This is a genomic window from Nonomuraea roseoviolacea subsp. carminata, assembly GCF_024172185.1.
Lineage (GTDB): Bacteria > Actinomycetota > Actinomycetes > Streptosporangiales > Streptosporangiaceae > Nonomuraea > Nonomuraea roseoviolacea.
The window spans coordinates 3,788,964-3,844,640 of record NZ_JAMZEC010000001.1; the positions used below are offsets into that span (position 1 = coordinate 3,788,964).

Annotated in this window: 52 protein-coding genes, 1 tRNA gene and 1 other RNA gene (2 of these 54 running past the window's edge); 27 read left to right on the forward strand and 27 right to left on the reverse strand. The window is 73.0% G+C overall.

Annotated features, from left to right (window positions below):
* On the forward strand, positions 1–158 hold the 3' portion of the coding sequence (locus tag HD595_RS17730; RefSeq protein WP_253770405.1) for an alpha/beta hydrolase family protein. Its footprint begins 907 nt before the window's first position; the window shows 158 of its 1,065 coding nt (coding positions 908–1,065); the start codon falls outside the window, past its left edge; its stop codon occupies positions 156–158.
* 146 nt (positions 159–304) lie between these two features.
* Here HD595_RS17730 and HD595_RS17735 read toward each other — a convergent pair.
* Positions 305–392: transfer RNA gene (locus HD595_RS17735), tRNA-Ser, on the reverse strand.
* Positions 393–488: 96 nt separating this feature from the next.
* Here HD595_RS17735 and ffs point away from each other — a divergent pair.
* An RNA gene (gene ffs / locus HD595_RS17740) (signal recognition particle sRNA small type) lies at positions 489–584 on the forward strand.
* Positions 585–614: 30 nt separating this feature from the next.
* Positions 615–3,413 (forward strand): DNA polymerase III subunit gamma and tau, encoded by a 2,799-nt coding sequence (locus tag HD595_RS17745; RefSeq protein WP_420540710.1) that lies wholly within the window; start codon positions 615–617, stop codon positions 3,411–3,413.
* Positions 3,414–3,791: 378 nt separating this feature from the next.
* Here the strand turns inward: HD595_RS17745 and HD595_RS17750 are convergent, their stop codons facing one another.
* Entirely contained in the window at positions 3,792–5,411 is a 1,620-nt protein-coding gene (locus HD595_RS17750; RefSeq protein WP_253770407.1) for a helix-turn-helix domain-containing protein, read from the reverse strand.
* Positions 5,412–5,736: 325 nt separating this feature from the next.
* Here HD595_RS17750 and HD595_RS17755 point away from each other — a divergent pair, with 325 nt between their 5' ends.
* The 5 genes from HD595_RS17755 (at position 5,737) to HD595_RS17775 (ending at position 9,654) form a co-directional block, all read left to right on the forward strand.
* The gene (locus tag HD595_RS17755) at positions 5,737–6,087 is read left to right on the forward strand and encodes a YbaB/EbfC family nucleoid-associated protein (protein ID WP_175590162.1); all 351 of its coding nucleotides are present in this window, start codon (positions 5,737–5,739) and stop codon (positions 6,085–6,087) included.
* Positions 6,088–6,090: 3 nt separating this feature from the next.
* Positions 6,091–6,690: a recombination mediator RecR gene (gene recR / locus HD595_RS17760; RefSeq protein WP_175590161.1), complete on the forward strand. Its 600-nt coding sequence runs from the start codon at positions 6,091–6,093 to the stop codon at positions 6,688–6,690.
* Entirely contained in the window at positions 6,683–7,213 is a 531-nt protein-coding gene (locus HD595_RS17765; RefSeq protein ID WP_175590160.1) for a DUF5063 domain-containing protein, read from the forward strand. The genes recR and HD595_RS17765 overlap by 8 nt, the downstream gene beginning before the upstream one ends.
* Positions 7,214–7,324: 111 nt before the next feature.
* Positions 7,325–8,599, forward strand: coding sequence for an aspartate kinase (locus tag HD595_RS17770; protein WP_175604105.1), 1,275 nt, complete (start codon positions 7,325–7,327; stop codon positions 8,597–8,599).
* A complete protein-coding gene (locus HD595_RS17775) occupies positions 8,596–9,654 on the forward strand; it encodes an aspartate-semialdehyde dehydrogenase (RefSeq protein ID WP_253770409.1) in 1,059 nt (352 codons plus the stop codon). The genes HD595_RS17770 and HD595_RS17775 overlap by 4 nt, the downstream gene beginning before the upstream one ends.
* A 303-nt stretch (positions 9,655–9,957) precedes the next feature.
* Here the strand turns inward: HD595_RS17775 and HD595_RS17780 are convergent, their stop codons facing one another.
* Entirely contained in the window at positions 9,958–10,458 is a 501-nt protein-coding gene (locus HD595_RS17780; protein ID WP_253770411.1) for a hypothetical protein, read from the reverse strand.
* Positions 10,459–10,746: 288 nt separating this feature from the next.
* On the opposite strand from HD595_RS17780, the gene HD595_RS17785 reads away from it, so the two are divergent.
* From HD595_RS17785 to HD595_RS17795, 3 genes are all read left to right on the forward strand, one after another.
* Positions 10,747–11,415, forward strand: coding sequence for a TetR/AcrR family transcriptional regulator (locus tag HD595_RS17785; protein ID WP_175604108.1), 669 nt, complete (start codon positions 10,747–10,749; stop codon positions 11,413–11,415).
* Positions 11,416–11,513: 98 nt separating this feature from the next.
* Entirely contained in the window at positions 11,514–12,506 is a 993-nt protein-coding gene (locus tag HD595_RS17790; RefSeq protein WP_253781221.1) for an LLM class F420-dependent oxidoreductase, read from the forward strand.
* Between the two features lie 68 nt (positions 12,507–12,574).
* Positions 12,575–12,931 (forward strand): YkvA family protein, encoded by a 357-nt coding sequence (locus HD595_RS17795; protein ID WP_253770413.1) that lies wholly within the window; start codon positions 12,575–12,577, stop codon positions 12,929–12,931.
* Positions 12,932–12,935: 4 nt separating this feature from the next.
* On the opposite strand, the gene HD595_RS17800 is transcribed toward HD595_RS17795, so the two are convergent.
* Both HD595_RS17800 and HD595_RS17805 read right to left on the reverse strand, forming a co-directional pair.
* The gene (locus HD595_RS17800) at positions 12,936–14,132 is read right to left on the reverse strand and encodes an amidohydrolase family protein (RefSeq protein WP_175604109.1); all 1,197 of its coding nucleotides are present in this window, start codon (positions 14,130–14,132) and stop codon (positions 12,936–12,938) included.
* Positions 14,133–14,384: 252 nt separating this feature from the next.
* The gene (locus tag HD595_RS17805) at positions 14,385–15,281 is read right to left on the reverse strand and encodes an SURF1 family cytochrome oxidase biogenesis protein (protein ID WP_253770414.1); all 897 of its coding nucleotides are present in this window, start codon (positions 15,279–15,281) and stop codon (positions 14,385–14,387) included.
* Positions 15,282–15,518: 237 nt separating this feature from the next.
* Here HD595_RS17805 and HD595_RS17810 point away from each other — a divergent pair, with 237 nt between their 5' ends.
* Positions 15,519–16,166 (forward strand): VC0807 family protein, encoded by a 648-nt coding sequence (locus tag HD595_RS17810; RefSeq protein WP_253770416.1) that lies wholly within the window; start codon positions 15,519–15,521, stop codon positions 16,164–16,166.
* 90 nt (positions 16,167–16,256) lie between these two features.
* On the opposite strand, the gene HD595_RS17815 is transcribed toward HD595_RS17810, so the two are convergent.
* Positions 16,257–16,724: a winged helix-turn-helix transcriptional regulator gene (locus HD595_RS17815; protein WP_253770418.1), complete on the reverse strand. Its 468-nt coding sequence runs from the start codon at positions 16,722–16,724 to the stop codon at positions 16,257–16,259.
* 59 nt (positions 16,725–16,783) lie between these two features.
* Here HD595_RS17815 and HD595_RS17820 point away from each other — a divergent pair, with 59 nt between their 5' ends.
* Complete coding sequence (locus tag HD595_RS17820; protein WP_253770420.1) at positions 16,784–17,296, forward strand: GNAT family N-acetyltransferase; 513 nt, start codon at positions 16,784–16,786, stop codon at positions 17,294–17,296.
* Entirely contained in the window at positions 17,293–17,892 is a 600-nt protein-coding gene (locus tag HD595_RS17825; protein WP_253770422.1) for a TetR/AcrR family transcriptional regulator, read from the forward strand. Before HD595_RS17820 ends, HD595_RS17825 begins: the two co-directional genes overlap by 4 nt.
* Positions 17,893–17,950: 58 nt before the next feature.
* Here the strand turns inward: HD595_RS17825 and HD595_RS17830 are convergent, their stop codons facing one another.
* Entirely contained in the window at positions 17,951–18,253 is a 303-nt protein-coding gene (locus HD595_RS17830) for a hypothetical protein (protein WP_253770424.1), read from the reverse strand.
* A gap of 147 nt (positions 18,254–18,400) precedes the next feature.
* Here HD595_RS17830 and HD595_RS17835 point away from each other — a divergent pair, with 147 nt between their 5' ends.
* A complete protein-coding gene (locus tag HD595_RS17835) occupies positions 18,401–19,822 on the forward strand; it encodes a DUF7059 domain-containing protein (protein ID WP_253770426.1) in 1,422 nt (473 codons plus the stop codon).
* 387 nt (positions 19,823–20,209) lie between these two features.
* Here HD595_RS17835 and HD595_RS17840 read toward each other — a convergent pair whose 3' ends face one another.
* From HD595_RS17840 to HD595_RS17850, 3 genes are all read right to left on the reverse strand, one after another.
* Positions 20,210–22,978 (reverse strand): AfsR/SARP family transcriptional regulator, encoded by a 2,769-nt coding sequence (locus HD595_RS17840; protein ID WP_253770428.1) that lies wholly within the window; start codon positions 22,976–22,978, stop codon positions 20,210–20,212.
* 648 nt (positions 22,979–23,626) lie between these two features.
* On the reverse strand, positions 23,627–24,271 hold the full coding sequence (locus tag HD595_RS17845; RefSeq protein WP_253770429.1) for a GNAT family N-acetyltransferase: 645 nt from the start codon (positions 24,269–24,271) through the stop codon (positions 23,627–23,629).
* Positions 24,272–24,423: 152 nt separating this feature from the next.
* A complete protein-coding gene (locus tag HD595_RS17850) occupies positions 24,424–25,710 on the reverse strand; it encodes a pyridoxal phosphate-dependent aminotransferase (RefSeq protein WP_253770430.1) in 1,287 nt (428 codons plus the stop codon).
* Positions 25,711–25,789: 79 nt separating this feature from the next.
* Here HD595_RS17850 and HD595_RS17855 point away from each other — a divergent pair, with 79 nt between their 5' ends.
* From HD595_RS17855 to HD595_RS17865, 3 genes are all read left to right on the forward strand, one after another.
* A complete protein-coding gene (locus HD595_RS17855) occupies positions 25,790–26,725 on the forward strand; it encodes a LysR family transcriptional regulator (protein WP_253770431.1) in 936 nt (311 codons plus the stop codon).
* 214 nt (positions 26,726–26,939) lie between these two features.
* Positions 26,940–27,611, forward strand: coding sequence for a ribonuclease HII (locus HD595_RS17860; RefSeq protein WP_253770432.1), 672 nt, complete (start codon positions 26,940–26,942; stop codon positions 27,609–27,611).
* A 385-nt stretch (positions 27,612–27,996) separates the two neighbouring features.
* A complete protein-coding gene (locus HD595_RS17865; protein WP_253770433.1) occupies positions 27,997–28,671 on the forward strand; it encodes an LLM class flavin-dependent oxidoreductase in 675 nt (224 codons plus the stop codon).
* Between the two features lie 51 nt (positions 28,672–28,722).
* On the opposite strand, the gene HD595_RS17870 is transcribed toward HD595_RS17865, so the two are convergent.
* From HD595_RS17870 to HD595_RS17880, 3 genes are all read right to left on the reverse strand, one after another.
* Positions 28,723–29,109: an SCO5389 family protein gene (locus HD595_RS17870; protein WP_175604123.1), complete on the reverse strand. Its 387-nt coding sequence runs from the start codon at positions 29,107–29,109 to the stop codon at positions 28,723–28,725.
* A gap of 32 nt (positions 29,110–29,141) precedes the next feature.
* Positions 29,142–30,128, reverse strand: a complete 987-nt coding sequence (locus HD595_RS17875) for an ATP-binding protein (protein ID WP_253770434.1) — start codon at positions 30,126–30,128, stop codon at positions 29,142–29,144.
* Positions 30,129–30,264: 136 nt separating this feature from the next.
* Positions 30,265–31,638: an LCP family protein gene (locus HD595_RS17880; protein WP_253770435.1), complete on the reverse strand. Its 1,374-nt coding sequence runs from the start codon at positions 31,636–31,638 to the stop codon at positions 30,265–30,267.
* A gap of 145 nt (positions 31,639–31,783) precedes the next feature.
* Between HD595_RS17880 and HD595_RS17885 the strand changes: the two genes are divergently transcribed.
* Complete coding sequence (locus HD595_RS17885) at positions 31,784–32,506, forward strand: class I SAM-dependent methyltransferase (protein WP_253770437.1); 723 nt, start codon at positions 31,784–31,786, stop codon at positions 32,504–32,506.
* Between the two features lie 42 nt (positions 32,507–32,548).
* Entirely contained in the window at positions 32,549–33,988 is a 1,440-nt protein-coding gene (locus HD595_RS17890) for an MFS transporter (protein ID WP_253770439.1), read from the forward strand.
* Here the strand turns inward: HD595_RS17890 and HD595_RS17895 are convergent.
* Complete coding sequence (locus HD595_RS17895) at positions 33,957–34,523, reverse strand: thymidylate synthase family protein (protein WP_253770441.1); 567 nt, start codon at positions 34,521–34,523, stop codon at positions 33,957–33,959. The two genes, HD595_RS17890 and HD595_RS17895, sit on opposite strands and share 32 nt — an antisense overlap.
* Positions 34,524–34,574: 51 nt before the next feature.
* Entirely contained in the window at positions 34,575–35,246 is a 672-nt protein-coding gene (locus tag HD595_RS17900; RefSeq protein ID WP_253770443.1) for a hypothetical protein, read from the reverse strand.
* 169 nt (positions 35,247–35,415) lie between these two features.
* Between HD595_RS17900 and HD595_RS17905 the strand changes: the two genes are divergently transcribed.
* Positions 35,416–36,351 (forward strand): serine hydrolase domain-containing protein, encoded by a 936-nt coding sequence (locus HD595_RS17905; protein WP_253770445.1) that lies wholly within the window; start codon positions 35,416–35,418, stop codon positions 36,349–36,351.
* A gap of 46 nt (positions 36,352–36,397) precedes the next feature.
* Here HD595_RS17905 and HD595_RS17910 read toward each other — a convergent pair whose 3' ends face one another.
* Entirely contained in the window at positions 36,398–37,267 is an 870-nt protein-coding gene (locus tag HD595_RS17910; protein WP_253770447.1) for a LysR family transcriptional regulator, read from the reverse strand.
* A gap of 71 nt (positions 37,268–37,338) precedes the next feature.
* On the opposite strand from HD595_RS17910, the gene HD595_RS17915 reads away from it, so the two are divergent.
* From HD595_RS17915 to HD595_RS17925, 3 genes are all read left to right on the forward strand, one after another.
* A complete protein-coding gene (locus tag HD595_RS17915) occupies positions 37,339–38,229 on the forward strand; it encodes a 4-hydroxy-tetrahydrodipicolinate synthase family protein (RefSeq protein WP_253770449.1) in 891 nt (296 codons plus the stop codon).
* A gap of 171 nt (positions 38,230–38,400) precedes the next feature.
* Positions 38,401–40,023: a TlrC/CarA/OleB/SrmB family ABC-F type ribosomal protection protein gene (locus HD595_RS17920; protein WP_420540757.1), complete on the forward strand. Its 1,623-nt coding sequence runs from the start codon at positions 38,401–38,403 to the stop codon at positions 40,021–40,023.
* Between the two features lie 45 nt (positions 40,024–40,068).
* Positions 40,069–40,995, forward strand: coding sequence for an NADP-dependent oxidoreductase (locus tag HD595_RS17925; RefSeq protein WP_308211173.1), 927 nt, complete (start codon positions 40,069–40,071; stop codon positions 40,993–40,995).
* Positions 40,996–41,137: 142 nt separating this feature from the next.
* Here HD595_RS17925 and HD595_RS17930 read toward each other — a convergent pair whose 3' ends face one another.
* On the reverse strand, positions 41,138–41,662 hold the full coding sequence (locus HD595_RS17930) for a CGNR zinc finger domain-containing protein (protein WP_253770452.1): 525 nt from the start codon (positions 41,660–41,662) through the stop codon (positions 41,138–41,140).
* A 159-nt stretch (positions 41,663–41,821) separates the two neighbouring features.
* Here HD595_RS17930 and HD595_RS17935 point away from each other — a divergent pair, with 159 nt between their 5' ends.
* Complete coding sequence (locus HD595_RS17935) at positions 41,822–42,502, forward strand: HPP family protein (RefSeq protein WP_253770454.1); 681 nt, start codon at positions 41,822–41,824, stop codon at positions 42,500–42,502.
* A 100-nt stretch (positions 42,503–42,602) separates the two neighbouring features.
* Here the strand turns inward: HD595_RS17935 and HD595_RS17940 are convergent, their stop codons facing one another.
* Genes HD595_RS17940 through HD595_RS17950 form a run of 3 tightly spaced genes read right to left on the reverse strand, consistent with a single transcriptional unit; the run spans position 42,603 to position 44,802 of the window.
* Positions 42,603–43,535, reverse strand: coding sequence for an aminoglycoside phosphotransferase family protein (locus HD595_RS17940; RefSeq protein WP_420540711.1), 933 nt, complete (start codon positions 43,533–43,535; stop codon positions 42,603–42,605).
* A gap of 8 nt (positions 43,536–43,543) precedes the next feature.
* Positions 43,544–44,422 carry a 1,4-dihydroxy-2-naphthoyl-CoA synthase gene (locus HD595_RS17945; RefSeq protein WP_253770459.1) on the reverse strand — a complete coding sequence of 293 codons (879 nt, stop codon included), beginning with the start codon at positions 44,420–44,422 and terminating at the stop codon, positions 43,544–43,546.
* 47 nt (positions 44,423–44,469) lie between these two features.
* On the reverse strand, positions 44,470–44,802 hold the full coding sequence (locus tag HD595_RS17950) for an ArsR/SmtB family transcription factor (protein WP_175590129.1): 333 nt from the start codon (positions 44,800–44,802) through the stop codon (positions 44,470–44,472).
* A gap of 86 nt (positions 44,803–44,888) precedes the next feature.
* Between HD595_RS17950 and HD595_RS45895 the strand changes: the two genes are divergently transcribed.
* Positions 44,889–45,059, forward strand: a complete 171-nt coding sequence (locus HD595_RS45895) for a DUF3073 domain-containing protein (protein ID WP_301309530.1) — start codon at positions 44,889–44,891, stop codon at positions 45,057–45,059.
* A 142-nt stretch (positions 45,060–45,201) separates the two neighbouring features.
* Here the strand turns inward: HD595_RS45895 and HD595_RS17960 are convergent, their stop codons facing one another.
* Positions 45,202–46,485, reverse strand: coding sequence for a cytochrome P450 (locus HD595_RS17960; RefSeq protein WP_253770461.1), 1,284 nt, complete (start codon positions 46,483–46,485; stop codon positions 45,202–45,204).
* Between the two features lie 67 nt (positions 46,486–46,552).
* Here HD595_RS17960 and HD595_RS17965 point away from each other — a divergent pair, with 67 nt between their 5' ends.
* Entirely contained in the window at positions 46,553–47,149 is a 597-nt protein-coding gene (locus tag HD595_RS17965) for a TetR/AcrR family transcriptional regulator (RefSeq protein WP_253770463.1), read from the forward strand.
* 82 nt (positions 47,150–47,231) lie between these two features.
* Here HD595_RS17965 and HD595_RS17970 read toward each other — a convergent pair whose 3' ends face one another.
* The 6 genes from HD595_RS17970 to HD595_RS17995 all read right to left on the reverse strand — a co-directional run.
* Positions 47,232–48,140 carry an alpha/beta fold hydrolase gene (locus tag HD595_RS17970; protein WP_253770465.1) on the reverse strand — a complete coding sequence of 303 codons (909 nt, stop codon included), beginning with the start codon at positions 48,138–48,140 and terminating at the stop codon, positions 47,232–47,234.
* 116 nt (positions 48,141–48,256) lie between these two features.
* A complete protein-coding gene (locus HD595_RS17975) occupies positions 48,257–51,670 on the reverse strand; it encodes a helix-turn-helix transcriptional regulator (RefSeq protein WP_253770467.1) in 3,414 nt (1,137 codons plus the stop codon).
* Positions 51,671–51,702: 32 nt separating this feature from the next.
* Entirely contained in the window at positions 51,703–53,010 is a 1,308-nt protein-coding gene (locus HD595_RS17980) for an FAD-dependent monooxygenase (RefSeq protein ID WP_253770469.1), read from the reverse strand.
* A gap of 71 nt (positions 53,011–53,081) precedes the next feature.
* A complete protein-coding gene (locus HD595_RS17985; RefSeq protein WP_253770471.1) occupies positions 53,082–54,500 on the reverse strand; it encodes an LCP family protein in 1,419 nt (472 codons plus the stop codon).
* 137 nt (positions 54,501–54,637) lie between these two features.
* The gene (locus HD595_RS17990) at positions 54,638–54,919 is read right to left on the reverse strand and encodes a DUF6510 family protein (RefSeq protein WP_253770473.1); all 282 of its coding nucleotides are present in this window, start codon (positions 54,917–54,919) and stop codon (positions 54,638–54,640) included.
* Between the two features lie 55 nt (positions 54,920–54,974).
* Positions 54,975–55,677, reverse strand: the 3' portion of a protein-coding gene (locus HD595_RS17995) for a ferredoxin reductase (protein ID WP_253770475.1). The gene runs 68 nt beyond the window's last position; 703 of the gene's 771 nt are visible here — the last part of the coding sequence; its start codon lies off the right edge, out of view; its stop codon occupies positions 54,975–54,977.

The following is a 55,677-nucleotide window of genomic DNA, read 5'->3' on the forward strand; positions in this document are numbered from 1 at the left end:
TGACCGACGGCGAGCCGCTGGCCCGCCTGGCGCGACACGGACAGTACGTGCGCATCCCGCACGGCGACCACCTGCTCGGCAACGCCCGCCCGGACTGGCTGGCGGCCGCCGCCGACTGGATGTCCGCCGCGCTCACAGAACCGGCCCCACCGCGCTGATCACCGCCCGGGAGGCGGCGAGGAGCGGGAAGGACCCGGCGAAGAGGGCGAGCTGCGGCCCAAAGCGAGAGGTGCGGCCCAAAGCGAGAGGGGCGGCCCAAAGCGAGAGGGGCCATGCCGCTGATCACGGCATGGCCCCTCTGAGCTGGCGGAGGATGGGGGATTTGAACCCCCGATAGGTTGCCCTATACACGCTTTCCAAGCGTGCGCCCTCGGCCACTAGGCGAATCCTCCGCCGACGAGCTTACCGGACTTCCGGCGGTGCGGAGACCACGATTTTCGAGGTGGATTTCGCTGCAGCGAGCACTGCCGTATCCCGCTAGACTGTCCAAGGACCCCTCGCGCGGCGTCATCCTGTGAACCTCCCCAGGGCCGGAAGGCAGCAAGGATAAGCGGGCTCTGGCGGGTGTGCGAGGGGTTCTCTTCGTTTGGGCCCCTCGCAGGCGGGATGGTCGCATGAGCCTTGCGCTTTATCGCAAGTACCGACCCGGGACCTTCGCCGAGGTCAAGGGACAGGAGCACGTCACCGATCCGCTGCGCCAGGCGCTGCGTACGGGGCGCATCAACCACGCCTACCTGTTCAGCGGCCCGCGCGGGTGCGGCAAGACGTCCAGCGCGCGCATCCTGGCCCGCTCCCTCAACTGTGAGAAGGGCCCCACGCCCGACCCCTGCGGCGTCTGCGAGTCCTGCGTCGCCCTGGCCCCCACCGGCCCCGGCCACCTCGACGTCATCGAGATCGACGCGGCGTCCCACGGCGGCGTCGACGACGCGCGCGACCTGCGCGAGCGGGCCTTCTTCGCCCCGGTCTCCGCCCGCTACAAGATCTACATCATCGACGAGGCGCACATGGTGACCCGCGAGGGTTTCAACGCGCTGCTCAAACTCGTCGAGGAGCCCCCGCCGCACCTGAAGTTCATCTTCGCGACGACGGAGCCCGAGAAGGTCATCGGGACCATCAAGTCGCGCACCCATCACTACCCGTTCCGCCTGATGCCCCCGGCGACGCTGCGCGCGCTGCTGGAGGAGATCCTCTCCTCCGAGAGCGTCCCCTTCGAGCCGAACGCCCTTCCGCTGGTCGTGCGGGCCGGCGCCGGGTCCGCGCGCGACTCGCTGTCGATCCTCGACCAGCTCCTCGCGGGCGCCGAGGACGACGGCATCACGTACGCCAAGGCCGTCTCCCTGCTCGGCTACACCGACGGCGACCTGCTCGACGAGATCGTCAACGCCTTCGCCGCCCGTGACGGCGCGCGGGTGTTCCACGCGGTCAACCGCGTCATCGAGGGCGGCCACGACCCGCGCCGCTTCGCCTCCGACCTGCTGGAACGTTTCCGCGACCTGGTCATCCTGGCCAACGTCCCCGAGGCGGCGTCCAGCGGCCTGCTCGACCGCCCGGCCGACGAGCTGGAGCGCCTGGTGCAGCAGGCCGGCTCGATGGGGCCCGCCGAGCTGACGCGGGCCGCCGAGGTGTTCAACGCCGGGCTGACGGAGATGCGCGGCGCGACCTCGCCCCGGCTGCTGCTGGAGCTGATGTGCGCGCGCGTCCTGCTCCCCGGCGCCGCGCAGGGTGAGGAGGCGCTGCTCGCGCGCCTCGAACGCCTGGAGCGCGGCGGCACGCTCGCCGCCATGGCGGCCCGCTCGGGCGCGCCGGTCCCAGGCGCAGCCCTGGGTACGGCCGGCCACGGTGGAGTCCCGGGTGCCGTCGGCCAGGGTGGAGCCCCAGGTGCGGCCGGGCACGGCGCGGTTCCGGGCATGGCGGCACAGGGCGCTTCGTTCGGCCCGGGGGCCTCGGCTGTCCCGGGCACCGCCGCTTCCGTGGTGCCCGCCGCCCACGCGGGCTCGGCCGGTGACGTGCCGGGCGCGGGAGGGGCCGCCTCCGAGGGGGCGGGCGTCGCGGGCCAGTCCACGGGCGGCGGCCACGCGGCTGCCGGAGTCGGTCACGCGGGCGCCGGGAGCGGTCAGGGCGGTGCGGTGGCGGGTGGCGCTGTGACGGGCGGTGCGGGTGCCGGTGTGTCCGGTGCCGCGCAGGAGGACGACGGCTGGCCCGAGACCGTGCGCCCCGGCGCGCCCCAGCAGCAGACCCCCGGACACGGACAACCCGGCGCCTCCGGCCAGGGTCACGGCGCGCCCGCGGGAGCCGATGCGGCCGGTCAGGCGGGCGGACACGCCCCGGCAGGCGGTCATGCCCCGGCAGGGCAGCCGGGCGCGGGCGGTGGTTCGGGGCTCGCCCTGCTCCAGCAGCAGTGGCCCGCCGTGCTCGCGGCGCTCAAGCAGCGCAGCATCGTCGTCTGGGCCAACGTCAGCACCAACGCCCAGGTCGTCGGCATCGAAGGCAACATCGTCACGCTCGGCTTCAGCCAGGTCGGCGCCATGAAGAACTTCACCGGCGGAGGCAAGGACGCCGTCGTGGCCGCCGCGCTGGGTGACGTCCTCGGCAACACCTGGCGGGTGGAGTCGGTCGTCGGCGGCTCCCCGGTCGCGGGCGGGTCGCGTGGCCCGGCCGGCGGTCCGCCGCCCGGCCCGGCGCGGCCTCAGTCGCAGCCGGTTCCGCAGCAGCAGGCCGCTCCGGCGTCCCACGCGCCCGGCGGTCCGGCCTCGCACACGCAGTCCGGCCGTACGGGCTCGCACGGCTCGTCCCACGACGGCGCCGGCGCCCAGGAGTCCGGCGACTCCGGCGCGCCGGGGGCTCCTCCGGCCGCCCAGGGCGGCCCCGCTCAGCAGGGTGGCCCAGGTCAGCAGGGCGGCCAGGGTCAGGTGTCCGGTGGGCATGGCAGGCAGACGACCGACGAGTCGTGGCCCGCGGCTCCGGACGACCCCGGCATGGGCTCGCCCCCCACTCCCGATCCCACCGACACGAGTCTCGTCAGGGGCGGCGGCGCGTGGGGCGCCGATGCGGGCCCGCAGGGCGGCGCACTGGCGGCGGCCGGCCTGGCGAGCGGCGGCACGACCGGCCCCGGGGCGCCTTCCAACGGCGCGGCGGGCTCGGGCGTCGCCGGCGCCGGCGCGGTCGGTCCCGGTTTGGCCGCCGCGCGGTCCGCGGCCAGGGCGGCGGCGCAGGCCGGTCCCCGGGCTCCGGGGGCGCGCCCCGCGTCCACGTCCGCGTGGCCGGAGACGGTGCCGAGCCGCAACAGGGTGCCCGAGTCCGACGACGTGGACCCGCTGAACGACGTGAACGCCGACGTGCACGAACTGTCCGGCATGGCCCTGCTCCAGCGGGAGCTCGGCGCCACGGTCATCGGCGAGATCAACCACGCCTGACCGCCTCCACTTGAGGCGTAGGGGAGGGGCGCTGTGCCTCTTGGCGCCAAGGCCGCAGGTTCAAGGGAGGTGCGGTCTTCCGGGGGCCTCAGCGCGCAGGGCGGCGTGGCGGCGCAAAGGTGAGGCGCGGTGTGCTGGGGGAGAGGGCGCAGGTTTCGAGGAGCGCAATCTTCCGGGGGTGGCGGTATGCATGTAGGCACGGCGGCGTTTGGTGGGGCGCGGTGTGCTGTGCGGAGGGGGCCGCAGCTCCTGAGGGAGGCCGGAGGTCTGTGAGAGCTCGGGGCTGATGTGCGGCGAGTCGCAGAGGTAGAGGGGGGCGCGGCGCGTCGGGTGGAGACGTGGCTGCTGTATGCGTGGCGTGGGCCGGGGCGGGGTGGGTCAGCAGGCGTAGAGGCGGGCGCGGGCGGCGGCGGCGCGGTGGTCGGCGAAGGGTAAGGACTCCGCGAGTCGTTCGAGGATCTGCAGGTCGTCGCGGCCGTTGGCGGTCTGCGCGTACGTCCACAGGTCGTCGGGGGAGCCGTGCAGCAGGAGGCAGGCGCGTACCTGCACCTCCAGTTCGTCGCGTTCGCGGCGGATCTCCGGTGACTCCGAGCGCGGCAGCAGCGGGCCCTTGTACGTGCGGGCCAGCGCCGCGGGCGCGTTGGCCGCCAGCAGGTGTCTCAGCTCCAGGAAGTCGGCCTCCACCGGGGAGGTCAGCCGGTACGGCTTGGCGCCGATGGTGCCCCGGAGCTGGGCGCGCAGCCGGTGGATCTCGGCCCTGATGGTGACCGGGTTGCCCGCGTCGCCGTACAGGTGGAAGGAGAGCTGTTCGGCGCTGAGACCGCGGGGGTGGAGGGCGAGCAGGGCGAGGATCTCGGCGTGGCGCAGGGAGAGGGGCAGGCGGCGCTCGCCGACGGCGGCCGTGGGGATGCCCTCGCCCAGGAAGCAGAGACGGAGCGCGGGGGGCGGGGAAGGCGCGGTCGTCACGGGCGTCGTCGTGCCGCTCACCAGATAGCCGTCGCAGAACGGCTCCAGCGTCACCGTCCTCCCGTCGCGCAGCAGCAGGCGGTCACCGTCGGCGGGGAGCCGCACGCGCGGGCCGAGGGCGCCGCCCGGGTCGCCGGCGATGACGCGGCCGGTGGCCGACAGCAGGATCCCGGGCCTGCCGCGCAGTTCCTCGTAGCGGCGGAGGAGGCGCTCGTCGCGTTCGTACATGCGCAGGGCGAGCTGCGACTCGGCGAGCCGGGCGACGGTGCCGACCAGGGCGGCGGTGGCCGGGTGCAGGCTGGGCGCGGTGCCGCTGACGTCGACGCAGCCCAGCACCTCGCCCGAGTCGGGGTCGACGATGGGGGCGGCGCTGCACGACCAGACGTGCAGCAGGCGCAGCAGATGCTCGGCGGAGTAGACGTTCACCGGGCGCAGCGCCGCCAGGGCGGTGCCGATGCCGTTGGTGCCCATGCGCTCCTCGGACCAGCCGTGGCCCTCGCTCAGGCCGATGCGGTCGGCGCTGCGCATGACGCCGAGGTTGCCGTCGCGCCACAGCACCCGGCCGTCCCTGTCGGTGACGACCACGATGTGCCGGGACTCGTCGGCCATCCGCGCGAGCGTCTCGGTGAGCAGCGGCAGCAGGGGGCGCAGCGGGTGGGCGTCGCGCAGGTCGCCGAGGTGGGACAGGTCGAGGCTGAGGGGGGCGGGGCCGTGCTCCGGGTCGACGCCGGCCTCGACGGAGCGGCGCCAGGAGGTGGAGATGAGCCGGCGCGTCCCCTCGCCGAGGCCCGGCACCCTGCCGCGCGCCGCCGCCACGGTTTCGCCGGAGTCCGACGTCCTGCCGCGCGTCGCCGCCACGGGCTCGCCGGAGTCCGATGTCCCGCCGCGCGCCGCCGCCACGGGTTCGCCGGCGCGGGGTGTCCTGCCGGGTGCCGCCGGGGCGGGGCCGCCGGGGTCGCCCGCTCCGCTCAGCGCCTCGTCGTGGGCGGCGCGCAGGCGGCGGGAGTACGCATCGAGATCGGCGTAACTCATCGGCCACTCCAAGTAGTCGACCCGTATGGCGAGCATCCGCGTTCGGGGGCGGTCGGCGCAAGTACTTCGACGTATCGCGCACGGTGATGACCCGGTCGCAACGTGTGTGCAACGTGAAGGAGTCTACGGTCGGGCACCGAACGCCGGCCCGGCGCGGCCGCTCCGGCCGGCGTGCCGGCCGGGTCTCGGACACTGGAGGGGGGCCGGGACCCGGCCGAACAGAACGACCTGAGGTGAAACACTGGTAAGCCCCCAGTACATGACGGGCTCCAAACGCCGTAGGCTCGTGGCAGTCAAGAACGCGGAGCCACGAGGAGCGCAGACGGTGAACCCAGGGGATGTCAACCTGCAGCAGCTGCTGGAGCAGGCCCAGCTCATGCAGCAGCAGCTCGTGAGCGCCCAGCAGGAGCTCAACGACTCGCAGATCGAGGGCTCGGCCGGCGGGGGCCTGGTCACGGCCGTCGTCAACGGCTCGGGAGAGCTGCTCGAACTCAAGATCAACCCGAGTGTCGTCGACGCCGGCGACCCGCAGGACACCGCCGACACCATCGCCGACCTGGTGATCGCGGCCGTCCGTGACGCGGTCCGGGCGGCGGCCGACCTGCAGCAGGAGAAGCTCGGGCCGCTCGCGCAGGGCCTCGGCGGCGGCGGTCTCGGTCAGCTGCCAGGGTTCTAGACCATGTACGAAGGTGTCGTCCAGAACCTGATCGACGAGCTCGGGCTGCTGCCGGGGGTCGGGCCGAAGAGCGCGCAGCGCATCGCGTTCCACCTGCTGGCGGCCGACCCGGCCGACGTCAAACGGCTGGCGCACGCCCTGCTGGAGGTCAAGGAGAAGGCCCGGTTCTGCCGGGTGTGCGGCAACGTGGCCTCCGAGGAGGAGTGCCGGATCTGCCGCGACCCGCGTCGCGACACCCATGTGATCTGCGTGGTGGAGGAGTCGAAGGACGTCGTCGCGATCGAGAAGACGCGCGAGTTCCGCGGCACCTACCACGTGCTCGGCGGCGCGATCAGCCCGATCGACGGCATCGGGCCCGACGACCTGCGCATCCGCGAGCTCATGACGCGCCTGGCCGACGGCCGGGTCACGGAGCTGATCCTCGCCACCGACCCCAACCTCGAGGGCGAGGCGACGGCGACCTATCTGGCCCGGCTGGTCAAGCCGATGGGCATGAAGGTGACACGATTGGCCAGCGGCCTGCCCGTGGGCGGTGACCTGGAGTACGCCGACGAGGTGACGCTGGGCCGGGCGTTCGAAGGACGGAGGCTGTTGGATGTCTGACCAGTGGAGCGCGCTGGCCGAGGAGATCGCGGCGCACGCGCAGAACTACCTGGACGGCCTGACCAGGGTCGCGGGCGGCGAGGGCGGCGACGCCATCTGGTCCCTGCTGCTGGTCGAGGTCGCGCAGATGAGTCTCGCGGGAGCCAAGCTCGGGGCGAACGAGGACGTGATCCTCTCCGGCAACAACGAGCCTCCGCTGAGTGAGGACCCCGACATCGACGGCGTGCGCACCGCGCTGGCCGAGCGGCTCGGGGCGGTCGACGACTACGCCGAGGTGTTCGACCCGTACAAGGACACGAACGTCACGCCGTACCGGCTGTCCGACGACCTGACCGCGGTGGCCGCCGACCTCATCCACGGGCTGCGGCACTACCAGGCGGGCCGGCCGCACGAGGCGCTGTGGTGGTGGCAGTACTCCTACTTCAACACGTGGGGCAACCACGCGGGCGCGGCGATGCGGGCGCTGCAGGCGCTGGCTGCGCACTCGCGTCTCGACGTCGCGGAGGAGACCACGGCCGTCTGATCCCACTGTCCACGGATCGACCCTGTCCGTCCCACATAGTGGTATGGGCCAGCGGTGGCACGAGATGCCCCCAGTAGACTGGCAGCTCACAGTCCAATCCGGGAGACTCTCGTGGCGCTCGTTGTGCAAAAGTACGGTGGTTCGTCCGTCGCCGACGCGTCCTGCATCAAGCGGGTCGCGCAGCGGATCGTCGCGACGAAGAAAGCCGGCAACGACGTCGTCGTGATCGTCTCAGCCATGGGCGACACGACGGACGAGCTGCTCGACCTGGCCGAGCAGGTGTCGCCGCTGCCTCCGGGCCGCGAGCTCGACATGCTGCTGACCTCCGGCGAGCGCATCTCGATGGCCCTGCTGGCGATGGCGATCGCCAACCTGGGTCACGAGGCGCGCTCGTTCACGGGCTCGCAGGCGGGCGTGATCACCGACTCCACGCACGGCAAGGCGCGCATCATCGACGTGACGCCGAGCCGCATCCGCGAGGCGCTCGACCGCGGCCACATCGCGATCGTGGCCGGGTTCCAGGGCGTCTCGCAGGACACCAAGGACATCACGACGCTGGGCCGGGGCGGCTCCGACACCACGGCGGTGGCGCTCGCGGCGGCTCTGCAGGCCGACGTGTGCGAGATCTACACCGACGTCGACGGCATCTTCACCGCCGACCCGCGCATCGTGCCCGCGGCCCGCAAGATCCCCAAGATCTCGTACGACGAGATGATGGAGATGGCGGCCTGCGGGGCCAAGATCCTCCACCTGCGGTGCGTCGAGTACGCTCGCCGTTTCGACCTGCCGATCCACGTACGCAGCTCGTTCAGCACCAAGGAAGGCACGTGGGTCGTCTCCGACCCTTACACCGAAGGAACCGAGATGGAGCAGCCGATCATCTCCGGCGTCGCGCACGACCGGAGCGAGGCCAAGATCACCGTTGTCGGTGTGCCCGACAAGGTCGGAGAGGCTGCCGCGATCTTCAAAACTCTGGCGGACGCCGAGATCAACATCGACATGATCGTGCAGAACGTCTCGGCCGCGGCGACGGGCCGCACCGACATCTCCTTCACGCTGCCCACGGCCGACAGCTCGACGGCGTTGACGGCGCTGAAGAAGATCCAGGGTGACATCGCCTACGAGTCGCTGCTGTTCGACGACCAGATCGGCAAGGTGTCGCTGATCGGCGCGGGCATGCGCTCGCACCCCGGCGTCACCGCGACGTTCTTCGCCGCCCTCGCCGACGCGGGGGTCAACATCGAGATGATCTCCACCTCGGAGATCCGCATCTCCGTCATCGTCGGGCAGGACGGCGTGGACGCGGCCGTGGCGGCCGCCCACCGCGCCTTCGATCTCGACGCCGACCAGGTCGAAGCCGTGGTGTATGGAGGTACCGGACGATGAGCAGGCCCAACCTCGCCCTGATCGGCGCCACCGGCGCCGTGGGCACCGTCATGCGCGACATCGTGTCCACCCGTGACGACATCTGGGGCGAGATCCGTCTCGTCGCCTCCCCGCGCTCGGCGGGCAAGACGCTGAAGGTGCGCGGCGAGGACGTCGTCGTCCAGGCCCTCGCCCCCGAGGTGTTCGACGGCATCGACATCGCCATCTTCGACGTGCCCGACGAGGTCGCCGCCGAGTGGGTGCCGGTCGCCGCCGCGCGCGGCGCGATCGCGATCGACAAGTCCGGCACGTTCCGCATGGAGCCGGACGTCCCGCTGGTCGTGCCCGAGGTCAACCCGCAGGACGCGCGTCAGCGTCCCCGGGGCATCATCTCCACGCCCAACTGCACCACGCTGTCGATGATGGCCGCCATGGGCGCGCTGCACGCCGTGTACGGCCTCAAGGAGCTCGTCGTCGCCTCCTACCAGGCGGTCTCGGGCGCCGGCGTGGCCGGTCCGGCGCGGCTGTACGACGAGGTCGAGGCGCTGGCCGGCGACCGCTCGGTCGGCCAGACGGCCGGCGACGTGCGCAAGGTCCTGGCCAACAAGCTGTCCGACGACTCGCCGTTCCCGGCGCCCATCGCGTTCAACGTGGTGCCGTGGGCGGGCTCGTACAAGGACGGCGGCTGGGCCTCCGAGGAGGTCAAGCTCCGCAACGAGTCGCGCAAGATCCTCGGCATCCCCGACCTCAAGGTCTCCGCGACCTGCGTCAGGGTGCCCGTGGTGACCACGCACTCGCTGGCCGTCCACGCCCGCTTCGAGCGCGACGTCACGGTCGCCGACGCCCACCGGGTGCTGGAGGCGGCGCCGACCGTGGTGCTCATGGACGACCCGGCCAACGGGGTCTACCCGACGCCGCTCGACGTGGTCGGCAACGACCCCACCTACGTGGGCCGGATCCGGCAGGCGTTCGACTTCCCGAACACGCTCGACCTGTTCGTGTGCGGCGACAACCTGCGCAAGGGCGCGGCCCTCAACGCGGCGGAGATCGCCGAGCTGGTCGCGCGCGAGCTCTGAGCCGGTAGTGCTCCGAGCCGGTGGCGTTCCGAGCCGGTAGTGCTCTGAGCCGGTAGCGCTCTGAGCGGATAGCGCCCTGAGGCGGTGGCCGACGGGTGAGGGCGTGCGTGGACCTGTGTGGGTCCGCGTGCGCCCTTTCCGGTGTGTGGACGTACGTACGTGGTGCCGGGTTCCGGCGGGTGTACGTGCGTGGTCCCGGTTCCGGGTGTGTGTCCCCGGTTCCGGGTGCGGGCGTGCGTCGTCGGCACCGTACGTGCGGAGTGTGGTGGCCGAAGCGGCCGGGAAGGTGCCGCGGACGGGCCGTCAGCGGAACAGGATGTCCCAGTGGTCCGACTCGTCGGCGAAGATCGTGCCGGCGTCCGAGCGGTACAGGGGCGAGCCGTCGCCGCGCGTCCGGGTCTGCCGGTAGTGGTCGGTGATGTACTGGTCGATGCAGCGGTTGTGTGAGATGTCGAGCTTGTAGCCGGCCCCGTGGCTGTAGCGGCCGGGCGCGTGGCCGGCCTCGGTGCCGCCCGTCACGGTGATCGGGCAGCCGCTCTCGCGCTTGAGGTCGACGATCCGGTCGATCGTGCCGGTGCGCACCCGGTCCAGCGACGTGCAGGTGAAGATCCGCCGATCCGTGCAGTGCCCGGACGACTTGTAGCGCATCCCCGCCGCCTCCAGGAAGCCGGCGGCGAGGTCGTGCGACATCCGCACCATCGGCGCGTTGCGGGCGCGGACCTGGTCAAGGTCCGCCACGCGCGCCGCGCGGTGCTTGGCGGAGCCCCGTCGCGGGAGGGCGACGGAGTACGACCTGATGATCACTGGTGGCGTCGCACGCCGTTCGCCGTCCGTGTTCACGGAAGCGGCCGAGGCGGTGGACGCCAGCGCGATTATGGAGATCTCAATGCCGAGGAACGCGGCCAGCAGAGGCCGCACTCTTCCACGTATCCACATGTCGATGCCTTTTCGCGGAAATAGCCCTTCCGCCTGAAAACATCAATCCCATGCTTCACACCGGATAACCCGCGTCACTCCCGGATTTTGCCCTGTGGTGTCGATCACCGTGCGGCTCCATGACCTAACCCGGTACGAACCCGTAAAGTGACGAGCGTGTCCGAAGCCCGAAACCGAGGATCGGAGAGCACCCGAGAGGTCATCGTCGAGACGGCATTGCGACTGTTCCGGGAGCGCGGCTTCGACGCGACGACCATGCGCGCCATCGCGGCCGAGGCCGGGGTGTCGGTGGGTAACGCCTACTACTACTTCGAGAGCAAGGAGGCGTTGATCCAGGCGTACTACGACCGCGCCCAGACCGAGCACGAGGCCGCCTGCCGCCGGCTGCTCGACACGGAGACCTCCTTCGCAGCGCGGCTGAGCGGCGTGCTGCGCGAGTGGGTGCGCGTGTCGGAGCCGTACCACGAGTTCGCGGTGAAGTTCTTCAAGCACGCGGCCGAGCCGACCAACCCGCTGAGCCCGTTCAGCGCGCAGACCTCGCCGGCCCGTGAGGCGTCGATCGCCATCTACCGGCAGGTCGTCGAGGGCTCGCGCGACCGCATGAACGAGGACCTGCGCGAGGAGCTGCCCGAGCTGCTGTGGCTGCTGTCGATGGGCATGGTGCTGTTCTGGGTGCACGACACCTCGCCGGGCTGCGAGCGCACGTACCGGCTGATCGACGTGACCGTGCCGCTGGTGGACCGGCTCGTGGGGCTGTCGCACCTGCCGGGGCTGCGCGGGATCACCAAGGACTTCATCGCGGCGGTCCACGAACTGCGGGCGTGAGCCCCCGCGACGGCATACCGTCCGGTTGGTATGGTCGCCGGAGTACCGACGCCGAGCGGGAGGCCGCGATGACGCAGGATGCGATGACCCAGTACGCGATGACCCGGCAGGCCCCGCCGGAGCGGACCGTCCGGAACTGGGGCATGACCCTTCCCTTCCAGGACCGCTCGCTGGCCGAGTCCCGGACGCTGGTGGAGGAGCTGCCCGCGCTCGGCTACACCGACGTCTGGTCGGCCGAGGTGAGCGGCGTGGACGGCTTCGTGCCGCTGGCGCTGACCGCGCAGTGGGCGCCCCAGGTGCGGCTGGGCACCGCGATCGTGCCCGTCTCGACGCGCGGCCCGGCGCTGCTCGCCATGTCCGCCGCCACGCTGGCCGACCTGGCGCCCGGCCGGTTCGTGCTCGGCATCGGCTCCTCCTCGCCCGCGATCGTCGAGCGCTGGAACGCGGGCACGTTCGCCAAGCCGTACGCGCGGACCCGCGACACGCTGCGCTTCCTCAGGAAGGCGCTGGCGGGCGAGAAGGTGACCGAGAGGTACGAGACCTTCGAGATCGGCGGGTTCAGGCTGGAGAAGGCGCCTGTGGAGCCGCCCAGGATCGTGCTGGCGGCGCTGCGGCCCCGCATGCTGCGCCTGGCGGCCGAGGAGGCGGACGGCGCCATCACCAACTGGCTCTCGCCCGAGGACGTCCGGCGGGTGCGCGCGGAGATCGGGCCGGACACCGAGCTGATCGCCCGGCTGTTCGTGTGCGTGAGCGAGGACGCGGACCGGGTGCGGGCGCTGGCCCGTCGGCTGCTGGCCGCGTACCTGACCGTGCCGGTGTACGCGGCCTTCCACGAGTGGCTGGGCCGCGGCGAGGCGCTGCGGCCCATGCGCGAGGCGTGGGAGGCGGGCGACCGGCAGGCGGCGCTCAAGGCGATCCCGGACGAGGTGGTCGACGCGCTCGTGGTGCACGGGGACGCGGCCACGTGCCGGGCCCGCATCCGCGAGTACGTCGCCAACGGCCTGGACACTCCCGTCCTCGCCCCCGTCCCCGTCCCCGGCGGCGAGGTGCCGCTGGAGCAGGCCGTACGGGACCTCGCCCCCGGAGCCTGAGGCGCCCGCGGGAACCCGCGGCCCGGCCAACGCGTTATGTCGTGAGAGGCCAGGGTAGAGGAGGGCGCATGATGGCGAAAGCAGCACGAGCCGCGGCCGCGTGGAAGGTGTACCGGGACGTCTCCAAGCCCGGCACCCCCGGCCTGATGGCGCGGGTGCGGGCGATCCCCCGGCTGATCGGCGCGGTCGTCAATGGCCGCTACGCGGGCATGACCAAGGGCAAGCTGGCCCTCATGGGCCTCGGCGTGGCCTACCTGATCTCCCCGATCGACGTCGTGCCCGACTTCCTGCCGATGATCGGCGTGGTCGACGACTTCGGCGTCTTCCTCTGGCTGCTGGGCTCGCTGCTCGGCGAGAGCGGCCGGTACGTCGACCACGAGCGCACGTACGTGCGCGGCGCGGTCGACGCCCCAGCCGTGGATTAGGGAGTCAGATCTCCTCCATGCGCAGCCAGGCGCGTGAGGGCAGCGGATGGCCGAACAGCCGGGCGGCGTTGCCGTAGGCGACCCTGGCGAGGTCGGCCGGTGGCAGCGCTCCCAGGTTGCGCGCGACGGACTTCTGCGTGTCGGGCCAGGTCGAGTCGGAGTGCGGGTAGCCGCTCTCCTGGAGCACGTGGTCGAGCCCGACCGCCAGCCGCACCCCCGACAGGGAGTGGTCGTTCAGCGTGCCGAAGAAGAAGTTGCGGCGCAGCACCTCGCTCGGCTTGAGGCCGCCGTCCCACTGCGCCTCGCCCGCCACGGGGTGGTCGAGCGCGTAGTCGGCGCGCTGGGCGAGCAGCGGCAGCCAGCCCACGCCGCCCTCGACGATGAGGATGCGCAGGTTCGGGAAGCGCAGCGGCACCCCGGACCACAGCCAGTCGGCGCAGGCGAACATCGCGCTCGTCGGGATCAGCGTGGTGATCGCCTCGATGGGCGTGTCGGGCGAGGGAACCGGCGACCAGCTCGACGCCCCGGTGTGCAGGGCGACGACCGTGCCGGTCTCCTCGCAGGCGGCGAAGAACGGGTCCCAGTGGCCGCTGTGGATCGACGGCAGCCGCAGCCGCGTCGGGAACTCGGGGAACACCACGGCCTTGAACCCGCGCGAGGCGTTGGCGCGGATCTCCTTGGCGGCCACGTCGGGATCGGGCAGCCAGGGCAGTTGCAGGCCGATGATCCGCTCGGGGTAGGTGCCGGCCCAGACGTCGATGTGCCAGTCGTTCCACGCCCGCACGAGGGCGAGGCCGAGCTCCTGGTCGCGGGTCTTGGCGAACGGCATGCCCGCCTGCCCCGCCAGCATGCCGGGGAAGCACAGGGCAGCCCAGACGCCCGCGAGGTCCATGTCCTCGATGCGGGCCTCGATGTCGTGGCAGCCCGGGCGCATGTTCTCGAAGCGGATGGGGTCGAGGGTCCACTGCTCGCGGGGGAGTCCGGCGCCGACGTCCATGCCCGCGCACGGGTAGGTGGCGCCGCCGTAGCGCCAGACCTGGTGACCGGCCTCCGTCTCCACGACCTTGGGCGCGACCTCGGCATATTTCTCCGCGAGCCGGCCCTCGAAGAGGTCGGGGGGCTCGATCAGGTGATCGTCGGCGGAGATGATCACATAGTCGCGCCGCCTCGGATCAGGGTCGGGGAGCAGCGGCGTAGTCACGCAGGTAACCGTACGACGGCGGGATAACGTGGAACAAGCTGCGAAGTCTCCGTTGGGTATCCACTGCGGCCCCGCACGGCTCCCACGGCTCCCGCGGCGACGCCGGGGATGGCGCGGCGCGGGGCGGGAGGGCGCCTGGAGCACGGGCGGTGTTCGAGACCCGGGATCGCCGGGAGGGGGATGACGGGCGATCCCGGGCCGTGAGGGGTCCGCCTCGTGAGGATGCTGCTCATGCGAACCCCGGCGCGGCTCCTACCCACCAGAGATCGACTCACTCCGATTCGCCGGATCCGCCGGAGAACCGGAGCTCCCGCCGCCGTCCGCGCCCGGGCCGTCCTTCGCGCCGGAGCCCGCGCTGTCCTTGGCGCTGTCCCCGGAGCCGGCGGCCTCGGACCCGGTGGCCTCGCCGCGCTTCCGGTCCGCCACCTCGCGCCTGATCAGCAGGATCCAGCCGCCGACGGCCACGCCGATGAACAGCCACCACTGCACGCCGTACGCGAAGTTGAGGCCCCCACCGGCGCCCACGTCGGGCTCGGGCACCGGGGCGGGCGCCGGGTCGGTGGCGGGCTGCTGCCGCGTCAGCTCGACGTACCCGTCCAGCAGCCGGTACGGCAGGCCCTTGCCGATCGACGCGGGGTCGATGAGCAGGACCTGGCCGGGAGGCAGGCCGGGACGCTCCTTGATGCCGCTCGACTCCTCGGTCTCGCCGAGACGTAGCCGGCCGGTGACAGTTACCTGACCACCGGGCGGCGTGGGCACGTCCGGCGGCGTGTCCGCGGTCGCCCCCACCTTCACCCAGCCCCGGTTGACGATCACCGCGCGGCCGTCGGCCAGCTTCAGCGGGGTGAGCACGTAGAAGCCCGGCCGGCCGTCCTGGGGCCGCCTGCGCACCACCAGCGCGTGGGCGGGGTCGTAGGTGCCGGTCGCCGTGACGGTGCGGAAGCGGTCGGCCTCCTTGACCCCCTGCCCGGCCAGGCTCTCCAGGGGCACGGGGGCGGCCGCGAGGTTGGCGGTGACGTCGTGGCTGTTGGCCGAGCGCTCCTCGAACCGTCCGAACTGCCAGCGTCCCAGGAACACGAAGGCGGGGATCACGAGCAGCACGACGACGTGGAGCGCGATCCAGCGGGGCGTCAGCAGGAACCGGTACACCCTTCAAGGGTAGGCACCGACCCCGGTGCCTCCTCACACGCCTCACCTCGGGGTTCCGGAGCGGGCCGTCGAACGTGCACCATGGGCTGTGGCGCGGGCGTGACCTTATCGCAATCTGGTCGAAACCCTTACCGAAAGGCAGTTCATCGCGTACGGTCGTGATTCGTGCCGCGGCGTCCCCTCCGGACCCGCGACGCCCCTTCCGCCGAGTCCTCCGAGAGGCCCTCCCAGAGCCCCATGACCGTGCTTGCCGCGCCCCCCGAGGGACACACGTTCGAGCTGCCCAAGCTCGCCGTCCTGCTCCGTCACGCCGCGCCGCGGGTGTTCGAGGGCATGATCCTGCCCGTCGCCGTCTTCTACGCGGGCCTGGTCGTCTCCGGGTTCGTCGGGGGCGTGGTGGTGTCCGTGGCGTGGGTGTACGGAGGCGTGCTCTACCGGCTGCTCCGGCGCACGAGCGTCCCTGGCGGTGTGCTGCTGGCGGCCGGCATGGTGACCGTGCGGGCGGTGCTGGCGCTGCTGTCGGGCAGCCCGGTGCTGTTCTTCCTCCAGCCGACGCTGGGCGTGTTCTGCGCCAGCGCGGCCTTCCTGGCCACCGCGCGGGTGCGCAGGCCGCTGGCCCGGCGGGTGGCGGAGGACCTGGTGCCGTTGCCGGCGCACGTGATGGAGGAGCCGGTCATGCGGCGCTTCTTCGGGCGGCAGTCGCTCGTGTGGGGGTGCGCGCAGCTCGGCAACGCGACGCTGAGCCTGTGGCTGCTGCTGAACCAGTCGATCGAGACGTACCTGCTGGTGCGGACGTCGGCGGTCGCGGTGCTGCTGTCGGCGGCGGCGCTGCTGACGGTGCTGGACTTCCGCTGCTGCCTGCGGGCCCTCCCCTCGGCCCGCTGAGTCTTCCTTCGGCCCGCTAGTCTTCCCTCGGCCTGCTGAGCGGCCGTCTCACGTGCTGAGCCGCCGTCTCAGAGGCTGCGGAGCGGGCGCTCAGGCGCTCTGGAGGCGGGCGCCCGGGCCGGGGAGCGCCGTGACCTGGCGCGGTCCGGGCACCTCGTGTCCTTCGGCGCACCGCAGGTGCACCTCGATCGGCGCGCCGCAGTCGCGGTGCGTCAGCAGCACCGGAGGCCCGTCGTCGTCGGCGAGGTACCTGTCGCCCCAGTGCATGAGCGCGACCAGCAGCGGATACAGCTCACGCCCCTTGTCGGTCAGCCGGTACTCGTCGCGCTGGCGCTGACCGGGCTCGCGGTACGGCTCTTTGCGCAGCAGGCCCTCCTCGACCAGGCGCGCCAGCCGGGCGCTGAGCACCTGCCGGGGGGCGCCGGTGGCGGCCTGCAGGTCGGCGAAGCGGCGTACCCCGCGGAACGCCTCGCGCAACACCAGGAAGGTCCACTTCTCGCCGACGATCTCCAGGGTGCGCTCGATGGAGCAGTTGTCGACCCGGAAGGGCAGGATCATGCCTCTTATCATACCTGAGTTCAATTGACAGACCCAGGCGTGCGAGAGAAGCTGAGTCCATGCTGGGAACTCAGATCCGCCCCGCCCGCCCCGACGACGAGGAGCGGATCGGACGCTTCCTGCGCGGGCTCTCGCTGCAGACCCAGACGCTGCGCTTCTTCACCGGCGTCAGCCGTCCGGCCGCGAGCCTGGTGCGCGCGCTCATCGCGCTGGACGAGCGGCGCGACGCCCTGGTGGCCACGCTCGACGGCGAGATCATCGGCCACGCCATGAGCTACCGGGGCGGCGCGGCCGACGTCGAGGTCGCGGTGGTGGTGACCGACCAGTGGCAGGGGCTCGGGCTCGGGCCGCGGCTGATCGACGCGCTGCTGCTCAGGGCCGCCGTGCGCGGCGCGACCACGGTCGGCGCGGACGTGCTGGGGGAGAACCGGCGGGTGCTGCGGATGATCCGCAGGCAGTGGCCGGACGCGGTGATGAAGGTGGTTTCCGGGTCGGTCGAGGTGACGGCTATGATCGACCAGGCGTCCGTATTTGCGGAATATCGTTCTGGTGCCTCACCATTGACAATGTGAAGAGTGCCAAGAACGGACGCGACGGGCGCACCCGGATCATCGAGGGAGCCCTGCGCCGATTCAGCCAGGACGGGGTCTCGGCCACCACGCTGGCCAGCCTCCGCGAGGAGAGCGGCGTCAGCGTCGGCAGCTTCTACCACCACTTCGCCAGCAAGGAACACGTCTTCGGCGTGCTGTACGCCGAGATCCTCGCGACCTACCAGGAGGCGTTCATCGCCGAGCTGGAGAGCCACGAGACGGCCCGCGAGGGCATCGAGGCGGTCGTCGCCTTCCACATGCGCTGGGCCGGTGAGCACCCCGAGCGGGCCAGGCTGCTGGTCAGCGAGCGGCCGCCGCGCAAGAACGAGCCGGGCGGCGCCGAGGTCCACGAGCTGCGCCGCGCGTTCTTCCGCCGCGTCTCCGACTGGTGGCGGCCCCACATGGACGCCGGGCTGCTCCGGCCCGTCCACCCGACCATGTGCTACGTCCTGTGGCTCGGTCCGGCGCAGGAGATGTGCCGGCTGTGGTTCGCCGGCGCCCACGCGCCCACCGACGAGGAGATCAAGGGGCTGGGCGAGGCCGCCTGGCAGAGCCTGCGCCAGCGCGCCGAGAGCTGATCGGGCGGCCCGTACGGGCTCTGGCGCGTTCCAAGACGCGCGTTCCCGGCCGCCGTGGTCAGGCGGCCTGGCGCACCCGGGTGGGCACCCGCCACGACGCCTTGTCCAGGCAGATGTCCAGCCGCAGGTCGCCGCGGTGCCTGCGCAGGCCGGGCACCCGCACCCGGGCGTGCACGTCGAACCGTCCCCGGTGCGGATAGCCGAAGCCCAGCTCGCCGGGCAGCACCCGGAGGTCGTCGCGGTTGCCGCAGCGCGGGCAGGTCCACGACACCAGGTCCATGCCGCGGTTGTAGTCGGAGCAGGCGCGGAAGTACTCGTCGGGCATGAACCGGGACTCGCAGGCCAGGCACGGGATGAGCATGGGGCCGCTCCTCTTTCGAACGGTCGAGCTGGGTCCCTAAGAGATATCGCGCCCGGCTTGTCCCACGCTTGCAGAACGCTTGGGTATCTCGGTAACAGTACGGTCACTGTAGGTATCGGATCATGCGCGGGCCTATGCGATGAAAGGATGGACTCTGTGGAACTGGCACGACTGCGCGACCACCTGCTGGAAACCGGCTACACGATCGACGGCGTCCGCGACCGCCTGGGCGACGTGGCGGCCTCGGCGCTCTCCCGTGAGGAACTGGTGCCGGCGCTGCGCGCCACCGCCGACGGCGACCCGCTGGGCACGCTGATCCGGCTGTGGTGGCTCGGCGTGCCGGTCGCGGCCGAGCGGGTGCCGGCCGTCGTGCGCGAGTGCGGGCTGGTCAGCGCCGACGGGGGCGGCGGGGGCATGGTGCGCGCCGACGTGCACCTCCAGCCGTGGGAGACCGGCGGTTACGTGGTCTCCGACCGCAAGGTGCGCCCGGGCGACCCGGCCCTGCGTCCCGGCCACGTGGTGGGAGCCGGCGGCGCCTCGGCGAACCTGGCCCAGCTCGTCAGCCGCCGCCCCGTCCAGCGCGCCCTCGACCTCGGCACGGGCTGCGGCGTGCAGGTGCTCCACCTGGCGGGGCGGGCCGAGGAGATCACCGCCACGGACGTCAACCCGCGCGCCGTCGAGCTGGCCCGGCTGAGCTGGGAGCTGTCGGGCGTCACGGGCGTGGACGCCCGCACCGGCTCGATGTTCGAGCCGGTCGAGGACGAGCTGTTCGACCTGGTCGTGTCCAACCCGCCGTTCGTGATCTCACCCGGTGGCCGCCTGACCTACCGCGAGACGGGCGGCGACGGCGACGCGTTCTGCCGCGACCTCGTCCGGCAGGCGCCCCGCCACCTGGCCCCCGGCGGCCAGGCCCACTTCCTGGCCAACTGGCTGCACGTCGAGGGCGAGGACTGGCGCGACCGGGTCGGCGGCTGGCTGGCGGGCACCGGCTGCGACGCCTGGGTGGTCGAGCGCGACGTCCAGGACCCGGCGGAGTACGTCGAGCTGTGGCTGCGCGACGCGGCCGAGCAGGGCACCCCCGGCTACGCGGAGCACTACGACCGCTGGCTGACGTGGTTCGACGAGCAGAAGGTCGAGGCGGTCGGCTTCGGCTGGATCTCCATGCGCAACTCCGGCACGCTCGACCCGGTGGTGCGCCTGGAGCGGCTCACGCACCAGGTCGCGCTCCCGGTGGGCGACTACGTGGACGACGTGCTCGACGCCGTCGCGACGGCCCACCGCGTGGAGGACCTGGGGGCGGCGCGGCTGCGCACGGCCGAGGGGCTGCTGGACGAGCGCATCGGGCTGCCCGGCGCCGAGGACCCGATGCGGATCGTGCTGCGCCAGACGGTCGGCCTGCGCCGCAGCCGGGAGGTCGGCACGGTCGAGGCCGCGCTGGCCGGGGTGTGCGACGGCGATCTCGCGCTGGGGCCGCTGCTCAACGTGATCGCCGAGCTGGTGGGCGACGGCCAGGTGCTCCAGGCCGACGCGCTGCGTCCCCTCATCGCCGAGGGCTACTTCCTGCTCTGACCGCCCGTACGAGGCTGCTCCGATCGCCCGTACGCACCCGCTCCGATCGCCCGTGCGAACCCGCTCCGATCGCCGGTACGAACCCGTGCGAACAGGGTGACAGCGGCGTTGACCGGTGGGGCAATCCGGTGTTGATCCGATGTTGAGCCCGCTGGTGGAGGCTCGGGAGCACGACGCCGGTCCCGGGGGGTTCGAGGCCGGCGTCGGGTCCGGCCGGTCGTCGATGTGAGGCGGCTGGCCGCCGCGCCGAGCGACCCGACATCCGGGCCCCCTGGCGAGGCGCGGCGACCGAGATGACCGGCCGGGCTGCACCACTGGTCTGGTGACTCCCTAAGGACAGCCTTGATCAACCATGTGTGGATGACACGACTGGACGACGCGCTGTACTCAGGGCTCGACGACGGGCCCCGGAGTGGGCTCTGGGACGGGCCCGGGAGCGGGCTCGGAAACGGACTCGGGGACCGGGACGGAGTCGAGCAGGGCCCGGAGGTCTCCGGCCTCGGGCGCGCCGAGCCTGGAGAAGATGTCGAAGGCCTGACGTAGGCAGTCGACGCTGCGCGTCGTGCTGCCGAGGCCCCTGAGCGCCTTGCCGAGCACGGTCAGCGACAGCGCCTCGCCGTACGGGTGGCCGATCTCCCGCGACACGACCAGCGCCTGCTCCGCGTGGCGGACCGCCTCCGGGTAGCGCCTGGCCGCGATGAACGTCTCCGCCAGCCGCGAGCACACCCGCTGCTCCCACACGCGCTGCTTGCTGGCCCGGAAGAACGCCAGGCACTCGGCGTGGTGGTGGACGGCCTCGGTGAGGCGGCCGACGCGGGACAGCACGATGCCGAGGTGGTAGCGGGCGCGGGCGGTGCCGGCGCCGCTGCCGATCTCGGTGAAGATGGCCAGGCCCTTCTCGGCGGCGGCGATCGCGTCCTCGGGCCGGTTGAGGCCGAGGTGGTCGCGCGCGGAGTAGCTGAGCACCAGCGCCTCGCCGGCGGGCACGCCGTTCTCCCGGTACCAGTCCATGGCCGAGTCGAACCACGACAGCGCCTCGACGTGGCGCCGCTGCCGGCCGACGACCACGGCGAGGGCGTTCTTGACCTCGCCGGTGACGATCTTCTCGCCGCGCGCCACGGACAGCTCGTGGACGACCCTGAACTGCTCCTCGGCCTCCGTCAGCCGGTTGCCGGCGAACAGCACCCGTCCGAGCACGTAGCGGGCGCGCAGCTCGCTCCCGGCGGCGCCGAGGCGCAGCGCCGCGGCCAGCACCGCCCGCGTGCCGTGGTCGAACTCGCGGGTGTGGGTGCCGGACTCCATCAGCGGCTCCATGGCCACCAGCATGTCGGCCGCCGGGAGCAGCTCCTCGGCCGTGAGCGAGTCGGTGGCGGCCTGGTTGATCGCGGCGAACAGCGAGTCGCCCTCGGCGATCAGCCACGCCACGGCCTCGTCGGCGGCGCCGAACACCCGGCCCGTGCCGACCACCGCGAGGTTGTCGGCGATCAGGCTGCCCTCGTAGGCCAGCCGGTGCGCCGACTGCGCGGAGGCCAGGTAGAAGCCGAGCAGCCGGCGCAGCGCGAGCGTCTTGGCCTGCTGCGTCTCGGTCTTGTGCAGGATGCGCCGGGCGAACAGCTTGAGCAGGTCGTGGAAGCGGTAGCGGCCGGGCGCGGGCGCCTCCAGCAGGCTGGCGTCGACCAGCGACTCCAGCAGGTCCTCGGCCTCGAACGCGCTCAGCTCCAGCACCGCGGCGGCGGCCCCGGCCGAGATGTCCGGGCCGTTGGGCAGCGACAGCAGCCGGAACGCGCGCTGCTGGGCCGCGTCGAGCTGGCCGTAGCCGAGGGCGAAGGTGGCCTCCACGGCGAGGTTGCCGACGCGCAGCTCGTCGAGGCGGCGCTGCTCGTCGGCCAGCCGCGGCACGAGCGAGGCCACCGTCCAGGACGGCCGCGCGGCCATCCGGGCGGCCACGATGCGCACGGCCAGCGGGAGGAACCCGCAGGCGGCCACCACGTCCATGGCGGCCCCGTGCTCGGCGGCGACGCGCTCCGGCCCGGCCACGGAGGAGAACAGCGACAGCGCCTCGTCGGGCTCCATCACGTCGAGGTCGAACAGCCGGGCCGAGGGCAGGTCGGCCAGCTTGACCCGGCTCGTGACGATGGCGGCGCAGCCGGGCGAGCCGGGCAGCAGCGGGATGACCTGCGCGGCGTCGCGGGCGTTGTCGAGCAGGACGAGGATGCGCCGCTCGGCCAGCAGCGAGCGGAACAGCGCCGAGCGCTCGGCCGGCACCTCGGGGATCACGTCGGGCGGGATGCCGAGGGCGCGCAGGAACGCGCCCAGGGCGGACTCGGGCGCGGTCGCCTCGCCGGTGTAGCCGCGCAGGTCGGCGTAGAGCTGGCCGTCGGGGAAGAGGTCGTCGGCGGCGTGGGCCACGTGGACGGCCAGCGTGGTCTTGCCGACGCCGCCGATGCCGCAGATCACCGCCACCGGCACGCCCTCGGCCGCCGACGGCGACGACAGCAGCGTGCGCAGCCGCCCGGCGATCTCCTTGCGGCCGGTGAAGTCGCTCACCGCGGCCGGGAGCTGGGCGGGGCGGGGCAGCTCGGGGATCTGCTCCTCCTCGGCCGGCTCCGGCTCCTCGCCGGCCTCGCCGGCGGTGGCGGGCGCGGCGGCGACGGGCGCGGCGGCGAGGCCCGGGTCGGCGGCCAGGATCCGCTGGTGCAGGGAGGACAGGTCGGGGCCGGGCTCGATGCCCAGCTCGTCGATCAGCGCCTGGCGCGTCTCGGTGAAGACGGCCAGCGCGTCGCCCTGCCGGCCGCACCGGTACAGGGCCAGCATGAGCTGGGCGCGCAGCCGCTCGCGCAGCGGGTGCTCGGCGGTCAGCGCGATCAGCTCGGAGACCACGTCGGCGTGGCGGCCCAGCTCCAGGTCCACGTCCATGAGCGTCTCGACGGCGCTGAGCCGGCACTCGACGAGACGGTCGCGCTGGTGCTCGGCGTAGGGGCCGACGGCTCCGGCCAGCGGCTCGCCCTCGAACAGGGCGACGGCGGAGCGCAGCGCCTCGGCCGCGGCGGCGGGCCGGCCGGCCTTGCGGGCCGCCTCTGCCTCGTGGATGCCGCGTTCGAAGCGGACCAGGTCGAGCGCCCCGTCGGGCAGGCGCAGCGCGTAGCCGCGCCCCACGGAGGTGAGGATCTCGGGACGGGAACGGGCGGGCCGGTCGGGTTCGAGGACCGTGCGCAGCCGGGAGACGTACGTGCGCAGGGCGCCGAGGGCCCTCGGGGGCGAGTCGTCCCCCCCAGACGGCGTCGATCATCTCGGTCGGCGTCACGGCGCGGCCCTCGCGCAGCAGCAGCATCCCGAGAATGGAACGCTGCAACGGAGTGCCCAGATCGAGTTCGTCGCCATCACGCCACGCGCGCACGGGACCGAGCACGGCGAACCGAAGGCCGCCTTCGACGCTCTGACCAGCCATGCCGTATGTCTCCAGGGCAATGGAACGATTTGTTACCAAATCATAGAGCGAACCTTGCCTAACACATAGGCATGCCCCTCCGCCGTAAATCTTGCCGTCCGCGGGGATCCTCCGCGGAAGAGATGGCGAGGGCGTTTCTCGCATGCGGGGATTACGTTACCCCGCGGGGAATACGCCGGGCGTTTCGGGTACGGCCATTGATTCGGTGTTGATCGGGCGTTGAGCGACGGAGCGGATGCTGAGGGTCAGTGAGGCATGACCCCGAGAACAGGACGCGGGGGCGGTCATGCCTCCCGGGTCTGGAATACCGGCCCCGCCCTGATCAGGCGGGCGGGGCCATGGGCGGACATGGGTTGCTAGGCGGCCTCCACCAGCCCGAGTCTTCGCGCCAGCCGCTCACGGACGGCCGGCCACTCGGAGTTCAGGATGGAATAGAACGCCGTATCTCGGACCGTGTCGTCGGCGCCTCGGCTTTCCGCTCGCCGCACCCCGTCGAAGTGTGCGCCGAGGGCCTCGATGGCGGCCCGGGATTTGGCGTTGCGTACATCAGCCTTGAGCGTGATGCGGTGGACGTTCCAGTTCTCGAAGGCGTGGGAGAGCAGCAGGAACTTGCTCTCCCGGTTGGCACCCGTGCCCTGGGCGGATGCGCCCAGCCACGTGTAGCCGATGTCCGCCACGGACGGGATCTCGCCCACCGCGCCCAGTGTCCCCGGAGGCCAGGGCATGGGGCCCTGCCAGTACTCCAGGTTCATGAGACGGGTGGCACCGATCAGGCGATCGGTGTGCAGCCACCGGATGGCGAAGGGCATCGTGCGGCCCCCCGCCTGCTCAGCCAGCGCGGCCTCCACATAGGAGACCATCTCGTCCCGGCCGTTCGGGACGCGAGTGAAGGCATACGTGGAGCGGTCTTCACTCGCCGCGGCGACGAGATCGTCGATCGCCGCGGGGCTGAGAGGTTCCAGGCGCACGAGGCGCCCGGACAGGGTGACAAGAGCGGGCATGAGCACATGATGAGGGCTGACCGGGCCCGTTGTGACCAGGCAACGGCCACCTTCTTCGGCGCTTGTTTCGCGGGTTTCGGATCATGTGGTGTTTGCCCAGGTCAGAGGGTTGATTCGGGGTTTCGGGCAGGCCCTCTGGGCGAAGATTTCGCCTAACCGTGACATGCGGTCGGCACGAGCGCCGGACGCCGTTCACGCGCCGCCCCCGGCCGGGCCTCGGCGAGGCCCGCGAGACCGTCCGACAACTGGTCCAGCGCGGCCGAGATCCACGGCAGCGTGACCGGGTTCGAGGCGTCCAGGGCGGCCAGCCGCTGCTCGGCCGTCTCGCCGTACAGGAGGCTGACGGCGACCCGCACGCGGGCGGCGCCGGGGTCGTCGCCGAACGCGTGACCGGGCAGGACGCCGATGCCGTGGTCCTCCAGCAGCCGCCGGGTGACCGCGGCGGAGCCGCCGAGACCGAGGTGGCCGAGGTCCGGGTAGAGGTAGAAGCCGCCCTGCGGGTCGGGCATGCGGGCGCCGATCGCGGCGAAGCGGGCGTGCACCGCGCGCGCGACCGCGCCGTGCAGGCGGCGGCTGAGCGCCACGCGCTCGGCCAGCTCCGGCGGCTCGGAGAAGGCGTACGCGGCCGCCTGCTGCACCGGCGCGGCCGGCGCCGACCAGATCTCGCTGGCCACGGCGAGCACCCGCGCGCGCAGGTCGTGCGCGCCCTCGGGCAGCCGGGCCACGCCGATCCGCCAGCCGCCCAGGGCGAGGCTCTTGCTCAGCCCGGTGGTGATGACGGTGCGCTCGGGCGCCAGGTCGGCGGGCGAGACGTAGGCGGGGGCGGGCTCGTGCAGCAGGTCGCGGTAGATCTCGTCGGAGATGATCAGGAGGTCCAGCTCGCGGGCCACGTCCACCAGGCGGCCGATGGTCTCGGGGGTGGCGAGGCGGCCGGTCGGGTTGTCCGGCAGCGTGACGAGCAGCGAATGGACGGCGCGGCCCTGGGCGCGGGCCCGGCGCACCGCCTCGGCGACCCCGTCGGGATCGGGCACGCCGCCCTCGCCGGGGGGCGGGGGCACGAGGAGGGGGCGGGAGCCGACCAGGTCGGCCTGCGCGGCGTAACTGACCCAGCTCGGTCTCGGCAGCACGATGTCGCCGCCGATCGCGAGGAGCAGGCCGTACAGGAGGGGCTTGCTGCCCGGTCCGCAGACGACCAGGCCGGGGTCGGTGGGAAGCCCGCGCCGGCTCCAGTAGCCCGCGGCGGCGGCGCGCAGCTCGGGGGCGCCCGCGACGGGGCCGTAACCGTTGCGGCCGGACGCGGCCACCAGCCTGTCGCGCAGCGCCGGGTGGACGGGCAGCCCTGCCTCGCCGAAGGCCAGGTGCAGCACGCGCTCCCCGGCGCGTCGTCTTCGCTCGATGTCCTCGTTGGCGGCAAGAGTGGCAGAGAGGGTAATGCTCATGTTTGTCACGTTCCCAGCCTGCTTGCAGTATTGCATCAGAACAAGCGAGGCTTTTCGTGGGTAGGCGTAAGGAAGACCGATGCTCGATCTGCGGCGGTTGACACTGATCTGCGAGTTCGCGCGACGGGGCAGCATCGCCGCCACCGCCGCGGCGCTCGGCTACAGCCCCTCGGCGGTGTCGCAGCAGCTCGTCGCGCTGGAGCGGGAGACCGGCACGGCCCTGCTCGACCGCACCGCGCGCAGCGCCGAGCTCACCGACGCCGGCCGCCGGCTCGTCGCGCACGCCGAGCGCATCCTCGCCATGGTCGAGGAGGCCGAGTCGGACCTGTCGGCGCACGCGGGCACGCCCTCGGGACGCGTCGTGATGACGGCCTTCCCGACGGCGGCCGTGGCGTTCGCGCCGGCGCTCGCCCGCTCGCTGCGCCGCCACACCGAGCTGACGCTGCGGCTGCGGCAGAGCAGGTCGGGACGGGGCCTGCGCGAGGTGCAGTCGGGCGAGGTGGACATCGCGCTGGTCGACGACTGGTACGGCCGGGTCCGGGACAGCGAGCACCTGCGCGTCTTCCCGCTGCTGAGCGACCCCCTCGTGCTGGTGGTGCCGCGCAAGCACCGGCTGGCCGACCCCGGCGTGCCGATCGACCTGCGCGAGCTGCGCGACGAGCCGTGGATGGCCACCCCGGACGGCGAGCCGTCGCGGCTGGCCGTGGACCGGCTGTTCTTCGACGTGGGCGGCACGCGGCCGACGCCCTGGGAGTTCGAGGGGCTGGGGACGATCCTGTCGCTGGTGGCCAAGGGGCTCGGCATCGCCGCCGTGCCGGCGCTCGCGCTGGCGGCGGGGGTGCGCGGGGTGGCGGTGCGGCAGTTCCCCGGCAACCCGGTGGGGCGCGAGGTCCACGCGGTCGCGCGGGGGTCCAGCGTCCACCGGCCGTCGGTGTCGGTGACGCTGCGGGCCGTCCACGTGGCGGCGCGCTACCTCGCCGCCGACCTCGACCCGCTCGGCCCTCCCGGCCGCTGACCGACCTCGACCCGCTCGGCCCTCCCGGCCGCTGACCGACCTCGACCCGCTCGGCCCTCCCGGCCGCTGACCGGCCTCGCTCACCGGTCTCGCGGTGGCTGACCGGCCCGCCGCCCGTGGCTGACCGGCCCGCTCCCGGGCCGGTGGCCGCTTTCCCCTGTCGTACGGGTTTTCCCGCTGTCGTACGGTCCCGCGCGCGATAACGTGTGCGGCTATGGCGCCGACGTACGACATCGAGCACCTCCTGCTCTCCCAGCCCAGCGTGAGCACGGTGGCCGGCGTGGACGAGGTCGGCCGCGGCGCCTGGGCGGGGCCCGTGACCGTCTGCGCGGTCGTCACCGACCTGTCCGAGCCGCCCGCCGGGCTGACCGACTCCAAGCAGCTCACCCCGGCCCGCCGCGAGGCGCTCGCCGGCGAGGTCCGCGCGTGGGCCGCCGGCATCGCCTTCGGCGAGGCCACGCACGAGGAGATCGACGCGGTCGGCATGACCGAGGCGCTGCGCCGGGCCGCCCGCCGCGCCCTCGACGCCCTCCCCGTACGGCCGGGCGCGGTCATCCTCGACGGCTCCCACGACTACATCGGCGCGCCCTGGCCGGTGCGCCTGGAGGTCAGGGGCGACGCGGCCAGCGTCTCGGTGGCCGCCGCGTCCGTGCTGGCCAAGGTGCGGCGCGACGCGTACATGGCGACGCTGGGCTGCGACGCCTACGGCTTCGCCGACAACGCCGGATATCCCTCGCCCGTCCACCAGGAGGCGCTGGCGCGGCTCGGTCCCACCGAGCACCACCGCATGTCGTGGAGCTACCTCGACGACCTGCCGCGGTGGCGCCACCTCAAGCGGCACCGCGATCCGGCGGTGAGCGAGGACCAGGTCAGCCTGTTCGGTTAGCTTCGGCTTCTGGGTCGCCGAGCACCACGTCATGGGTAACTCCTGTGGAGACCTCTGGCTTCGGCTCTGAGGGGAGACCGGAGCGTGGGAGGGCCGTCGAATTCCGAGCGGTGCAGAGACCTTTCCTGTTCCGCCTCGCGCCGACCTTCTCCTTGGTATGGTTCAGGTGTTCGGATGGGCTGGCGCTAATCAAGCCGGTGCATCCGGGCCTACCGCCGGGCCGGCGGGATGTGAAGCCTGTGGAGGCCATGTAAGACCGGTCGCGCGCCTTCGGGTGTGCGTGGGCAGTCGCCGGTGAAGCAGGAAGATCCGGCTTGCGAGGGCCGGAACCCCCTGGATTCATCCGTGGGAGGAGGTCAAGACCTACGGGGTGTGCCCGCGGGCCGTGGGTGGACCTGGAGGTGTTCGGGACCGGCTGGAGCGGTTCGAGCGGGGGTTCGGCGAGTCGCTGGACGTGCTCGTGCGGGCGCTGTCGGGCGGGCGGGTGTCGGCCGAGGGGGAGTTCTTCCGGTTCCGGGAGGTGGACCTGGTGCCCGCGGCCACGCTGCGGCCCGTGGTGGCCTGCACGTCGGAGGCGACGCTGGAGCTGGCGGCCCGGCGGGGGCTGCCGATGCTGCTCGGGATGCACGTGGACGACCGCGAGAAGGCGGCGGCCGTGGCGGCCTACGACGGGCTGTGCCCTGAAACCCTGTGCCCTGAAAGGGACGGGCACGTGGCGGCGGCCGTGGGGCATGTGGCCGACTCGACGCGGCAGGCGGTCCGGGAGCTCAAGGAGGCGATGCCGCGCTGGCTGGAGCCCGGTCTGGCCGGCTACGTGCCGGTGGACGGGCGGCGGCGGCCCGCGCGGGACGTGCCCGCCTACGTCGACTTCCTGACCCGCGTGCATCCCGTCGGGTCGGCGGAGCGGTGCGTGGAGGCGATCCTCGCCACGGCCGAGGCCACGGGCGTGCGGCGGATCGTCCTCATGGTCGAGGGGATCGGCGACCACCGCCGCGCCGTGGACAACGTCCGCCGGCTCGGCGCCGAGGTGCTGCCCCGCGTGCGGGCCGCCGCACTCTAGCCTTGGGCGGGGTGGCGGGCCGTGCGGCCCGCCACCCCCGGGCTCAAGCGGTCAGCAGTCGACCAGCTCGGGCTTCTGGTTGAGGATCTGCGCGCGGGGCGTGACGAACGCGCTCAGCGCCTCGGTGGCCGCCGGGTCGAAGACCGCGACCCGGTGGCAGTTCTGGAACGCCAGCCGGACGCCGAAGTGACGCTCCAGCGCGCCGCGCATGGCGTCGCTCGCCAGGCAGCGCAGGAGCTGGCCGCGCGCCTCCTCCGACGGCGGCGGCACCTGGTTGTCGGCGAACTCGGCTCCGTCGCGCGCCCGCTGCTGGACCAGCTCGCTGATCACCGACCACGCGTAGGGCAGGGAGTCGCGCACGCAGGCGACGAACGCCGCGTCCTCGACCTCTCCGGTCCTGGCCTGGTCGAGCAGGTCGTTCGGAACGGTCAGCGACATGCTGTCTCCTCTCGAAGGGGATCGAACCGACGCTACGAGCGGTCGGCGTGGTGCTCCAGATGGCTGGAGGGGGACACTCGTGTGGTCACCGGCGGGCCGTAGGTGAACCCGGGGTCGATCTGCAGGGACAGATCGCTGCCGGTGCGCGCGTTCGCCCAGGCCCGGGCGTTGCGCAGGTGGAACTCCTCGGCCTGGCGGCCGAACCTGGCCCAGTCCTTCTCCTGCGCGTCGAGGTGCTTGAGCAGCACGGCCAGCGTGTCGGAGTTGGCCGGCTCCAGGTCGGCGAGGGCCAGCGGCCGGCCCTGCTCCATGGCGCGGACGGCCGCCGAGTGCTCCATCCAGGCCACCAGGTCGGCGCCCACCTCGGCGCGCAGGAAGTCGACGTCGGAGGGGCCGTGGACCTTGTTGCCGACGACCGCGACCCGCACGCCGAACCCGGCGGCGTGCTCGGCGTACTGACGGTAGACGCCGACGCCCTGCCGGGTCGGCTCGGCCACCAGGACCGTCAGGTCGAACCGGGTGAACAGCCCCGAGGCGAACGAGTCGGCCCCGGCGGTCATGTCCACCACGACGTACTCGCCGGGCCCGTCGACCAGATGGTTGAGCAGCAGCTCGACCGCGCCCACCTTGGAGTGGTAGCAGGCGACGCCGAGGTCGTCCTCGCCGAACGGGCCGGTGGCCAGCAGCCTGACGCCGCCGGGCGTGGTCACCGCGTACGGCGAGGCGGCGAGGTCGTCGAAGCTCAGCAGCCGCGAACCGCGCCCCGGCGGGGTCGTCTTGACCATGGCCTCGGCCGAGGGGATGCGCGGGTTGTCGCCGCGCAGGAAGTCCTTGATCTCGGTGAGACGGTCGCCGAGCGGCTCAGGGCTCTCGTCCGCGCCCAGGACGAGCGCCAGGTGCTGGTTGATGTCGGCGTCCACGGCGACCACCGGACCGCCCTGGCTCGCCACGTGCCTGGCGAACAGGGCCGACATCGTGGTCTTGCCGCTGCCGCCCTTGCCGACGAAGGCCACCCTCACGATAGCTCCAGAAGATGATGATGAAAACCGTTGTCGTTTTCGTGTGGCTCCCATGATGGCACACCGATCACGGTCGCGAGGGCGAAAACGCGGACGCCCCTCGGGTCGAGACCCGAGGGGCGCCTGGAGCGGAGGCTCAGTGGCAGGCCGCGTCCAGCGAGATCGGCCGGTCGTAGCCCTGGGCGGACGCGGGGGCCTTGGGATGGCCCGGGACGCGCACGGCGGGCCGCTCGGCCAGCGCCTTGGTGACCTTGGCCCGGATGAGGCCCCAGTCGGGCGAGGCCGTGTTGATCAGCGGCGGCACGAAGCTGAGGCTCCGGATCCGGGCGTCCTTCACCTTGTCCGACAGCTCGATGAGCGGCGGCAGCAGGTTCTTCGGGATGTCGGTGGAGATCGCCCGCTTGGTGGCCGCGGCCAGCTTCTCGAAGCTGTTGAGCACGGTCACCGGGTCGGCCTGCTTGGCCACGGCGTACAGCAGGCACTTCTGGCGGCCCATGCGCACGTAGTCGTCGCTGTCGGTGCGGGAGCGGCCGAACCACAGCGCCTCCTGGCCGGAGAGCTTGCGGGTGCCGGCGGCCAGGTGCCCCTCGCGGTACTTGCCGTACACGATGGGCTGCTTGATGGTGACCTTCACCCCGCCCATGGCGTCGATGATCTGCGCGAAGCCCTTCATGTCGACCATCGCGTAGTACTTCACCGGGATGCCGAGGATGTCGCTCACGGTCTGCTTGAGCAGGGCGGGGCCGCGCTGGCCGTGGCGCACGCCGGGCACCATCTCCGGGTAGTCCTCGGCGTACTGGAAGATCTCGTTGAGCAGCCCGGGTGTGTCGGGGCCGTCCCCGGAGAAGCCGTTCGGGAAGCGCTGGCGGGCCGGGCCGCGCGGTAGCTGGACCTGCTCCAGGTTGCGCGGCAGCCCGAACAGCGTGGTGTCGCCGGTCGCGGTGTCGACGCTGGCCACGGTCACGCTGTCGGTGCGGACCCCGGGCCGGCCGGGTGCGGAGTCCGCGCCGATGAGCAGGAAGTTGATCCGCGTCGCGCCGTTCCACGGGTCGTCGGCGACGATCGGGGTCATCTCGGCGGTGAAGATCGAGTCGACCACGTCGTGCGACAGGTAGGCCAGGCGGGCCGCGTACGCGGTGGGTGCCAGGACGAGCGCGCACAGCCCGGCGGCGAAGGCCGCGGTGAGGGCGCGGCCCGCGGTGTCGGCCGGTTGGGGCCGTACCAGGACGAACGACCTGACGATGACCGCGGACCAGGCCAGTGCGATCACGGCCAGCGCGACGGACATGGCGGTGAGCCAGAAGGGCTGCACGGCCAGTGCCAGGACCCGGGTGCCGAAGGCCGTCACCGCGGTGATGACCACGGCGAGCAGCAGCACGTGCGTCACCATGAGCGCGAAGCCGGTCTTGCGGCGGTCGGTGGCCACGTGGGCCACTCCCCACAGGAACGCCGATCCCAGAGTCAGCGCGATCGCCGCACCGGTGCCGAAACTGCGGTCTCCGGTCGTCATCCCTGGTCAACCCCCCATTTGCGCAGCTGTCTTCCACGTTAGAGACGGTTTGTCGTCGAATGAGGGCAGGTCAGGGGAAGTGTCGTGTCAATTCCCGGTCAAACCAAGATTGCGATATAACGCGAGGTCGAGATATAACGTGAGTATGAGACGTGGACGCTACGGATTCGACGCTCCACTGGCCCTGGCGGGCCTCGTGTCCGGAGCCGTCGTGGTGCTGGTCCTCTCGGTGACGTCCTTCCTGCAGGGCATCCCGGTGGCCGGGGTCGCCTTCCTGCTGGGCGGCATCTACACCTCCGCCAGCGCGGCGAGCTACCTCTACACGACCCGGCGCGGCAAGTTCGCCGTGTGGGCCGAGGAGCTGGACCGGCTCAAGGGCGACGAGCGGCTGCTCGACCTCGGCTGCGGGCGCGGCGCGGTGCTGCTGCTGGCCGCCGAGCGGCTGCCGGACGGCCGGGCCACCGGCCTCGACCTCTGGCGCTCGCGCGACCAGTCGGGCAACGACGAGAGCGTCACCCGGGCCAACGCCGAGGCCGAGGGCGTGCGCGTGGACCTGGTCACCGGCGACATGCGGGAGCTGTCCTTCGCCGACGCCTCGTTCGACGTGATCGTGTCGAGCCTGGCCGTCCACAACATCCCGGACGCCGAGGGGCGCGCGCGGGCCGTCAGGGAGGCGCACCGCGTGCTGCGGCCCGGCGGGCTGCTGCTGCTCGCCGACTTCCAGCACACCCCCGCGTACGAGGAGACGCTGCGGGAGCTCGGCGTCGTGGACATCCGCCGGCGCGACCTCGGCTGGCGGTTCTGGTACGGGGGGCCGTGGTTCAGGACGTGGATGCTGGAGGCCCGCAAGCCCGTAGCCGTCGGGTGAACCGACGTTTGCGATCGCCCTGGTGGGTACCACGTTTCCTTCATGAAGGACGTGGATACCGGCACAATCACCACCAAGGTGCCCGCACGGCTGGACCGGCTGCCGTGGTCACGCTGGCACTGGATGATCGTCATCGGACTGGGCACCGTCTGGATCCTCGACGGCCTCGAAGTCACCATCGTGGGAAACCTGTCGGCCCAGCTCGCCAAGCCGGGCAGCGGTATCGACATCACCCAGGCGCAGGTCGCCGGGACGGCGGCGGCCCTGTACGTGGCCGGGGCCTGCCTGGGCGCGTTGTTCTTCGGCTGGCTGACCGACCGGTTCGGCCGCAAGAAGCTGTTCCTCGTCACCCTGGTCGTCTACCTGGTGGCCACGCTGATGACGGCCCTCTCCTTCGACGCGTGGTGGTTCTTCCTGTTCAGGTTCATGACCGGGTTCGGCATCGGCGGTGAGTACGCGGCCATCAACTCGGCCATCGACGAGCTGATCCCGAGCCGCCACCGCGGCCGCATCGACATCATGATCAACGGCAGCTACTGGCTCGGCGCGGCGGGCGGCGCGCTGCTGACCGTGCCGCTGCTCAACGACCTGCCGGTCAACATCGGCTGGCGCATCGCCTTCGGCCTCGGCGTGGTGCTCGGCGTGGCCATCCTGCTCGTCCGGCGGCACGTGCCCGAGAGCCCGCGCTGGCTGTTCATCCACGGCCGCGGCGAGGAGGCCGAGCAGCTCGTCGGCGAGATCGAGGAGCACGTGGGCGGCGACCTGCCGGAGCCCAAGGGCTCCGTCACCATCCACCAGCGCAAGTCGATCGGCTTCGTGCAGATCGCGCACACGATGGTGGCGCGCTACCCCAAGCGCACGATCCTCGGGCTGTCGCTGTTCATCGGGCAGGCGTTCCTCTACAACGCCATCACCTTCGGGTACGCCCAGATCCTGTCCACGTTCTACAAGATCGACACGCACACCGGCTACTACTTCGCCGTGATCGCGATCGGCAACTTCCTCGGTCCGCTGCTGCTCGGGCGGCTGTTCGACACGGTCGGCCGGGTGCCGATGATCTCGGCCACCTACATCGGCTCCGGAGTGCTGCTGCTCGGCACGGCCTGGCTGTTCGACCAGGGCATGCTCAACGCCGTCACGTTGACCGCCTGCTGGTGCGCGGTGCTGTTCGTCGCCTCGGCCGGCGCCAGCTCGGCCTACCTGACGGTCAGCGAGATCTTCCCCATGGAGACCAGGGCGATGGCGATCGCGTTCTTCTTCGCGATCGGCACCGCGGCGGGCGGCATCGCCGGTCCGCTCGTCTTCGCCAAGCTGGTGGAGACCGGCGTGCCGGGCGACACGGCGCTGGCGTTCACGATCGGCGCCGTCATCATGATCGCCGCCGGGATCGTCGAGCTGTTCCTCGGGGTCAAGGCCGAGCAGAAGGGCCTGGAGGAGATCGCCGCGCCGCTCACAGCAGCTTCGGTAGACACGGCCGCATGACGCGCAGCACGTGCGTGCTGTCGGCCAGGTAGAGGTGGGGCACGTCCACGAACACCCGCATCGGGCCGCAGTCCAGGCCGAGGGTCCGCGCGACCCCGGCCTGGACCTCCGACAGCGGCACGTAGTTCAGGTAGCTGGTGAACGCGTTCTGCGACCGGAAGGCCGCCGTCATCACCAGCCCGCCGTCCCGGATCCGGAAGGCCAGCCCGCTCAGGCACGGCACCGAGTCGTACGGCTCGCCCGGCGCGGTCAGCGAGATCCAGGCGCTCTTGCTGTACGGCTTGGTGCGCAGCAGGTCCACGGCCCACGCGAGCTGGCCCCTGATCCGGGCCCCGTAGCTGTACTTGAACGGGGGCACGATCGTGTCCTGGGTGAACTTGCGGCAGTAGAGCGCGAGCCGGTCCGCGTCGCCGTACCTCTCCAGCACCGGGTCGTCCCGCCGCACCTGGGCGATCTCGAAGAGCACGGGCGGCCCCTCCATGACGGGGCCGCGGTCGTCGTCGCCGAGCGCGCCCTCCGTCCAGACATGGCGCATCAGCCAGATCCACGCCTCCCCACATGACGCCCACATCGCAGGGCCGGGCATTCAGGTCTCCACGTTCGGGAACTGGTACGGGTTGTTGGGCAGCCGGCGCCGCCGCGTGACGTTGCAGCGCACGTAGTAGATCGAGTAGTGGACCAGCGCCACCAGTGCGACGCCGATGGTGAGCAGGATCGGGTCGGGCGTCTGGCCGCTGAGTCCGGTGACGCCGACCACGAGGTAGAAGCTGTCGGCGACGGCCAGCATCATGACGTTGATCCCGGGCCAGGCGAGCGGCGCGAACGTCTCGGGGAAGCGCGGGTCCACCGGCAGGTTCGGCGACCAGGCCAGCTCGTCCTTGAGCCGGGTCGCGTAGAGGAGCCGGAAGTTGTTGATCGCCCGGGCCGTGCGGGCGTGCGCGTTCACCGCCTCGATCAGCCGCAGGAACGGCAGCACGCTGAGCAGGCCGAACGCGGTCACCAGCGCGAACAGGTACCACGGCACGGTGGTCCAGGAGGTCAGGCTCCGCGGGTCCACCACCTTGGCGCTGGTGAGGGCGATGGTCGCCAGGAACGGGCCGGAGAGCAGGCTCATCCCGAGCCTGGTCATCTTCAGCCGCTCGTCCTTGGCGGCGAGGTGCACGGCATAGATGCCGGTGAAGTCGACTGCGGCGAGTTGGAGGAACTGGCCTGCCGGCAGCTCCTCCTCCGGCGTCATGCGAGGGGGTGTCTTCCGCATGAATGCTCCTGTAGGGGGCCAGCTGCCTCCAGTATGAGCGCAGTTTCGCGGATCTGCCGGGCATTCCTGCCAATCATTCCAACAAATCCGACTCGACGGCGTAAAAACGGTTTGCGGCTGACATTGTGTGAGGCGATAGGTCTGTCCCATTCGATGGAGGAGGAACGGGATGAACATCGCGGGGCGGATCGACGCACTGCTGGCGGCGGGCGGGGCGCCGCGCCTGCACGGGCTCGTCGTGGTCCGGGACGGGCGGGTGGAGCTGGAGCGGTACGGCGCGGGCGAGGACTTCCGGCTGAACGTCCCGCTGGGGCACGTGACGTTCGGGCCGGACGTCATCCACGACGTACGCTCCGTGACCAAGAGCGTCGTCGCCCTGCTGTACGGCGCCGCCCTCGGTGACGGCCTCGTGCCCGCGCCCGGCGAGCCGCTGCTGCCGGCCTTCCCCGCGTACGCCGACCTGGCCGAGGGCAAGGAGCACCTGACCGTCGAGCACGCGCTCACCATGACCCTCGGCCTGGACTGGAACGAGGACGTCCCCTACACCAGCACCGCCAACAGCGAGCTGGCCATGGAGGCGGCGCCGGACCGCTACCGGTACATCCTGGAGCGTCCCCTGGTGGAGGAGCCGGGGAAGCGGTGGCGGTACTGCGGCGGCGCGGCGGCCCTGCTCGGCAGGCTCATCGCCGACGGCGCGGGCGTGCCGCTGGAGGAGTTCGCGCGCGAGCGGCTCTTCGGACCGCTCGGCATGCCGTTCGAGTGGACGGCGAACCGCGGCGTCGCGATGGCCGCCGCCGGGCTGCGGCTGCGCCCGCGCGACCTGGCGGAGCTGGGGTCGCTGGTGCTCGACGGCGGGCGTGGGCTGGTGCCGGGGCCGTGGATCGCCGAGATGCTGCGGCCCCGGGTCCGGATCGCGGAGGGCTTCGAGTACGGCTACCAGTGGTACGTGAGCCCAGGGCAGTGGGTGACGGCCATCGGCAACGGCGGCCAGCGGGTCCTCGTGGCGCCGGAGAGGCGGCTGGTGGTGGCCGTCGCGGCCGGCGACTACGACTCCGACCAGACCAGCGCCGAGGCCGTGATGCGGGAGGTCCTGGCGGACGAATGACCGCTGTCCGGGTCGCCGACCGCTCGGGCTGTGCTGCCGTGAGAGGTCAGAGGGGGAGGTGGGTGATCGCGGTGCGGAAGGCGGCGACGGCCGCGCCGATCGCCGGATGCCCGCCGTACCCGCTGCGGAAGGCCGCCAGCGTGCGGCGGCTCAGCGGCAGCTCCGACAGCGTCACGCCCGGCGGCGGCGCGAGCGCGGCCAGGCGCGGCACCAGCGCGACCCCCTGACCGGCGGCGGCGAACGCGAGGACCGTGTCGAAGTCGTCCACCTGGTGGCGCACCCGCGGCTCGAACCCCGCCGCCTGGCAGGCCCGGATCGTCATGGCGTGGCAGAGGGTGCCCGGCTTGCCGGTGATCCACGGGTCGTCCCGGGCCTCGGCCAGGGCCGCCCGGCCGGCCAGGAACATCGGCTCGGCGAACAGCGGCTCCGTGGCCAGCGCCGGGTCCGCCTCCGCCGGCACGAAGTCGTACTCGTGGACCAGGGCGACGTCCAGCTCGCCCGCCCGCAGCGCCCCGGAGACGTCGGCGGGGTCGATCTCCGACACCATGGGCTCCAGCTCCGGGCAGGCGCGCGCCAGCTCGGCGAGCGCCGCGGGCATCAGCGCCCGCGCCGCCGTCGGGAACGCGCCGATGCGCACCGGCCCCGACGGCCCGCCCCGGACGGCCGCCAGCGCCGCCGACGCGCGTTCCAGCTCCTCCAGGACGGCCTGCGCGTGCTCCACCAGCAGCCGGCCCGCGGGCGTCAGCGTGACGGTGCGGCCGGTGCGCTCCAGCAGCGGCACGCCCGCCTCCCGCTCCAGCGCGCTGAGCTGCTGCGACACCGCCGACGGCGTGAACATGACGGCCTCGGCGACGGCGGCGATCGTGCCGCGCCGGGCCAGCTCCCGCAGGAGGCGCAGCTTGCGAGGGTCGAGCATCAGTCCAGCTTACGGTTGACCGCACGAATCCGAACTGGACCTGACGTATCGGCTCGCGTCAGGCTCGGAGCATGCTCAAGGGAATCCACGTACCGCTCGTCACGCCGTTCGCCCCCACGGGGTTCGCCCCCGGAGTCACCGGAGAGGTGGCCGCCGACGTCCTCGGCAAGCTCGCCCGCCGCGTCCTCGACGAGGGCGCGTCCGGGCTGGTGGCGCTCGGCACCACCGGCGAGGCCGCGGCGCTGTCCCCGGACGAGCGCGCGCAGGTCGTCGAGGTGTGCGCGGAGGTGTGCCGCGAGCGCGGGGCGCCGCTGACCGTGGGCGTGACCGGCAACGACACCCGCTCGGTGCTCGGGGCGCTGGAGGCGCTGCCGCCGGACGTCACGGCCGCCCTGGTGACCGTTCCGTACTTCCTGCGTCCGTCGGAGCGCGGTGTGATCGCGCACTTCGAGGCGCTGGCCGACGGCACGCCGGTGCCGCTGGTGATCTACCACATCCCCTACCGGACCGGTCAGGCCGTGAGCGCCGCCACGCTGCGCCACCTGGGCGCCCACCCCATGATCGCCGGAGTGAAGTACGCGACCGGCGGCGTCGACCAGGAGGCCCTGGACCTGCTCGGCGACCGGCCCGACGGGTTCGACGTGCTGGGCGGCGACGACGCGGTCATCTCGCCGCTGCTCGCGGCCGGCGCCTCCGGCGGCATCCTCGCCTCGGCGAACCTCGCTCCGCGCGACTTCGCCGACCTGGCCGCCGCCTGGGACGCGGGCGACGTCACGCGGGCGCGGGCCCTCGGCCACCGCCTGACCCGGCTGTCGGCCGCGCTGTTCGCCGAGCCCAACCCGACCGTCATCAAGGGCGTCCTGCACGCCCGGGGCGTCATCCCGTCGGCGGGGGTGCGGCTGCCGCTGCTGCCCGCGAGCGAGGCGTCGGTCGCGGCGGCCGAGGCGCTGCTCGACCGATGAGGGGTTGACATGGTCATCGGAACTCCCTAAAGTCCCGTGACCATGTGCGCCATCTTCCTGTGATCATCGCCCCGGACGCCGCCGCGTAGAGCTGCACGCTCCGCCGGCGTCCCGTGCCGTCAACGGTTCGCGACGATTCCAGGAGGTGGGCCCTTCATGCGTGCTGCCCAACTGTCCCTTTCCGAACTGTCCCTTTCCGAGGTCACCAAGCGTTACGGCGAGCGCGTCGTGCTCGACCGCGTCACCTTCGCCGTCAAGCCCGGCGAGCGGGTCGGGGTGATCGGCGACAACGGCTCCGGCAAGTCGACCCTGCTCAGGCTGATGGCCGGCGTCGAGCGGCCCGACAACGGCGAGCTCGTCGTGCGGGCGCCCGGCGGCGTCGGCCACCTGCCGCAGACGCTCGGGCTGCCGCCCGAGGCGAGCGTGGCCGACGTGATCGATCGCGCGCTCGCCGACGTGCGGGCCCTCGAAGCCCGCATCCGGGACGCCGAGCGGGCGCTCACCGAAGCCACGACGGACGCGTCGGCCGCGCTGGACGCCTACGGCGCGCTGCTCGCGGAGTTCGAGGCGCGCGGCGGCTACACGGCCGACGCGCGCGTGGACGTCGCGCTGCACGGTCTCGGCCTGCCCGGGCTCGACCGCGGGCGGCGCCTCGGCACGCTCTCCGGCGGCGAGCGGTCACGGCTGGCCCTGGCCGCGACCCTCGCCGCCGCGCCGGAGCTGCTGCTGCTCGACGAGCCGACCAACGACCTCGACGACGAGGCCGTGGCCTGGCTGGAGCGGCACCTGCGCGAGCACCGCGGCACGGTGGTGGCGATCACCCACGACCGGGTGTTCCTCGACCGGGTCACCTCGACGATCCTGGAGGTCGCCGACGGGCGGGTCAGCCGTTACGGCAACGGCTACTCCGGTTACCTCACGGCCAAGGCCGCCGAGCGGCACCGCCGGATCCAGGCGTACGAGGACTGGACGGCCGAGGTGGCCCGGCAGACGAGCATCGCCGAGTCCAACATCGCGCGGATGCACGCCATCCCCCGCAAGGTGCCGCTCGCGGTCAACGGCTCGGGCGCCTTCCGGGCCAGGTCGCGGGCGCACGGCGCGATGGGCCGGATCCGGCGGGCCCGCCAGCGGACCGAGTGGCTGCGCGCGAACCCCGTTCCGCCGCCGCCGCGACCGCTGCGCTTCACCGCGGAGCCCCTGACGGCCCACCGGGACGACTCCGGTGCGGGCGTGGAGCTGCGCGACGTGGTGGTCGCCGGCCGGCTGCGGCTCGGCGAGCTGACGATCCCGCCGGGCGGGCGGCTGCTCGTCACCGGACCCAACGGCGCCGGCAAGACCACGCTGATGCGGGTCCTCGCCGGTGAGCTGGCGCCCGACCAGGGGTCGGTACGCCGGCCCGCCCGCGTCGGCCTGCTCCGTCAGGAGGAGGCGACCGGCCCGCTGAACCGCACGGTGCTGCGGGCCTACGCCGACGGGCGTCCGGGCACCCTGGACGAGCACGCCGACGCGCTGCTCGCGCTGGGGCTGTTCCGGCCCGCCGACCTGCGCTTGCGGGTGGGGGAGCTCTCGTACGGCCAGCGCCGCCGCATCGAGCTGGCCCGGCTGGTCAGCGCGCCGGTGGACCTGCTGCTGCTGGACGAGCCGACCAACCACCTGTCGCCGGCGCTGGTGGAGCAGATGGAGGAGGCGCTGGAGGCGTACCGGGGGATGCTGGTGATCGTCACCCACGACCGCCGGCTGCGCGAGGGGTTCACCGGCTCGCGCCTGGAGCTGTCCGGCCATGGTTCCACGTAGAACATCGCTTGACCTCAAGCGCGGTTGAGGCGGCACGCTCGGCCCATGAGCAGACGAACGATGAGAGCAGCGGCGTTCGCCACCCCCGGCGGCCCCGAGGTCTTGCAGGTCATGGAGTTGCCGCTGCCCGAGCCCGGGCCGGGTGAGATCCGGGTCCGGGTGAAGGCGGCGGGCATGCAGCCGTTCGACACGGCGGTCCGCGAGGGCTGGGTTCCGCCGGGGGCCGGCGGCGGGCTGCCGCGCGTGCCCGGCAACGAGTTCGCAGGCGTGGTGGACGAGGTCGGCGACGGCGTGGACGGGGTCGCGCCGGGGGCCGAGGTGCTCGGCTTCTCGCTGCTCAACGGCTACGCGGAGTACATCGTGGTGCCGGCGGACAACGTGGCCCCCAAGCCCGCGGGCGTCCCCTGGGAGGTGGCGGGCGCGCTGACCGCGGCCGTGCAGACGGCCGAGCTGGCCATCGACGGGCTGGCCGTGGGGGAGGGCGACACGCTGCTCATCCACGGCGCTGCCGGGGCGGTGGGCACGGCGGCGGTGCAGATCGCCAGGTGGCGCGGCGCCACGGTGATCGGCACGGCCCGCGAGGAGAACCACGAGCACCTGCGCGCCCTCGGGGCCGTCCCGGTGGTGTACGGGGACGGGCTCGCCGACCGGGTGCGCGCGCTCGCGCCCGGCGGCGTGGACGCGGCGCTCGACGGCGCGGGCGGGGCGGCGCTGGAGGTCTCGCTGGAGCTGGTCAAGGACCGCGATCGCATCCTCACGCTCGTCGAGCACGGCAGGGCGGCCGAACTAGGCATCAGGACGACGCAGGGGGTGCGGACCGCTGAGCGGCTCGGCCGGTACGCGGCGCTGTACGCCTCGGGGAAGCTGCTCTTCCCGATCCGGCGGACGTACCGGCTGGAGGAGGCGGCGGACGCACACCGCGAGATCGAGACCGGCCACGGGCGCGGGAAGCTGGCCCTCGTCATCGACTGAGCGACCGACCGACAGAGGCAGCCGGGTGGCGGCGGCCATGTGCCGCCGTGCCGGTCGGCGGCGATCTTCGGCACGGCGCCGCGCCAGGGCAAGCCTGCCAGGCGGTGGCCTCCGGCGCGTGTGCCGTGGCCGGGCGGGCCGGTCAGGCGGTGGTCTTGTGCCGCCGGCTGAACCGGCCCGCCTTCGCGCGGTTGCCGCAGCTCTCCATCGAGCACCAGCGGCGGCTGCCGTTCTTGCTCACGTCCAGGAACCACAGGATGCACTCGGGGTGCGCGCACGGGCGCACCCGCGACGGCCGCTCGGCCATCATCCGCACGAACGCCGCCGCCGCCGTCCACGCCGGACGCCAGGCGGGCTCGTCCACGACCACCAGCTCGTACGGCTCGCCGTCGCGCATCAGCGGCCGGACCGAGCCGTGCGCGAGCACGTCGTTCAGGCCCGCTGAGCCGCGCCCTTCGAGGGTGTCGCGCACCGCCTCCCGCGCCCGCACCAGCCGGTCCCGCACGGCCTCCAGCCCCGCGCCCGCGTCGCCGCCGTCCATGACGTGATCCATGGCGCCGTCCATGTCATGGTCGGACAGCCAGGCGCGCACCCCGTCGAGATCGTCGAACTGGTCCACTTCGGCGCCGTGCTCGCGCCACACCGTGTTGACCAGGTCCAACGCCACGGGCTCTCCGCGAAGCGGCCGGACTCTCACTGCCTAACCCCTCAAACCAAGTTGACCGGTTATATGGCTCCATGCTATCACCTAACCTGTAAAAACCGTTTAGCCGGTTAGGGCGAAGGCTCTCGACCTCCCCCCTGCCTCGCACGTCTGGAGCCCGCGATGTCCGATCGCCTCAGCAAGCGCCGCCACGCCGACCACCCCGCGCTGCCGTCGCGCCACGACCGGTTCCACGACCGTCCGGTGCGCGACGCCCAGCCGTCCGCGCCGCACGAGGAGCCCTTGAGAGCCGTCCCGGAAGGCCGGGGGGCGGCCGGGGCCTCGCGGACCGGAGGCGTCCGCGCGGGCGTTCTCCGGGGCTGGACCTCGCAGGCTCCGGCCAGGGCGCCGCTGCCGAACGTGGTGAAGGCGACCGGGGCGGCGCTCGCGGCGCTGCTCGTGCTGGCGGGGGTGACCAGTCTGAGCGGGCTGGCGCTGTTCGCGCTGCCGTTCGTGGCCAGCGCGGCCATCGTCGCGCTCGTCCCGGCGGCGCCGTTCGCGCAGCCCCGGAGCATCGTCCTCGGGCACGTGTCGGCGACGGTCGTGGCGCTGGCGGTCACGGCGGTGGCCGGGCCGTCGATCTGGGCCGCCGCGGTGGCCGCGGCGCTGACCACGGCCCCGATGCTGCTGCTGCGCGCCCCGCACCCGCCGGCCGCCGCCACCGCGGCCCTCATCGGCCTCACCGCCCCGGCGCCGTGGTACCTGCTGACGCCGGTGGTCACGGCCAGCGCCATCGTGATCGCCAGCGGGGTCCTGCTCGGCCGGCTGCTGCCGGGCCACCGCTACCCCGCCTACTGGCTGTGAAAGAGCCGCCTCCGCCGGGCGCCCCGCACCGCCTCCGCCGGGCGCCCGCACCGCCTCCGCCGGGCGCCCGCCTGGCCTCCGGCGCCGGAGGAGGACGGAGCTAGAGCCGGGCGCTCACGGCGCGGACGATCGCGGCCTGGACCTCGTCCATCCGGCCGGCGCCGCCCTGGACGTCCCAGACGGTGTTCTGCAGCGCCCGGCCGAGCGTCCACCGGGCCGCCCGAGCCCGGTCCAGCCCCAGCAGGTCCGTCATCAGGTCGAAGCGCCCGAGCACCGCGCGCCGGACGTCTCCCGAGGCCACCACGTCGTCCCACCGGTTGCGCAGCGCGGGCATGAGGTCGAAGCCGGGGTCGCCGGCGAGTGGCTTGGGGTCGATGGCCAGCCACGGCTCGCGGTCGCCGGCCAGCACGTTGTCGTAGTGCAGGTCCCAGTGGAGCAGCCGGTCGCCGGGCTCGGCCGCCACGTCGGCGACGGCCGCCGCGCAGGCGGTCACCAGCTCACGGTCCTCCTCGCGGGCCAGCCCCGCGGTCGTGCGCGGCGCGGCGTCCAGCAGGCCGCGCGCGATGTCGCCCAGCAGCCGCACACCGGGCGGGGCGGGCCGGGACACCAGGCGTCCGAGCAGCCCGGTGAGGATCCGCAGCGCCTCCATGTCGTCGGGCACGGAGGAGAGCGAGCGCCCGGCGCTGAGCCGTTCGAGCAGGAGCGTGCCGGTGAGCGGGTCCTCGTCGAGCAGCCGTACGGCGCCGCGCCCGGCCCAAGCGCGCAGGCCGGGCCCCTCGCCGGAGTTCTCGCCGGTGACCGGCTGGAGCTTGAGCGCGGCCCGCGTGCCGTCGGCGCGCACGACGGGCAGCACCAGCGCCACCACGCCGTGCCACGGGCCGCCGTCGAGACGCAGCTCCCACTCCTCCAGGTACCGCGCGGCCAGTTCGGGCAGCCCCGCCACCCAGGCGCGCCCCGCATCGCCGTCCCACTTGACGTGGGACGCCGTCAGCGCCTCCGGGACGACGATCTCCATCGGCCGCGAGCTCCGCATGCCGTGGATCAGTAGTGCCAGGGGAACGGCGACCAGTCGGGGGCGCGCTTCTCCAGGAACGAGTCGCGGCCCTCGGCGGCCTCGTCGGTCATGTACGCCAGCCGCGTCGCCTCGCCGGCGAAGACCTGCTGGCCCACCAGCCCGTCGTCGATCATGTTGAAGGCGAACTTCAGCATGCGCTGCGCCGTGGGCGACTTGCCGTTGATCTTGCGGGCCCATTCGAGGGCCGTGGCCTCCAGCTCGGCGTGCGGCACCACGGCGTTGACCATGCCCATGCGGTGCGCGTCGGCTGCGGTGTAGGTGTCGCCGAGGAAGAAGATCTCGCGGGCGAACTTCTGGCCGACCTGCCGGGCCAGGTACGCGGAGCCGAAGCCGCCGTCGAAGCTGGCCACGTCGGCGTCGGTCTGCTTGAAGCGCGCGTGCTCCTCGCTGGCCAGCGTCAGGTCGCTGACCACGTGCAGGCTGTGCCCGCCGCCGGCCGCCCAGCCGGGCACCACGCAGATCACCACCTTCGGCATGAACCGGATGAGCCGCTGCACCTCGAGGATGTGCAGGCGCCCGGTGGAGGGGGTGCCGTCGGCGTACTGGTAGCCGTCCTTGCCGCGGATGCGCTGGTCGCCGCCCGAGCAGAACGCCCAGCCGCCGTCCTTGGGCGACGGGCCGTTGCCGGTGAGCAGCACGCAGCCGACGTCGGTCGTCTGCCGGGCGTGGTCGAACGCCCGGTAGAGCTCGTCCACCGTCTGCGGCCGGAAGGCGTTGCGCACCTCCGGGCGGTTGAACGCGATGCGGACCGTGCCGTGGTCGACCGCCCGGTGATAGGTGATGTCGGTGAACGCGAATCCCTCGACCGCCTGCCACGCCTTGGGATCGAACAGCTCGGAGACCATGCGCCAGAGCCTAACCGAACCCCTCGGCACCTCTCCGGCCGGACGGGTCAGGTGACCTCCGCGCGCAGCTCCGCCAGCAACTCGCCCTGGTCGGCGAGCATGTCGGTGAGGATGCGCCGCGCGGTGTCGAGGAGCTGCGACAGCTCCGGGGTGGCCAGTGTGTAGACGACCGTGCTGCCCTCACGGATGGCGCTGACGATCCCGGCCCTGCGCAGCACCGCGAGCTGCTGGGACAGGCTCGACGCCTCGATGTCGATCTGGGCCAGGAGATCCCTTACGGGGAGCGGTCCTTCCTGAAGCAGCTCCAGGACCCGGATGCGAGCGGGGTGGCCGAGAGTGCGGAAGAAGTCGGCCTTGGCCTGGTAGACCTCCACGTGCATAGTGACAGACTAATCCAGTTCACTTGCATAATTCTTCAAGTCGTAACGTTGTTGGCTAGGATGACAGCGGGGACTAGGGAGATGCCATGGGCCGAGGAAGAGCCAAGGCGAAGCAGACAAAGGTCGCTCGCCAGCTGAAGTACACCAGCCACACCATCGACTACGACCGGCTTCGCGAGGAGCTCACCGTCGACTCGCATCGTGACGACTTGCGTCCCGTCACGTCGTCTGAGCAGGAGTCCGAGCCCGCCCGTTGAGGCGGGTCCCGGTCTTCACCTCCACCCGTCGAGGCGGTCCACACCTCGTGGTGTGCGACACGTCCCGCGGGGTGCGTCATGTCGTGCGAGACACGTCCGGCGGTGTGTGTCACACCGCGCGTGACATGTCCCGCGGTGTGCGTCAGGCCGCGCGTGCCCGGACCCGGGCCCGCGCGACGACGCGGGTGCGCCTGGCCGGCGCGAGCGTGACGTTCTTGAGCCGCCTGGCCTCCGGGGCCGGATCGGTCACCGACAGGTCCAGGCGGCGCAGGACCTCGCGGATGATGACGCGCATCTCCAGCAGGGCGAGCTGCGCGCCGACGCAGAACCTCCGGCCGCCGCCGAACGGCATCCACGACCGGATGTGCTGCCGGCCGTCCAGGAAGCGTTCGGGCCTGAACTCCTGAGGCTCGTCCCAGACCGCCGGGTCGTGGTGGACGAGCGGGATGGCGGGCCCGGCGTACCAGCCGGCGGGCACCTCATGGCCGCCGAGCAGGAGCGGGGCGTCGAGCAGGCGCGGCGCCTCGTAGACGACGGGCCGCACGCGCAGCACCTCCTTGACCACCGCGTCGAGGTACTCCTCGTCGTCGGGCAGGCGCTCCAGCACCGCGGGCAGGCGCAGCAGCCGCTCGAACGCCCAGGCGAGGCCGGTCGCGGTCGTCTCGTGCCCGGCGAGCAGCATGGTGATCAGCTCGTCGCGGATCTCCTCGTCGCCCAGCTCGGTCTCCAGCAGCCGGCCCAGCACGTCGGTGCCGCCGGGGTCGTCGCGGCGCCGGGCGATCTCGTCGTACAGGATCGCGTCGACGTCGGCCCTCAGCCGCAGGAACCGCCGGTACGGCGCGAACGGTACGCGCCCCATCGCGGACCGCAGCCCGGGCGGCGCCATGGCGACCGACATCGCGCTGCTGACGTGCAGCAGGTCGGGCAGCAGCCGCCGCAGCCGGGTCAGACGCGCGGCGTCCCGGATGCCGAAGATCAGCCGCAGGATCACCTCCATGGTGATGTCCTGCATGCGCTCGCGCAGCGTGAACGGGCGGCCGAGCGGCCAGGCCGCGACGCGTTCGGCGGCGATCTCGGTGATCTCGTCGTGGTAGCCAGCCACCTGCCTGGCGCGCAGCGGCGGAGTGAGCAGCTTGCGGTGGGCCCACCAGGGGTCGCCGTCGAGCGTGAGCACCGAGTGGGCGCCGACCAGGGGTTCGAGGAAGTCGCGCCGGGCCTCGCCGGCCCGTCCGCCGCCGGCGTCGGTCCGGTAGACCTGCTCGGCCAGTTCCCCGGTGGCGACGTACACCTCGGGCGGGAACCCGACGTAGCGCGCGGTGAACACGGGGCCGTAGCGGCGGTGGCAGCTCTCGAAGAACCCCACGGGGTCGGCCATGAACCAGGCCGTCTGCGCGGCGGCGGGCAGCCTGGGGCCGGGTGGGATCATGTCGCACCTCCACGATGTATATATACGTACGTCATAGACGCTCGTATACATCGATAGCATGGATCGCGTGTCACGAACAGAGGCCGGCGGATACCGGGAACGACTGCTGGCCGCCGCGGTGAGCTGCCTGCGCGACAAGGGCTACGCCCGTACGACGGCGCGCGACCTGGTCGCCGCCTCCGGCACCAACCTCGCGTCCATCGGCTACCACTTCGGCGGCAAGGACGCGCTGCTCAACGAGGCCATCATCGGGTGCTTCGAGAGATGGACCCGACGCGTGGAGGAGGAGATCTTCGGCACGGGTCCCGGTTCGCCGCGCGAGCTGCTGGAGCGGGCCATGATCGCGCTGGTCGACGTGTTCGAGGAGATGCGGCCCCAGCTCGTCGTCTGCGTGGAGGGCTTCCCGGCGGCGCTGCGCGAGGACGCGCTGCGGGACAAGCTCGCCGCCGCCTACGCCCGGGCCCGCCAGGCGGGCGTGGAGATGCTGCGGAGGGCGGGCACCGACCTGGGCCCCGACTCGCCGGTCACGGCCGAGGCGCTGGTGTCCGTGCTCATCGCCGTCTCCGACGGTCTCATGTTGCAGTGGCTGCTCGACCCGGCGAGCACGCCCGACGCCCGCCAGGTCGTGGACGCGCTCGCCGCGCTCTCGGCGTTCGCCGGCTGAGCCCGCTCGGCTGACCTGGGAGGGCGGCTCGGGCCCGCCGGTTCGCGTCCCGCGAGAGGAGACCCGAGCGCCCCGGGCAGGGTCATGTCCGGTCGGGGGAGGTGTGGGCGAGGATCGCGCCGGCCAGCTCCTCGTGCGTCTCCGGCGGCAGGGTGTGCCCCATGCCCTCCACCATGAGCAGCCGCGCTCCCGGGATCCGCTCCGCGATGATCGCGCCGTGCCCCGGCTTGGCCGGCTCGTTGGTGCCCTCGACGACCAGCGTCGGCGCCTTCACCTGGTGCAGCACGCCCTCCGGCTCGAAGTCCGGCTTGGCGGCGGCGGCCAGCCGGTGGTTGACGACGGCGGCCAGGTCGCGCGCCCGCTCGAAGATGCGCTCCTGGAGCTGACGCTCGGCGTCCTCGTCGAACGGCAGGGCGGTGCCGTGCAACACCCGCGCCTCCTCGATCATCCGGTCGATCTGCTCGCGCCGGCTCGCGGGCGGCGGGCTCGCGATCACCTTGCGGAAGTGGTCGACGAACTCGGGCCTGGGCGGCGGCAGGCTGCCCTCCGGCTGCGGCTCGCCCATGAGCGCCCGCATGATCACCGCTCCCTCGTGCCCGCCCAGGGGGGAGGAGCCGATCACGGTCAGCGTGCGCACCCGCTCGGGGTGCTCGACCGCGATGTACTGGCCGAGCAGCCCGCCCGCCGAGTGACAGACGAGGTGCGCGCTCTCCAGCCCGTACGCGTCCATGACGCGCAGCACGTCGTCCTTGATGTCGTCCCATGTGTACGGCTGGGCGGCGAAGTCGAAGACGGCCGACCGGCCCGTGTCGCGGTGGTCGTAGCGGATCACCCGCCGGCCGCCGGCCACGAGCCGCCCCACGAACGCGTCGGGCCACAGGACGCCCTGCGACATGGAGCCCATCACCAGCAGGATCGGAGTGCCGTCCGGGTCGCCGAACTCCTCGGTGTGGAGCTGGACGCCGTCGATGTCGATCAGGTTCGTTTGCATGCCGCAACTCTGTCGCGTTCGGGCCCGTACGCCTTCAGTAGGACTACTGGGCTTCGGTACGGGCGGCTTACCGGGATCAACGCGGCCTTCCTACGGGGCCGACAGGGCTCATGGGGTCACAGCAGCCGGGCCAGCTCGGTGCGTGAGGTGATCCCGAGCTTCGGATACACCTTGTACAGGTGGTACTCGACGGTGCGCGGGCTGAGGAAGAGCTGCGCGGCCACCTCCTTGCTCGACGCGCCCGCCGCCACCAGCCGCGCGATGCGCAACTCCTGCGGCGTGAGCGCCGCCAGCGCGTCGCTCTCCGGCCGGGCCGCCGTCTCGCCCGCCGCCCGCAGCTCGCCGTGCGCCCGCCGCGCCCACGGCTCGGCGCCCAGCCGCTGGAACGCCTCCATCGCCGCCCGCAGGTGCGCCCGCGCCTGCCCCGGCCGCCCCGCGCGGCGCAGCCGCTCGCCGTACAGCAGGGCCGTGCGCGCCCCCTCGAACGGCTCGCCGTGCAGCCGCAGCGCCTCCTCGAACAGCTCGTCGCCGCCGCCCGCCAGGGCGCGGCACCGGGCGAGCAGCGCCCTCGCCTCGGCCGTCGTGGCGCTCGCCGCCCACCGCTCCAGCCCCTCGACCGCCGCGCGCGCCGCCTCCGGCTCACCCGCCGCCACGGCCGCCTCGACCCGGTCCGGGGTGGAACGCCACACCACCGTCGGATGCCCGGCCCCCGGTCCCGCCCGGGTGATCGCCACGAACCGGGCGTGCGCCGCCTCGAACCTGCCCAGCCCGAGGTCCAGCATCGCCAGCGCGTACGCGGCGACGCCCGCCCGCAGCCCGACCCGGTGCGGGACGGCGATGGCCAGCGCCTCGGCGGCGTACCTCCGGCAGCCCTCCTCCTCGCCGCGCAGGGCGGCCACGACGGCGAGGTTCGCCAGGTGGGCGCTGACCGAGTTGGTGTAGCCGGCCTCGCGGGCCAGCGTCAGGCCCTCCTCGGCGATCGCGGCGCTCTCCGCCAGCCGGCCCTTGATGCGCTCGGCCGTCGCGACGAACTCCAGCACGACCGGGAGCTGTCCCACGATGCCCGACATCCTCGCCACGGCGCCCGCCCGGCCGGCCAGCTCGGCCGACAGGTCGGCCTCGCCCAGATAGCTGGCCGCCGCGCACGCCCACAGGAACTCGGCGGCCTCCCGCAACTCGCCGGTACGGGCCAGCGCCCCGCGCAGCAGCTCCTCACCGTCGGCGGCCTCGGGGTCCATCATGGCGCCGATGCCGGCGACGGTGTCGCGCAGGAACCCCCGGGGGTGCGCCCGCGCCCGGCGGCCCAGCTCCACGATGGCGGCCACGTCGCCCACGTAACTCGCCGCCTCGGACGCGTCGGCCAGCGCCTCCAGGGAGTCGCCGCCGCTCAGGATCCGCACGGCCTCGGCCGCGTCCCCCGAGTTCAACTCGAAGCGGCCCCGCAACCGCGCGATCTCCCCGACCAGGTCTGGCTTGTGGTCCGGCTCGGCTTCTGCGGCCAGGCTCGTGATCCCCACCGAGTCCGTCCTTCCGGCTGGGTCGGTGCTGTGGGCTGGTCCGGCTTTCCGGGCCGAGGTCGTCTTCCCGGCCGGGCCGGTCCCGTCGGCTGGTCCGGCTTCCCCGGCCGCGCCCGTCTTCCCGGCCGCGCCCGTCGTATCGGCAGAGTCCGCCTCGTCGGCCGGCTCGTCCTTCCCGGACAGGACCCCCTTGCCGGACAGGACCCCCTTGCCGCGTGAGCGCCCCTCCAGAGGGCCGCGCGCATCACGCGGGACGTCGTCCAGCGTGTGGGGCGCCTTCGCGGGAGGCGTCTCTGTGCGCGAGGTCTCCGTGCGGCGCGTCTCCGTGTGGGGCGTCTCTGCGCGAGATGTCCCCGTGTGGGGCGGCTCCGTGTGAGGCGGCTCCGTGCGGGACGCCTCTGTGAGGGATGTCGCCGTGCGGGGTGGGGCTTCGTCAGGGTGGGTCGGGTGTGTGGGGAGAGTCTCGGCGTCGGCCGGTGGCGCAGTGGAGGTCTCGGCCAGTTCGCGGGCCTCGGCGAGCAAGGTCTGAGCCTGGCCGGGACGGCCCGCGAGCCAGGCGGCCGTGGCCGCTTCCACCAGGCGCTCCGCACGACGGGCGGGCGCGGGGGTGAGCTCGGCGGCCCGGGCCAGGGCGGTGGCGGCGTCGCCGTACCCGCCGCGTGCCCGCGCCCGCGCGGCCGACAGGGCGAGCGCGGCGGCCACCTCCTCGTCCGGCCCCAGGGAGGCGGCGGCCAGGTGCCACGCCCGCCGGTCGCCCTCGACGAGCCCGGCGAGCACCGCGTGGGCCTGCCGCAGCCGCACCGACCCGGCCCACGCGTGGACGGCCGAACGCACCAGCGGATGCCGGAACCGGACCGTCGCCCCCTCAACGCTCACCAGCCCGGCCGCCTCCGCCTCCTGCAACCCGGCCACCGCCACACCGGGTCCCGCCACACCGGGTCCCGCCACACCGGGTCCCGCCACACCGGGTCCCGCCACCCCGGGTCCCGCCACCCCGGGTCCCGCCACCCCGAGTCCCGCCGCACCAGGGCCCGCCACACCGGGGGCTGCCGCCGCACCGACGGGGGCCGCACTGATGTCATGCCGACCACTACCCGCCGCCTTCGACGTGGCCTCCAGGAGCCGGGCAGACGCGTGCAGGGTGACGTCGAGGTCGCTCTCCAGTGACGCGGACAGCAGCACCAGCCGGGCCGCCTCGCTCAACCCCGCCACCTGGTCCCCGAAGAGCTGCTCGCCTCCTGGCAGCGGGTCCGGCAGCGGCGCCTGTCCCGAGAGCTGGGCGGCCGTCAGCCGTGTGGCCGTCTCGCGCAGCACGAGCGGGTTGCCGCCCGACAGCGCCACCAGCCGGTCCCGTACGGCCGGCGCGAGCGCCGCCCGCGACCCGAGCAGGTCGCCCGCGCTGGCCGCGTCGAGCCCGCCCACCCGCAGTTCCGGCAGCCCCTTGACCGGCATGTCACCCCGTACGGCCAGCAGCATCACCACGCCCTCGGTGCGCAGTCGCCGGGCCGCGAACAGCAGCGCGTCGGCCGAAGCCCGGTCGAGCCACTGAACGTCGTCCACCAGGCACAGCAGCCCGTCCGGTACGGCCGCCTCCGCCAGCAGCGACAGCACGCCGGCCGAGACGAGGAACCGGTCCGAGCTGGGCGCGGCCAGGCCGAGCGCCCCGGCGACGGCGTCGCGCTGCGGTCCCGGCAACGCCTCCAGCAGGCCGGTCACGGGCCGCAGGAGCTGGTGCAGCGCCGCGAACGCCAGGTCCGCCTCCGGCTCGAAGCCCCCGGCCCGCAGCACCCGCATGGCGCGCCCCAACACACGCGCGGAGCCATCGTCCGGGACACCCGCCGAGACGCCCTCCGCCGAGGACGGCGGGCAAGCCAGGGAGGCGGCCAGGGACAGCAGGGACGACTTGCCGACCCCGGCATCGCCGCGCAGCACCAGGGCCCCGCCCTCCCCGGCGGCGGCCGAGGCCAGCAGGTCGGTGATCGCGGCGGTCTCCGCGGCTCTGCCGTGCAGCATGAAAAAGGACTGTATATGGCGTGGAGTCGGATTCAGGCCCGCAGGATCTCCGCCCGCGGCGGCGGTACGCGGATGAGCGAGGCGTTCTGCCGGCCGTTCAGCGTGGCGATCGCCGGCACCCGGTCGAACAGGCGGAAGATGAGCGGCGGCGCGGTCGTCCCCTTGGCCAGCCGGGCCCCGGCCGCGCGCTCCGCGCGCCGCTGGCTGCGCTGCTCCCTGTCCGTCGGCGGGCGGCGGGCCGCCTCCACCTCCCGGCACGCCGTGTCCAGCGCGTCGGGCGGCGCGGCGGGGTCCAGCAGGCAGGGCAGGATCGCGTTGGCGGTGGCCGCGGCGTCGGCGATGGCGAGGTTGATGCCGTTCCCGCCGACGGGGGAGATCACGTGGGCGGCGTCGCCGATGAGCAGCAGCCCCGGGCGGTACCACGGGTCGACCGAGGTGATCCGCACCGGGAGCAGCGTGAGCTGGTTGACGTCGGTCAGCGAGGAGAGCCGGTCGCGCAGCCATGGCAGCTCCCGCGTGAACGCCTCCACGATCGGCCCGATGCCCCGCTCGCGCACCTGTCCGTGGCTGCCGGCGGCGATCATGTAGCCGAGCTGCCAGCTCGTGTCCTGGTTCAGGACGGCGAGCAGGGCGCCGGGCGCGGTCACCAGTTGCAGGCCCGACAGGGCCGGGTCGTCGGGTTCGCGGGGCACCGCGTGCCACAGCACGTCCAGGCTCGCGCCCAGCTCGGTCGCCGTGAAGCCGCCGAGGGCGCGCAGCTTCGAGTTGCGGCCGTCGGCGGCCACCACCAGGCGGGCGCGCAGCTCGCGGGCGGCGCCGTCCTCGGTGTACGCGACGCCGTTCACGCGGCCGTCCCCGTCGCGCAGCAGCCGGCGGGCGCGGGCGCGCATCCGCAGCTCGAAGCCCGGGTAGGCGGCCGCCTTCTCAGCCATGAAGGGCAGGAAGCGGGCCTGGGGGATGAGCGCGTAGTAGGGGTAGCGGGGGCTGGCGCGGCGGTAGTCGGCCAGGGTGTAGGCGCGTCCTCGGGCCCGCCAGACGAAGCTGTCGGCCACGGTGTGGGGGAGCGTCGCCAGCATCTCGTCGGCCAGGCCGAGGGTGTGCAGGTAGTCGAGGACCGCGGGGGCGATCGAGTCACCGCGGAAGCGGCGGTTGAAGTCGCCGTGGGACTCCAGCAGCGTGACCCGCGCGCCTCCGCGCGCCAGCAGGTAGGCGAGCACGACCCCCGCCGGGCCGCCCCCGACGATCGCGCAGTCCGTGTCGTACTCGCTGCCGGGGCGGCGGTCCGTTTCGTGCGTGCCTACCGAGGACGGTGGGTGGTGGTCGTCATGGTCCGTGGGCATGGACACCTCCTGCCCCCGTCTTCGGCGGGCATGAGCGACTCGGTTGCACGTCCCGGCGCGTCACACCCCCGTCAGGTGGCGGCGCACGTGTCGTGGGTGGCGTCGAAGCCGGTGATCGCCTCGGTGTCGTCGGCCCGCAGCGGCTTCACGCCCTTCCAGTCGTTCCCGATGACGAGGATCAGCCGGCTCGTCCGGGCCCCGGAGACGGCGCGCGGCGTCACGGCCAGCAGGTCCTTGCTCAGCGTGGGGACGCTGGTCTCGCCGTTCGGCGAGTAGAGGACCGTGGTCTTCGGGTACGGCTTGCGGGCCGTGTCGCCGACCTTGGTGATGTGGTAGCCCCGCTGTTCGAGCGCGGCGGCCACCTGGGTGCCGAGCCCGCCCCGGTACGTGCCGTTGCGCAGCTCGATCTGCACCTTGGAGCGGGCCACCTTGGTCTGGCCGCCCTTGACGCCGCCGGGGTCGCGGTCCTGGGCCACGATCTGGAACAGCCTGCCGGCCTGCGGCTGCACCCACTCGACCCGGCCGGGCTGGGTGAGCGAGTAGTGCCAGGGCGTGGTGATGAACCGGATCTTCCCGGCGTTCATCCCCTGCAGGCCGGTCGCCAGGTCCTTCATGACGCCCGGCGTGAGGCCGGGGTCGGTGGTGACGGCCTTGGTGCCCGCGTCCAGGAAGCCGAGCAGCTTGGCCGGGTCGGTCAGGGTCTCGCCGCTCATCACCTTCTTGACCATGGAGGCGATGAACATCTGCTGCCGCTGGATCCGGCCGATGTCGGAGCCGTCGCCGAGGCTGTAGCGGGCGCGCACGTAGCCGAGCGCCTGCTCGCCGTTCAGGTTCTGGCGGCCGGCGGGCAGGTGGAGCAGCGCCTTCTTGTCGTTGACGGCCTGCGGCAGGCACACCTGGACGCCGCCGATGGCGTCCACCATGCTCTTGAACCCGGTGAAGTCCACCTTGACGTAGTGGTCGATGTGGATGCCGGTGAGCGACTCGACGGTGCGCCACGTGCAGGCGATGCCGCCGGAGTTGAACGACTCGTTGATCATGCCGAGGTGGGCCTGCTGGCCGGGCAGGTTCCTCTTGGCGCGGCAGGCCGGGAGCTGCACCAGGGAGTCGCGGGGGAAGCTGACGACCATCGCGTTGTCCCGCTTGGACGACAGGTGGGCCAGCATGATGGTGTCGGTGCGCTCACCCGCGACGCGGCCGTACTTCGCGTTCTTGCCGTTGCGCTGGTCGGAGCCGACGATCAGCACGTTGAGCGCGGTGCCGGCGACCTTGGGCGGGCGGGTGGCGCCGAGGTCCTCGGCGGTGACGTCCTCGTGCTTGACGTTGCCGGTCAGCCGGGCGTAGACGGCGACCGCGCCGGCCGCGATCAGCAGGACGACCGTGACGGCGACCACGATGATCCACCGCGCCCAGCGTCCGCGGCCACGCGGCGCCGGCTCGCGCGATCCGGACGGCGGCGACGGGGGCGCGTCGACAAGCCCGCTGCTCACATGACTCCCAAGGGGGACGGGGCCGAGGGCGCCGCCCGTGGCCAGGAGCCTGGTGGTGCAGATGTCGGCCGGTTGAGAACCAGGCCGAGTGTACTTATCCGGCGTATGGGCGATGTAAGGACGGCGAAATGTCCGGATTATCGGGTCTTGCCGTCACTCGGCAGCGTCACCCGGAGCGACAGGGCGCCGCGCAGGTCGAGCCATGCGCTCCCCGGCCCGCGCACGAGCCGCAGCACCACCTCCTCGCAGCCCGGACAGCGTCCCACCAGCCCGGGCTCCGGGCCGTACACGTGCAGCGCGGCGATCGGACCCGCCAGGCCGCAGCTCGCGCACCGGCCGGTCGCCGCGGTGACGTCCACGGCGAACAGCTCGGCCAGCGGACCGGCCAGCGCGTTGCCGTCGAGGTGGTCGGCGGTCATGCCTGCCCCCTGTGGTCGGGTCGGCCCCCGGTGGGGCCGAAGCCTGGTGGTCGGCTCAGCCTCCGGTGGGGCCGAAGCGTTCGGTGCGGATGCGCTCGGGCGCGTGGCCGAGCGCGAGCAGCAGGTCGGCGACCGTCTCCACGAACCCCGTCGGCCCGCACACGTAGCAGTCGGGCTCGAACGACGACGGCCAGCCGCCCTCGGCGAGGTCGTCCAGCATGACGCGCCCGGCCGGCCGGGGCCAGGGGTCCGGCGTGCCGCGCGTGTAGAGGAAGGTCACGTCCACGCCCGGGTCGGGCCGGCGCAGCTCGTCCGCGTAATAGCGGCCGCCGGGCTCGCGCAGGGAATACAGCAGCCGGAACGGCACGCGGCTGCCCGCGCGGCGGCGCTCGCGCACCATCGCCATCAGCGGCACGACCCCGGACCCGCCCGCGACGAGCAGCACCGGCGCGGCGCTCTCCGGCCGCCACACGAACCACCCGCCGACCGGCCCGCGGATCTCGACCTCGTCGCCGACCTCCATGACCTCGGTCAGGTACGGCGAGACCTCGCCGTCCGGCACGCGTTCGACGGTCAGCTCGACGGTGTCGCCGTCGGCCGGGGCGGCCAGGGAGTAGCTGCGCTGCGTGCTGTAGCCGTCCTCGGCGGTCAGGCGCACGTCCACGTGCTGGCCCGCGAGGTGGCCGGGCCAGCCGGGCACCGAGAACCGCAGCGTGCGCGCGGTCGGCGTCTCGTCGCGGATCCCGGTCAGGCGGGCG

Excerpts from the sequence above, each read along its gene's own strand:
- HD595_RS17745 (WP_420540710.1), top strand. The coding sequence starts at position 615 with ATGAGCCTTGCGCTTTATCGCAAGTACCGACCCGGGACCTTCGCCGAG.
- HD595_RS17750 (WP_253770407.1), bottom strand. The coding sequence starts at position 5,411 with ATGAGTTACGCCGATCTCGATGCGTACTCCCGCCGCCTGCGCGCCGCC.
- recR (WP_175590161.1), top strand. The coding sequence starts at position 6,091 with ATGTACGAAGGTGTCGTCCAGAACCTGATCGACGAGCTCGGGCTGCTG.
- HD595_RS17765 (WP_175590160.1), top strand. The coding sequence starts at position 6,683 with ATGTCTGACCAGTGGAGCGCGCTGGCCGAGGAGATCGCGGCGCACGCG.
- HD595_RS17775 (WP_253770409.1), top strand. The coding sequence starts at position 8,596 with ATGAGCAGGCCCAACCTCGCCCTGATCGGCGCCACCGGCGCCGTGGGC.
- HD595_RS17790 (WP_253781221.1), top strand. The coding sequence starts at position 11,514 with ATGACCCGGCAGGCCCCGCCGGAGCGGACCGTCCGGAACTGGGGCATG.
- HD595_RS17795 (WP_253770413.1), top strand. The coding sequence starts at position 12,575 with ATGATGGCGAAAGCAGCACGAGCCGCGGCCGCGTGGAAGGTGTACCGG.
- HD595_RS17810 (WP_253770416.1), top strand. The coding sequence starts at position 15,519 with ATGACCGTGCTTGCCGCGCCCCCCGAGGGACACACGTTCGAGCTGCCC.
- HD595_RS17815 (WP_253770418.1), bottom strand. The coding sequence starts at position 16,724 with ATGATCCTGCCCTTCCGGGTCGACAACTGCTCCATCGAGCGCACCCTG.
- HD595_RS17820 (WP_253770420.1), top strand. The coding sequence starts at position 16,784 with ATGCTGGGAACTCAGATCCGCCCCGCCCGCCCCGACGACGAGGAGCGG.
- HD595_RS17830 (WP_253770424.1), bottom strand. The coding sequence starts at position 18,253 with ATGCTCATCCCGTGCCTGGCCTGCGAGTCCCGGTTCATGCCCGACGAG.
- HD595_RS17835 (WP_253770426.1), top strand. The coding sequence starts at position 18,401 with ATGGACTCTGTGGAACTGGCACGACTGCGCGACCACCTGCTGGAAACC.
- HD595_RS17845 (WP_253770429.1), bottom strand. The coding sequence starts at position 24,271 with ATGCCCGCTCTTGTCACCCTGTCCGGGCGCCTCGTGCGCCTGGAACCT.
- HD595_RS17850 (WP_253770430.1), bottom strand. The coding sequence starts at position 25,710 with ATGAGCATTACCCTCTCTGCCACTCTTGCCGCCAACGAGGACATCGAG.
- HD595_RS17855 (WP_253770431.1), top strand. The coding sequence starts at position 25,790 with ATGCTCGATCTGCGGCGGTTGACACTGATCTGCGAGTTCGCGCGACGG.
- HD595_RS17860 (WP_253770432.1), top strand. The coding sequence starts at position 26,940 with ATGGCGCCGACGTACGACATCGAGCACCTCCTGCTCTCCCAGCCCAGC.
- HD595_RS17870 (WP_175604123.1), bottom strand. The coding sequence starts at position 29,109 with ATGTCGCTGACCGTTCCGAACGACCTGCTCGACCAGGCCAGGACCGGA.
- HD595_RS17880 (WP_253770435.1), bottom strand. The coding sequence starts at position 31,638 with ATGACGACCGGAGACCGCAGTTTCGGCACCGGTGCGGCGATCGCGCTG.
- HD595_RS17885 (WP_253770437.1), top strand. The coding sequence starts at position 31,784 with ATGAGACGTGGACGCTACGGATTCGACGCTCCACTGGCCCTGGCGGGC.
- HD595_RS17890 (WP_253770439.1), top strand. The coding sequence starts at position 32,549 with ATGAAGGACGTGGATACCGGCACAATCACCACCAAGGTGCCCGCACGG.
- HD595_RS17895 (WP_253770441.1), bottom strand. The coding sequence starts at position 34,523 with ATGCGCCATGTCTGGACGGAGGGCGCGCTCGGCGACGACGACCGCGGC.
- HD595_RS17900 (WP_253770443.1), bottom strand. The coding sequence starts at position 35,246 with ATGCGGAAGACACCCCCTCGCATGACGCCGGAGGAGGAGCTGCCGGCA.
- HD595_RS17905 (WP_253770445.1), top strand. The coding sequence starts at position 35,416 with ATGAACATCGCGGGGCGGATCGACGCACTGCTGGCGGCGGGCGGGGCG.
- HD595_RS17910 (WP_253770447.1), bottom strand. The coding sequence starts at position 37,267 with ATGCTCGACCCTCGCAAGCTGCGCCTCCTGCGGGAGCTGGCCCGGCGC.
- HD595_RS17915 (WP_253770449.1), top strand. The coding sequence starts at position 37,339 with ATGCTCAAGGGAATCCACGTACCGCTCGTCACGCCGTTCGCCCCCACG.
- HD595_RS17925 (WP_308211173.1), top strand. The coding sequence starts at position 40,069 with ATGAGCAGACGAACGATGAGAGCAGCGGCGTTCGCCACCCCCGGCGGC.
- HD595_RS17935 (WP_253770454.1), top strand. The coding sequence starts at position 41,822 with ATGTCCGATCGCCTCAGCAAGCGCCGCCACGCCGACCACCCCGCGCTG.
- HD595_RS17940 (WP_420540711.1), bottom strand. The coding sequence starts at position 43,535 with ATGCGGAGCTCGCGGCCGATGGAGATCGTCGTCCCGGAGGCGCTGACG.
- HD595_RS17945 (WP_253770459.1), bottom strand. The coding sequence starts at position 44,422 with ATGGTCTCCGAGCTGTTCGATCCCAAGGCGTGGCAGGCGGTCGAGGGA.
- HD595_RS17950 (WP_175590129.1), bottom strand. The coding sequence starts at position 44,802 with ATGCACGTGGAGGTCTACCAGGCCAAGGCCGACTTCTTCCGCACTCTC.
- HD595_RS45895 (WP_301309530.1), top strand. The coding sequence starts at position 44,889 with ATGGGCCGAGGAAGAGCCAAGGCGAAGCAGACAAAGGTCGCTCGCCAG.
- HD595_RS17960 (WP_253770461.1), bottom strand. The coding sequence starts at position 46,485 with ATGATCCCACCCGGCCCCAGGCTGCCCGCCGCCGCGCAGACGGCCTGG.
- HD595_RS17970 (WP_253770465.1), bottom strand. The coding sequence starts at position 48,140 with ATGCAAACGAACCTGATCGACATCGACGGCGTCCAGCTCCACACCGAG.
- HD595_RS17975 (WP_253770467.1), bottom strand. The coding sequence starts at position 51,670 with ATGCTGCACGGCAGAGCCGCGGAGACCGCCGCGATCACCGACCTGCTG.
- HD595_RS17980 (WP_253770469.1), bottom strand. The coding sequence starts at position 53,010 with ATGCCCACGGACCATGACGACCACCACCCACCGTCCTCGGTAGGCACG.
- HD595_RS17990 (WP_253770473.1), bottom strand. The coding sequence starts at position 54,919 with ATGACCGCCGACCACCTCGACGGCAACGCGCTGGCCGGTCCGCTGGCC.